The organism is Streptomyces sp. NPDC050508, assembly GCF_040655155.1.
Classification (GTDB): Bacteria; Actinomycetota; Actinomycetes; order Streptomycetales; family Streptomycetaceae; genus Streptomyces.
Window position 1 is genome coordinate 284,318 of record NZ_JBFAJJ010000012.1, and the last position, 50,135, is coordinate 334,452.

Annotated in this window: 47 protein-coding genes (1 of these 47 cut by a window edge); 18 read left to right on the forward strand and 29 right to left on the reverse strand. The window is 70.2% G+C overall.

What is annotated here, in order from left to right; translation table 11 throughout:
- A protein-coding gene (locus AB0I69_RS31770; protein ID WP_363099171.1) for an SDR family oxidoreductase crosses the window boundary here: on the reverse strand, window positions 1-126 show its start. 663 nt of this gene lie to the left of the window's left edge; only the first 126 of its 789 coding nucleotides appear in the window; the start codon lies at window positions 124-126; its stop codon lies beyond the left edge, outside the window.
- A 49-nt stretch (window positions 127-175) separates the two neighbouring features.
- On the opposite strand from AB0I69_RS31770, the gene AB0I69_RS31775 reads away from it, so the two are divergent.
- Both AB0I69_RS31775 and AB0I69_RS31780 read left to right on the forward strand, forming a co-directional pair.
- Window positions 176-1,315 carry an acyl-CoA dehydrogenase family protein gene (locus AB0I69_RS31775; RefSeq protein ID WP_363099172.1) on the forward strand — a complete coding sequence of 380 codons (1,140 nt, stop codon included), beginning with the start codon at window positions 176-178 and terminating at the stop codon, window positions 1,313-1,315.
- Window positions 1,315-2,280, forward strand: a complete 966-nt coding sequence (locus tag AB0I69_RS31780; protein ID WP_363099173.1) for an acyl-CoA dehydrogenase family protein — start codon at window positions 1,315-1,317, stop codon at window positions 2,278-2,280. The genes AB0I69_RS31775 and AB0I69_RS31780 overlap by 1 nt, the downstream gene beginning before the upstream one ends.
- On the opposite strand, the gene AB0I69_RS31785 is transcribed toward AB0I69_RS31780, so the two are convergent.
- Genes AB0I69_RS31785 through AB0I69_RS31795 form a run of 3 tightly spaced genes read right to left on the reverse strand, consistent with a single transcriptional unit; the run spans window position 2,258 to window position 5,238 of the window.
- Window positions 2,258-3,904 (reverse strand): cytochrome bc complex cytochrome b subunit, encoded by a 1,647-nt coding sequence (locus AB0I69_RS31785; RefSeq protein ID WP_363099174.1) that lies wholly within the window; start codon window positions 3,902-3,904, stop codon window positions 2,258-2,260. The two genes, AB0I69_RS31780 and AB0I69_RS31785, sit on opposite strands and share 23 nt — an antisense overlap.
- Window positions 3,905-3,958: 54 nt before the next feature.
- The gene (locus tag AB0I69_RS31790) at window positions 3,959-4,522 is read right to left on the reverse strand and encodes a HutD family protein (protein ID WP_363099175.1); all 564 of its coding nucleotides are present in this window, start codon (window positions 4,520-4,522) and stop codon (window positions 3,959-3,961) included.
- Window positions 4,519-5,238, reverse strand: coding sequence for a VWA domain-containing protein (locus tag AB0I69_RS31795; protein WP_363099176.1), 720 nt, complete (start codon window positions 5,236-5,238; stop codon window positions 4,519-4,521). Before AB0I69_RS31795 ends, AB0I69_RS31790 begins: the two co-directional genes overlap by 4 nt.
- 116 nt (window positions 5,239-5,354) lie before the next feature.
- Here AB0I69_RS31795 and AB0I69_RS31800 point away from each other — a divergent pair, with 116 nt between their 5' ends.
- The gene (locus AB0I69_RS31800) at window positions 5,355-6,191 is read left to right on the forward strand and encodes a chitosanase (RefSeq protein WP_363099177.1); all 837 of its coding nucleotides are present in this window, start codon (window positions 5,355-5,357) and stop codon (window positions 6,189-6,191) included.
- Between the two features lie 6 nt (window positions 6,192-6,197).
- Here the strand turns inward: AB0I69_RS31800 and AB0I69_RS31805 are convergent, their stop codons facing one another.
- Together AB0I69_RS31805 and AB0I69_RS31810 are read right to left on the reverse strand one after the other, a co-directional pair.
- Window positions 6,198-7,184 (reverse strand): hypothetical protein, encoded by a 987-nt coding sequence (locus AB0I69_RS31805; RefSeq protein ID WP_363099178.1) that lies wholly within the window; start codon window positions 7,182-7,184, stop codon window positions 6,198-6,200.
- Window positions 7,185-7,213: 29 nt separating this feature from the next.
- Window positions 7,214-8,974, reverse strand: a complete 1,761-nt coding sequence (locus AB0I69_RS31810) for a polysaccharide deacetylase family protein (protein WP_363099179.1) — start codon at window positions 8,972-8,974, stop codon at window positions 7,214-7,216.
- 462 nt (window positions 8,975-9,436) lie between these two features.
- On the opposite strand from AB0I69_RS31810, the gene AB0I69_RS31815 reads away from it, so the two are divergent.
- The 3 genes from AB0I69_RS31815 to AB0I69_RS31825 all read left to right on the forward strand — a co-directional run bounded on the left by AB0I69_RS31815 (window position 9,437) and on the right by AB0I69_RS31825 (window position 12,653).
- Window positions 9,437-10,681, forward strand: coding sequence for a glycosyltransferase (locus AB0I69_RS31815; RefSeq protein ID WP_363099180.1), 1,245 nt, complete (start codon window positions 9,437-9,439; stop codon window positions 10,679-10,681).
- 107 nt (window positions 10,682-10,788) lie between these two features.
- Window positions 10,789-11,952 (forward strand): UDP-N-acetylglucosamine 2-epimerase (non-hydrolyzing), encoded by a 1,164-nt coding sequence (gene wecB / locus AB0I69_RS31820; protein WP_363099181.1) that lies wholly within the window; start codon window positions 10,789-10,791, stop codon window positions 11,950-11,952.
- Window positions 11,949-12,653, forward strand: coding sequence for a calcium-binding protein (locus AB0I69_RS31825; protein WP_363099182.1), 705 nt, complete (start codon window positions 11,949-11,951; stop codon window positions 12,651-12,653). Before wecB ends, AB0I69_RS31825 begins: the two co-directional genes overlap by 4 nt.
- Window positions 12,654-12,746: 93 nt before the next feature.
- Here AB0I69_RS31825 and AB0I69_RS31830 read toward each other — a convergent pair whose 3' ends face one another.
- From AB0I69_RS31830 to AB0I69_RS31840, 3 genes are all read right to left on the reverse strand, one after another.
- Window positions 12,747-14,210: a glutamate synthase subunit beta gene (locus AB0I69_RS31830; protein ID WP_363099183.1), complete on the reverse strand. Its 1,464-nt coding sequence runs from the start codon at window positions 14,208-14,210 to the stop codon at window positions 12,747-12,749.
- Window positions 14,203-18,798 carry a glutamate synthase large subunit gene (gltB, locus tag AB0I69_RS31835; RefSeq protein ID WP_363099184.1) on the reverse strand — a complete coding sequence of 1,532 codons (4,596 nt, stop codon included), beginning with the start codon at window positions 18,796-18,798 and terminating at the stop codon, window positions 14,203-14,205. Before gltB ends, AB0I69_RS31830 begins: the two co-directional genes overlap by 8 nt.
- A 365-nt stretch (window positions 18,799-19,163) precedes the next feature.
- The gene (locus tag AB0I69_RS31840; RefSeq protein ID WP_363099185.1) at window positions 19,164-19,895 is read right to left on the reverse strand and encodes a VIT1/CCC1 transporter family protein; all 732 of its coding nucleotides are present in this window, start codon (window positions 19,893-19,895) and stop codon (window positions 19,164-19,166) included.
- A gap of 292 nt (window positions 19,896-20,187) precedes the next feature.
- On the opposite strand from AB0I69_RS31840, the gene AB0I69_RS31845 reads away from it, so the two are divergent.
- From AB0I69_RS31845 to AB0I69_RS31875, 7 genes are read left to right on the forward strand one after another with little or no spacing between them, the layout of a single operon-like run.
- On the forward strand, window positions 20,188-21,279 hold the full coding sequence (locus AB0I69_RS31845; RefSeq protein ID WP_363099186.1) for an ADP-ribosylglycohydrolase family protein: 1,092 nt from the start codon (window positions 20,188-20,190) through the stop codon (window positions 21,277-21,279).
- Complete coding sequence (locus AB0I69_RS31850; protein ID WP_363099187.1) at window positions 21,276-22,721, forward strand: ADP-ribosylglycohydrolase family protein; 1,446 nt, start codon at window positions 21,276-21,278, stop codon at window positions 22,719-22,721. The genes AB0I69_RS31845 and AB0I69_RS31850 overlap by 4 nt, the downstream gene beginning before the upstream one ends.
- A gap of 8 nt (window positions 22,722-22,729) precedes the next feature.
- Window positions 22,730-23,896, forward strand: coding sequence for an ADP-ribosylglycohydrolase family protein (locus tag AB0I69_RS31855; protein ID WP_363099188.1), 1,167 nt, complete (start codon window positions 22,730-22,732; stop codon window positions 23,894-23,896).
- Complete coding sequence (locus AB0I69_RS31860) at window positions 23,884-25,245, forward strand: ADP-ribosylglycohydrolase family protein (protein ID WP_363099189.1); 1,362 nt, start codon at window positions 23,884-23,886, stop codon at window positions 25,243-25,245. The genes AB0I69_RS31855 and AB0I69_RS31860 overlap by 13 nt, the downstream gene beginning before the upstream one ends.
- Window positions 25,242-26,135 (forward strand): ribokinase, encoded by an 894-nt coding sequence (rbsK, locus tag AB0I69_RS31865; protein ID WP_363099190.1) that lies wholly within the window; start codon window positions 25,242-25,244, stop codon window positions 26,133-26,135. The genes AB0I69_RS31860 and rbsK overlap by 4 nt, the downstream gene beginning before the upstream one ends.
- A complete protein-coding gene (locus tag AB0I69_RS31870; RefSeq protein WP_363099191.1) occupies window positions 26,132-27,334 on the forward strand; it encodes a CoA transferase in 1,203 nt (400 codons plus the stop codon). The genes rbsK and AB0I69_RS31870 overlap by 4 nt, the downstream gene beginning before the upstream one ends.
- Window positions 27,331-28,143 carry a CoA ester lyase gene (locus tag AB0I69_RS31875; RefSeq protein ID WP_363099192.1) on the forward strand — a complete coding sequence of 271 codons (813 nt, stop codon included), beginning with the start codon at window positions 27,331-27,333 and terminating at the stop codon, window positions 28,141-28,143. Before AB0I69_RS31870 ends, AB0I69_RS31875 begins: the two co-directional genes overlap by 4 nt.
- 57 nt (window positions 28,144-28,200) lie before the next feature.
- Here the strand turns inward: AB0I69_RS31875 and lgt are convergent, their stop codons facing one another.
- The 10 genes from lgt to hisI form a co-directional block, all read right to left on the reverse strand.
- The gene (gene lgt, locus AB0I69_RS31880; protein WP_363099193.1) at window positions 28,201-29,163 is read right to left on the reverse strand and encodes a prolipoprotein diacylglyceryl transferase; all 963 of its coding nucleotides are present in this window, start codon (window positions 29,161-29,163) and stop codon (window positions 28,201-28,203) included.
- A 103-nt stretch (window positions 29,164-29,266) separates the two neighbouring features.
- Complete coding sequence (locus AB0I69_RS31885) at window positions 29,267-30,046, reverse strand: thioredoxin domain-containing protein (RefSeq protein WP_363099194.1); 780 nt, start codon at window positions 30,044-30,046, stop codon at window positions 29,267-29,269.
- Window positions 30,047-30,158: 112 nt separating this feature from the next.
- Entirely contained in the window at window positions 30,159-30,974 is an 816-nt protein-coding gene (gene trpA, locus AB0I69_RS31890) for a tryptophan synthase subunit alpha (RefSeq protein WP_363099195.1), read from the reverse strand.
- The gene (gene trpB, locus AB0I69_RS31895; protein ID WP_363099196.1) at window positions 30,971-32,260 is read right to left on the reverse strand and encodes a tryptophan synthase subunit beta; all 1,290 of its coding nucleotides are present in this window, start codon (window positions 32,258-32,260) and stop codon (window positions 30,971-30,973) included. Before trpB ends, trpA begins: the two co-directional genes overlap by 4 nt.
- Window positions 32,261-32,584: 324 nt before the next feature.
- Window positions 32,585-33,394, reverse strand: a complete 810-nt coding sequence (gene trpC / locus AB0I69_RS31900) for an indole-3-glycerol phosphate synthase TrpC (RefSeq protein WP_363099197.1) — start codon at window positions 33,392-33,394, stop codon at window positions 32,585-32,587.
- Window positions 33,395-33,520: 126 nt separating this feature from the next.
- On the reverse strand, window positions 33,521-33,976 hold the full coding sequence (locus AB0I69_RS31905; RefSeq protein WP_363099198.1) for a DUF2752 domain-containing protein: 456 nt from the start codon (window positions 33,974-33,976) through the stop codon (window positions 33,521-33,523).
- Window positions 33,977-34,082: 106 nt separating this feature from the next.
- The gene (locus AB0I69_RS31910; RefSeq protein ID WP_033284522.1) at window positions 34,083-34,331 is read right to left on the reverse strand and encodes an HGxxPAAW family protein; all 249 of its coding nucleotides are present in this window, start codon (window positions 34,329-34,331) and stop codon (window positions 34,083-34,085) included.
- 203 nt (window positions 34,332-34,534) lie between these two features.
- Window positions 34,535-35,176 (reverse strand): TIGR02234 family membrane protein, encoded by a 642-nt coding sequence (locus AB0I69_RS31915; RefSeq protein ID WP_363099199.1) that lies wholly within the window; start codon window positions 35,174-35,176, stop codon window positions 34,535-34,537.
- 52 nt (window positions 35,177-35,228) lie between these two features.
- Window positions 35,229-36,707: an anthranilate synthase component I gene (locus tag AB0I69_RS31920; RefSeq protein WP_363099200.1), complete on the reverse strand. Its 1,479-nt coding sequence runs from the start codon at window positions 36,705-36,707 to the stop codon at window positions 35,229-35,231.
- A gap of 11 nt (window positions 36,708-36,718) precedes the next feature.
- Window positions 36,719-37,129 carry a phosphoribosyl-AMP cyclohydrolase gene (gene hisI, locus AB0I69_RS31925; protein ID WP_363099201.1) on the reverse strand — a complete coding sequence of 137 codons (411 nt, stop codon included), beginning with the start codon at window positions 37,127-37,129 and terminating at the stop codon, window positions 36,719-36,721.
- Window positions 37,130-37,211: 82 nt separating this feature from the next.
- Between hisI and AB0I69_RS31930 the strand changes: the two genes are divergently transcribed.
- On the forward strand, window positions 37,212-37,847 hold the full coding sequence (locus AB0I69_RS31930; RefSeq protein ID WP_363099202.1) for a TIGR03085 family metal-binding protein: 636 nt from the start codon (window positions 37,212-37,214) through the stop codon (window positions 37,845-37,847).
- Between the two features lie 24 nt (window positions 37,848-37,871).
- On the opposite strand, the gene AB0I69_RS31935 is transcribed toward AB0I69_RS31930, so the two are convergent.
- The 10 genes from AB0I69_RS31935 to hisD form a co-directional block, all read right to left on the reverse strand.
- On the reverse strand, window positions 37,872-39,122 hold the full coding sequence (locus AB0I69_RS31935) for an MFS transporter (RefSeq protein ID WP_363099203.1): 1,251 nt from the start codon (window positions 39,120-39,122) through the stop codon (window positions 37,872-37,874).
- A 14-nt stretch (window positions 39,123-39,136) separates the two neighbouring features.
- Window positions 39,137-39,727: a helix-turn-helix domain-containing protein gene (locus AB0I69_RS31940; RefSeq protein ID WP_363099204.1), complete on the reverse strand. Its 591-nt coding sequence runs from the start codon at window positions 39,725-39,727 to the stop codon at window positions 39,137-39,139.
- A 136-nt stretch (window positions 39,728-39,863) separates the two neighbouring features.
- A complete protein-coding gene (hisF, locus tag AB0I69_RS31945) occupies window positions 39,864-40,619 on the reverse strand; it encodes an imidazole glycerol phosphate synthase subunit HisF (protein WP_363099205.1) in 756 nt (251 codons plus the stop codon).
- Window positions 40,616-41,026, reverse strand: coding sequence for a RidA family protein (locus AB0I69_RS31950; RefSeq protein WP_363099206.1), 411 nt, complete (start codon window positions 41,024-41,026; stop codon window positions 40,616-40,618). The genes hisF and AB0I69_RS31950 overlap by 4 nt, the downstream gene beginning before the upstream one ends.
- Window positions 41,023-41,751, reverse strand: coding sequence for a bifunctional 1-(5-phosphoribosyl)-5-((5-phosphoribosylamino)methylideneamino)imidazole-4-carboxamide isomerase/phosphoribosylanthranilate isomerase PriA (gene priA, locus AB0I69_RS31955; RefSeq protein WP_328683917.1), 729 nt, complete (start codon window positions 41,749-41,751; stop codon window positions 41,023-41,025). The genes AB0I69_RS31950 and priA overlap by 4 nt, the downstream gene beginning before the upstream one ends.
- Window positions 41,751-42,407 carry an imidazole glycerol phosphate synthase subunit HisH gene (gene hisH / locus AB0I69_RS31960; RefSeq protein ID WP_363099207.1) on the reverse strand — a complete coding sequence of 219 codons (657 nt, stop codon included), beginning with the start codon at window positions 42,405-42,407 and terminating at the stop codon, window positions 41,751-41,753. The genes priA and hisH overlap by 1 nt, the downstream gene beginning before the upstream one ends.
- Entirely contained in the window at window positions 42,398-42,562 is a 165-nt protein-coding gene (locus AB0I69_RS31965) for a hypothetical protein (RefSeq protein WP_200811998.1), read from the reverse strand. Before AB0I69_RS31965 ends, hisH begins: the two co-directional genes overlap by 10 nt.
- Window positions 42,559-43,152, reverse strand: coding sequence for an imidazoleglycerol-phosphate dehydratase HisB (gene hisB, locus AB0I69_RS31970; RefSeq protein WP_043675308.1), 594 nt, complete (start codon window positions 43,150-43,152; stop codon window positions 42,559-42,561). The genes AB0I69_RS31965 and hisB overlap by 4 nt, the downstream gene beginning before the upstream one ends.
- Window positions 43,149-44,267: a histidinol-phosphate transaminase gene (locus tag AB0I69_RS31975; protein ID WP_363099208.1), complete on the reverse strand. Its 1,119-nt coding sequence runs from the start codon at window positions 44,265-44,267 to the stop codon at window positions 43,149-43,151. The genes hisB and AB0I69_RS31975 overlap by 4 nt, the downstream gene beginning before the upstream one ends.
- Entirely contained in the window at window positions 44,264-45,586 is a 1,323-nt protein-coding gene (hisD, locus tag AB0I69_RS31980) for a histidinol dehydrogenase (RefSeq protein ID WP_363099209.1), read from the reverse strand. The genes AB0I69_RS31975 and hisD overlap by 4 nt, the downstream gene beginning before the upstream one ends.
- A 171-nt stretch (window positions 45,587-45,757) precedes the next feature.
- Here hisD and AB0I69_RS31985 point away from each other — a divergent pair, with 171 nt between their 5' ends.
- From AB0I69_RS31985 to ybaK, 4 genes are all read left to right on the forward strand, one after another.
- Window positions 45,758-47,335: an oxidoreductase gene (locus AB0I69_RS31985; RefSeq protein ID WP_363099210.1), complete on the forward strand. Its 1,578-nt coding sequence runs from the start codon at window positions 45,758-45,760 to the stop codon at window positions 47,333-47,335.
- A 139-nt stretch (window positions 47,336-47,474) separates the two neighbouring features.
- Window positions 47,475-48,608, forward strand: a complete 1,134-nt coding sequence (locus tag AB0I69_RS31990; protein ID WP_363099211.1) for a hypothetical protein — start codon at window positions 47,475-47,477, stop codon at window positions 48,606-48,608.
- An 11-nt stretch (window positions 48,609-48,619) separates the two neighbouring features.
- On the forward strand, window positions 48,620-49,363 hold the full coding sequence (locus tag AB0I69_RS31995; RefSeq protein WP_363099212.1) for an LON peptidase substrate-binding domain-containing protein: 744 nt from the start codon (window positions 48,620-48,622) through the stop codon (window positions 49,361-49,363).
- Window positions 49,364-49,378: 15 nt separating this feature from the next.
- A complete protein-coding gene (ybaK, locus tag AB0I69_RS32000; protein ID WP_363099213.1) occupies window positions 49,379-49,888 on the forward strand; it encodes a Cys-tRNA(Pro) deacylase in 510 nt (169 codons plus the stop codon).
- The last annotated feature ends 247 nt before the right edge of the window (window positions 49,889-50,135 follow it).

The window sequence follows — 50,135 nt, forward strand, 5'->3', positions numbered from 1 at the left end:
CTCCTCCAGGAAACGGCGCGCGGTGGCCCCGCCGATGCCCGCGCCTGCGGCGGCGGTGACGACGGCGGTGCGCCCCTTCAACAGCCCGTGCCCGGGGACGTATGCCGGACTCTCGACGCCTGTCATGGGGCCACGCTAACCTACCAAACACTTGTTAGGGAAGGATGGGCGGTCAATGGACCTGGACTTCACTCCCGGCCAGGAGGCGTTCCGCGCCGAGGCCCGCGCCTGGCTGCACGCGCACGTGCCGACCGTCCCGCTCCCCTCCCTGGAAACGGCCGACGGCTTCGCCGCGCACCGCGGCTGGGAGGCCCAACTCGCCGCGGACCGCTGGTCGGTGGTGTCCTGGCCCGAGGAGTACGGCGGCCGGGGCGTGGACATTGTGCGGTGGCTGGTCTTCGAGGAGGAGTACTACGCGGCCGGCGCGCCGGGCCGGGTCGGCCAGAACGGCATCAACCTTCTCGCCCCGACCCTCTTCGACCACGGCACACGCGAGCAACGCGCGCGCGTGCTGCCGTCGATGGCGACCGGCGAGGTGGTGTGGGCGCAGGCGTGGTCGGAGCCGGAGGCGGGTTCGGATCTGGCGTCCCTCACCTCGCGGGCAGTGCGCGCGGACGGGGGCTGGCTGGTGAGCGGCCAGAAGACGTGGTCGTCGCGCGCGGCCTTCGCGGACCGCGCGTTCGGCCTGTTCCGCAGCGAGCCGGACACCCCGAAGCCCCATCAGGGCCTCACCTACCTGATGTTCGACCTGCGCGCGCCCGGCGTCACGGTCCGCCCGATCGGCCGCCTCGACGGCAAACCGGCCTTCGCGGAGCTGTTCCTGGACGGGGTGTTCGTCCCCGACGAGGACGTGATCGGCGAGCCGGGCCAGGGCTGGCGGGTCGCCATGTCGACCGCGGGCAACGAACGCGGGCTCACCCTCCGCTCCCCCGGCCGCTTCCTCGCCGCCGCCGACCGCCTCCTCAACCTCTGGCGGACGCAGGGCAGTTCACCCACCACAAGGGACCGGGTGGCGGACGCGGTGATCGGCGCCCGCGCCTACCAGCTCTTCACCTACGCCAACGCCTCCCGTTTCCTCGACGGCGAGTCCATCGGCCCGGAGTCCAGCCTGAACAAGGTCTTCTGGTCCGAGTACGACATCGCCCTGCACGAGACGGCCCTCGAACTGCTGGGCGCGGACGGTGAGTTGGCGGACACCGACTGGGCCGAGGGCTATGTCTTCTCCCTCGCGGGCCCCATCTACGCCGGGACGAACGAGATCCAGCGCGACATCATCGCCGAGCGCCTGCTCGGCCTGCCGAAGGGACGCCGCTGATGCGCTTCCTCCTCGACACCGAACAGCGGGCGTTCGCCGACTCGTTGGACGCGATGCTGACGGCCGCGGACACTCCGTCGGTCGTACGGTCCTGGAGCCGCGGCGGGCATGCGAGCGGGCGGGCCCTGTGGCGCCGTATCGCGGAGGCGGGGGTGTTCGCGCTGGCGGTGCCGGAGGCGTACGAGGGGCTGGGACCCCGGCCGGTCGAACTCGCCGTGGCGTTCGTGGAGTTGGGGCGGCACGCGGTTCCGGGACCCCTGGTGGAGACGGTCATGGCGGCAGCGCTGCTGACCGAACCCGGGCTCGCCAAGCGGCTGTTGCCCGCGCTGGCGTCGGGTGAGGCGATGGCGACGGCGGCACCGGCGGGGTCGTACGCACTGGACGGTGATGCGGCGACGACCCGCCTGAGCTGGGACGCCGACGGTCTGCGGCTGGCCCCCGGGCACGGGCCGGTCCGCACGTCCCTCGACCCGGCGCGCCGTCTCACCCCCCTCCTCCCTGGCGGCGAACTCCTCACCCCGGACCCACCCGTCACTCAAGCCCTCACCTGGGCCCGTCTCGCGACCGCCGCCCAGGCCCTCGGCGTCGGTCTCGCGCTGCTCGACAGGACCGTCGCCCACGTCAGGCAGCGCACCCAATTCGGTGTCCCCATAGGCTCGTTCCAGGCCGTGAAGCATCAACTGGCCGATGCGAAGATCGCGTTGGAGTTCGCGCGCCCGCTGCTCTTCGGCGCCGCGCTCACCATGACGGAGGCGGACGTGGCCGCGGCCAAGGTCACGGCGTGCGAGGCGGCGTACGCGACGGCGCGTACGGCGCTTCAGCTGCACGGGGCGATCGGCTACACCGCGGAGTACGACCTGTCGCTGTGGCTGACCAAGGCCCGTGCCCTGCGCGCTAGTTGGGGCGACCCGGGTGAGTGCCGGGCCACCGTACTCGAAGGCTTCAGTGGTGGTCGCCGCTCGTGAGTTCCTTGTATTCCTCCACCGTCGGCTTCGGGATCTGCGCCTCGGACCCGAACATCGCTTTGGCCAGCCGCGCCCGCACCCGCTGTCCACCCTTGACCTGCCGCTCCACCCCGTTGGCGTCGACGAGCGGCCCGATCTCGTAGGGCGGATCCTGCTCGTGCTGGGTGAGCCTGAACCGCTCGTCCGAGGCGAGGGGTTCGTGGACCTCGACGTACTCGCCGTGCGGCAGCATCTTGATGAGGCCGGACTCGCGGCCGTGCAACACCTTGTCCCGGTCCCGGCGTTGGAGCCCCATGCAGACCCGTTTGGTGGCGATGAAGGCGAGCACCGGCACCGCGAAGAAGCCGACACGCACGAACCAGGTGATCGCGTTGATCGACAGATCGAGATGGGTGGCCACGACGTCGTTGCCGCCGCCGATGAGCAGTACCCCGTACAGACTCAGCCAGGCCACCCCGAGCCCGGTGCGCACGGGCATGTTGCGCGGCCGGTCCAGGATGTGGTGTTCGCGTTTGTCGCCGGTGATCCAGGACTCGATGAACGGGTAGGCGCCGATGGCGGCCAGGATCAGCGGGAACAGCGTGAAGGGGATGAAGACGCCCAACTCCAGGGTGTGGCCCCAGGCGTCGATCTCCCATCCCGGCATCACCCTGATCAGCCCCTCGGAGAAGCCGAGATACCAGTCGGGTTGGGCACCGGTCGTCACCAGGTCCGGCCGGTACGGTCCGAAGGCCCACACGGGGTTGATGCTGGCGATCCCGCCCATGATGGCGAGCACCCCGAAGACGAGGAAGAAGAAGCCGCCCGCCTTGGCCATGTAGACGGGCAGGAAGGGCATCCCGACCACGCTCTTCTGGTCGCGTCCGGCCCCGGGGTACTGCGTGTGCTTGTGGTAGAAGACCAGGATCAGGTGCGCGACCACCAGGCCCAGCATGATCCCCGGCAGCACCAGGACATGGATCGGGAAGAGCCGCGAGATGATGTCGTGCCCCGGGAACTCCCCGCCGAACAGGAACATCGACATGTACGTGCCGACGATCGGCATGGACAGGATCGCGCCGTCGGCGAAGCGGATGCCGGTGCCGGACAGCAGGTCGTCGGGGAGCGAGTAGCCGGTCAGCCCGGTGATGATGCCGAGGAACAACAGGGTCCAGCCGAACACCCAGTTGAGCTCGCGCGGCTTGCGGAACGCCCCGGTGAAGAACACCCGCATCATGTGGATGAGCATGCCGGCGATGAAGACGACGGCCGCCCAGTGGTGGATCTGCCGGATCAGCAGCCCGCCGCGCACGTCGAAGCTGATGTCGAGCGTGGACTCGAACGCCCGGGTCATCGGGATGCCGTTCAACGGCGTGTACGAGCCGTGGTAGATGACCTCGACGCCGCTCGGTTCGAAGAACAGGGTGAGATAGACGCCGGTGAGGATCAGGATGATGAAGCTGTAGAGGCAGATCTCGCCCAGCATGAAGGACCAGTGGTCCGGGAAGACCTTGCGCATGTTGGCCTTGGCCAGCGCGTACAGGCCCAGCCGCCCGTCCGCCCAGTCGGCCAGCTTCTCGCCCTTGCCGGCCTCGTCCGGCCGTCCGCCGCCCGCCGTGCCGTTCACCGTTCGTGCGCCGTCCATACGTTCGTCGCCCTCCCCGTCCGGATCACCCCACAGGGTGTCACGGGGCCCCGGCTAAGCCAACGGTGCGTCAGCAGGCAATGACAGCCCGATCACCGCGGCACGCCCCCACGCGTGCAGCACGGCCTCCTCATCGCCCAACTGCACGGCGTCGTAGGGCTCCAGAGTCAGCCCGGCCACCTGGGCGGTCCCGTCGAGCGCCACCACCAGAGCGCCCGCGCACACCCGCAGCCGTCCGCGGACAACGGCGACCGTGGGGGGCGTAGCACCGGCGCCCCGGCGCCACATGACGTTGAGGTTGACGACCGGCCCGTCCAGCAACCGGCAGTCGGTGGGCACATCGCCTCTGAAGTCCCTTGGTGCGTAACGGGTGTTGACGAGCTGCCGGGTGCCGCCGACGGTGAGGTCCATGCCGGCGCCCTCGACGACGGTCAGGGTCCGGTCGACGTCGGGGAAGGCGGAGAACGGCCCGTCCGCCCCGACCTCGGCGAGGCTCACCCGCCACGCGAAGTCGTCCATGTCCGCGCCCTCGGGCCAGGCGGCGATCTCGCGCGTCACACCGCCACCGTTCTTCCAGGGCACGGCAGTTCGGGCCGAGGCGGGCAGGAACCGGGTCACTGGACGATCCCCCGCTCCCGTGCCGTCGCCAGCCACTGCGGGAACTCGCCCACCAGCCGGTCGTACAGCTCCGCGTCGGACATCTTCAGCGGATCCGAACCGGCGTGGAAGAAGCCCGCGTTGTCGACCGCCCGCTTCTCCGGCACCGCCAACTCGTCCAACTTGCGCAGGAATTCGAACTGCTTGCTCTTCGCGTCGCCGAACCCTATGAACTGCCAGAACAGCGGGAGCTTCGCGGCCTTGCACAAGTACCGTTCGGCGGCGAGCTTGTTGATCGGTCCGCCGTCGGTCTGGAAGACGACGAGGGCGGGTTCCTTGGAGCCGCTGTCGAGATAGTGGTCGATGACGGCGTCCATGCCCAGGTGGTAGCTGGTCTTGCCCATGTGCCCGAGCCCGGCCACGATCCGCTCGATACGCCCCTGATGATCGGCGAGCGCGATGTCCGTGACGGCATCGACGTCCGTCGAGAAGAAGAAGACCGGCACGATCCCGTCGTCATCGAGGTGCGCCGACAGGCCCAGCACCCGGTCCGCGAGCGCCTGCACACTGCCGTCCTTGTAGTACGGCTTCATGGAACCCGAGTAGTCGACCACGAGATAGACGGCGGCTCGCTGCCCGTCCAGGCCGTGCTTGCGCAGCGACACCCCGGCGCTCTTGTACAGGCTGACCAGTGCGGGCGCGGTCTCCTCGACCTTGCTGAGCGAGATCGCGGCCACAGGGGCTCCCTTCGGATCACGGCGAAAGCATCGAGGTTACGCCACGCAGGTCCGGCAGTCCCAATGTCCCCCCAACCCCCGGAATAAGGGACGTAACCGCCCCTACGCTGGGCCCCATGAAACGCGTCGGCGTCCTGATGCTCGCCGCCGTACCCGTCGTCCTCGCCGCGACGGCCTACGGCTCCTCACCCACCGCCCACGACGACCCACGTCCCGGGCCCCCGTCCGTCGCGACGCAACGGAGAGCAGCCGTGGGCCTGGCCGCGCCGGCCATGAAGAACCTCGCGCAGGAACTCGTGGCCAGCGCCGAGAACTCGACGCTCGACTGGCGCAGCGCGTACGCCTACATCCAGGACATCGGCGACGGCCAGGGCTACACCGCGGGCATCATCGGCTTCTGCACCGGCACCCACGACCTGCTCGTCCTGGTCGAGCGCTACACCGCGGCCCACCCCGACAACGGCCTCGCCCGCTTCCTCCCCGCCCTGCGCAAGGTCGACGGCACGGACTCCCACCAGGGCCTGGACCCCGGCTTCCAGACCGCCTGGCGCGCCGAGGCGAAGGTCCCCGCCTTCCAGGCGGCGCAGGACGCGGAGCGCGACCGCATCTACTTCGACCCCTCGGTCAGCACCGCCCGACGCGACGGCCTCGGCCCGCTCGGCCAGTTCATCTACTACGACGCGATCGTCTTCCACGGCCCGGGCACGGACGGCTTCTACGGCATCCGGGAGCGCGCGATGCGATTGGCCAAGACCCCGGCCGAAGGAGGCTCCGAGAAGGCCTACTTGAGCGCCTTCCTCGACATCCGGCGCGCCACGATGCGGGCCAAGCACCCCGGCATCGACACCTCCCGCATCGACACGGCCCAGCGAAAGTTCCTGGAGGAGGGGAACCTGGAGCTGCGGACGCCGTTGGTGTGGAAGGTGTACGGGGAGACGTACAAGGTGCCCTAGCGGGGATCACCGCGCCCACTTGTCGCGCAGCACCCGCTCCGCCGGTTTCCCGTGCGGGGTGTACGCCAGCCGCGCCGGTGTCTCCCCGCTGTCCGGCCAGTCGTCCCACATCCACCAGCACACCCCGGCCCACCACCGCCGTCCTTCGAACGAGTCGAGCAACGCCCGGTAGGCGGCGGCCTGTTCGGCATCGCCGGTGGTGTGGCTGACGGTCCAGGAGTACGGCGCCGTCGTGCTGCCGCGCTGGCTGACGTAACCGGCCTCGGTGAACAGGATCCGCCGGCCCTGGCGCTCGGCGTACCCGGCGAGCCTCCTGCGGATCGGCTCCCAGGCGCGGCGCAACGTGCCGGTGTCGTAGGTGGGTTTCGCGGACAGCGGCCAGTAGGCGTCGATGCCGACGAGGTCGAGTTCCTTCCAGAAGTGGATCCGCTCGTACTCGTCGTAGTTGGCGGCGTACGTCAGCGGCCCGTCGTAGTGGTCGCGGACCGCCTTGACGACCTCGGTCCAGGCGGCGGTGTCGCCGGAGACGCCGGCGAGTTCGGTGCCGACCGCGAACTGCTCGGTGCCGGTGTCCGCCGCGAGGTCCGCGTAGTGGGTGATGAAGCGTCGGTACGCGGCGAACCAGGCGGTGCGGTCGTGCGGGCGGATCTCCGCGCGGTCGACGTCGCCGGGCAGGTCCACGTGCGGCTTGATCATCACTTTGAGGCCGGCCCGGTGGGCGCGGTCCACGATGTGCCGCAGGCTCGCGTCGCTCGCGGTCTCCTCCGTGGTGTGCAGCGCGGAGTCGGTGACACGCGTCTGGTACCAGGTCGGCGTGAAGGTGACCCAGCGGGCCCCGGTCGCGTGGATGTCCCGCAGATACCGGGCGGCGGCCGGGCTGTCGTAGTCGGTCCGGTACCAGGACGGCAGCGCGAAACCGCGCATCGTCGAGGTCCCGGCGGGCGGGGTCGCGGACGAACAGCCGCTCACGGCGAGGAGGACCGCCGCCGTCATGGCGACAGTCCCCCTCTTCAGGCGTGCCCTCACAGGCTGGTCGGGCTGACGAAGGTGTAGCCCAGCGCCTTGATGCCGTCGATCGTGTCCTTCAACGGCTGGGTCGGGTAGTACGGGTGGTAGAAGAAGCTGGCGAAACCGTCCCGCACGGCGAGATTGGCCTTCGCCGCGGCGATGAGGTCGACCGGCAGCCTCGGCGGATGGTTGTTGAAGGCCTCCGGCTCGTAATTCCCGATGTTTTCGGGAAGCACTTTGGTCCCGTACACATCACGCACCACATAGGGGAAGAACTGCCCGATGAAGGTGTTGGGACCCGCCGAATTACCGTTGAGCGTTCCGGAGAAATACAGCGACCGTTCGAGCCGTGCCGAGAAATTCGAACTGAAGACCTTGTAGTCCGCGGCCGACCCCGCATAGTGCGGGGTCGTCCAGAGGGTCGGCTTCGGCAGTCCCGCGGCGGTGAACGCCGCGAGCGCGCTCGTGACCCGGCTCTGGGCCCATACCGTGGAGTCCTCGGCGACCGGACCGTCGTAGACGACGTTGTTCGCCGTATCCACGTGTGCCCGGTAGAACTCGAAGTCGTCCCCGGTCACACCGTTGTAGGGATTGGCCACGTTGCTGTACTGGTGTGTGTAGCCGTGGTCCATCAGGACCGCGCCCCGGGCCAGCATGTACTTCAGGGCGCTGACCACCAGCGGCTTCTGCTTGAGGGTGAACGTCTGCGCAATCCCGTTGTTGTAGGTGCCGTTGGGGTCCGTGTAGACGGGAATCACATTGATCCCGTAGGGAATGTGCTGCGAGTACAGATAGTCGGCCATGGTCCGCAACTCGGTGGGATCCGAGTTGGGGCTGATGTCCTCCAGGCGCACCATCGCGCGGTGCTGTGTGGCGGTGGCCGGTGCGAGCGCGTCGAAGAGCAGGTCCTCGAAGGCGATGACACGGTCGGTCTCGGAGACGTAGGCGAAGGGGACTTCACCGATGTAGGTGAGGTTGGACGAGCGGATCGCCCATCCGAAGGTGTGGCCGTTCGAGCTGTCGAGGCCCTCCGCGAGCCGGGTGACCGCCGGATAGCCCGTCCCCGTCAGGACGTTGGGGCGCAGCACGCCGCCGTCCTGCCCAGCGGGGATGGTCCGGGTGAGGGTCTGGCCCTTGTACGACACCTGCGTCACCGTGCCGACCGAGCCGCCGTCCTCGAAGTACGAGGTCGTCGGGTCCCAGCCGTACTTCTGGCTGAACTGGGCCACGCCGTCGGCGTTCGCCATGTTCCAGATGTTGTCGCCGATCCAGGTCACGGGCTTGGTGGTGGCCGTCGCGTCCTGGTAGAACGCGGCCGGGACCGCGTCCGGGATGGTGCCGCCGTAGTACGTCGAGCCGATGTAGACGACGGCCGAGTACGAGTCGAGCATCCCGGCGGTGTACTGCTGGACGGGCTTGGCCGTCACGGTGCCGAAGTGGCCCGCGAGGTTGGCCGCGGCCATCGCGTACAGCTCGCCCAACTGCCCGTAGGGGCCCGCCGTGTCGTAGAGCACGAGGGTGGTCGGAGCGGTGACGGCGGTCGGCGACAGCAGCTCGGCCTGCCGGTTCACCGCCGGCACGGAGGTGAGCGGGATCCCGGTGGTGCTCGCCAGGGTGGTCGCGGTCTTCGGGTGCGGCTGGGCGCGCCGTGCGGTGTCGGCCGTGAGCTGGGTGCTCACCCAGCCCTTGAGGTCGACGCGGCTCAGCCCGGACTTGGGAGCGACGTTCTCACCAGGATGCCGGCTCCCCCCGGCGGCCTGGGCGCCCGTCGCCATAAACGTGCCGCTGAGCAGAGCAGCGACGAGTAGTGGAACGAATGAAAGTCTTGGTCTCACGATCTTTCCCCCCACTTTGCCAATCAGTGGCAAAGGTTTTTTGCTGCAAGAAGTCACCGATTCTTCTGGCACCCGAGAAGAGTGTCAATCGGTCAGGCCCTTTTTGCGGATTCCCCACTGCGGCGACTCGACAGTCTGCTACGTTCGGCTTCGCGCGTTGGGGACGCGTGTTGAATTATGGGGGGACAATGTACGGACGACCCGCTCTGGGGGCACTGCTGCCTCTTGCCGGGGCGATGGCCGCACCGGAAGCCGTGCCGGGGCTATCCATGGCCAAAGCATTGCAGGAAACAGCCGGGGCCGGATTCCTGCTCTATTTCCTGACAGCCTGTCTGATTCTCCTGGCCCGGATACGGTTGCGCCGGCGCGGACACGAGGCGCAGGCAGGCACCGGGAACAGTCATGATCTCTGAGCTGCTCCTCTGGTCGAGCATCACTTTGATCGTGGTGGCCGGCTGCTACAACACCAGCCTGTTCATTCTGTCGAGGCGCAGAATTCGCCGTTCCAGAACCGACCGGAGAGACCGGTTCTACGTATTCCTGCTCGCCTGCCTCAATGAAGAGAGCGTGCTTTCCGAAAGCCTGGCGCGCATCACCTCGCTGCCCGCCCGGAATTTCATGGCACTGGTGATCGACGACGGGTCGGACGACCGGACCGGCGAGATAGCCCTGTCCGCCGACCCGGCCCTGGTCCGCCTGCACCGGCGCACCCCGCCGAACGCACGCCGGGGCAAGGGTGCCGCGCTCAACGACGGCGTACGCCACCTTCGGGAATCCGGTCTGCTCGCCGGTCACGACCCCGAGGACGTGGTCCTCTGTGTGGTCGACGCGGACGGACGGCTCGACTCGCACATCGTGCAGTCGGTCGACCCCTACTTCGACGACCCGAGAACGGGCGCGGTTCAGGTCTGCGTCCGTATGTACAACCGGCACCTCGGACTGCTCGCCCGTATGCAGGACATGGAGTTCGTCGTCTACGGCGACGTGTTCCAGAGCGCACGCCGCTTCATCGGCAGCGTGGGCATGGGCGGCAACGGGCAGTTCATGCGGCTGTCGGCACTCAACTCCCTTGACGGGGACGGCCCGTGGAGCGACAGCCTCACCGAGGACCTCGACCTCGGGGTACGGCTGCTCGCCAAGGGCTGGACCAACCAGCACTGCACCACCGCCGCGGTCTCCCAACAGGCAGTGCTCAGTCTGCGGCGCCTGGTCCGCCAGCGATCCCGCTGGTTCCAGGGGCACATGCAGTCGGCCGGTCTCGTCCCGCTCATCCTGCGGGACGTACCGACCCGGGCGGCACTGGACCTGCTCTACCACCTGTCCAGCCCGGTGCTCATCCTGCTCACCTCGCTACTGCCCGTCTCGTTCCTCGTCGCTCTGGGCGCCACCACCGTGGCCTCCGTCCAGGTGGGACACCCGCTCGTCTCGCCCATGTGGCTGCTCGGCCCGTATCTGCTCTCGTTCACGACCGCCTACGCGTACGGCTTCGTGTACGCCAAGCGTGAGCGGGAGCTCGGACTGGTGCGCTCCGTGCTGCTCGCCCACGTCTTCATCTTCTACGGCTACATCTGGTTCGCCGCCGGCTGGTGGGGCTTCTGGCGGATGCTCACCGGCCAACGGGGCTGGCTGAAGACCGCGCGCACCTGAGGACATTCAGGCCGCGCCGAGTCCCCGCGCGGGTCCTCATCTCTCAGTACCTCTCATCACCTTCACGCGGTCGCTGCGTCGACCGTGCACGCCCAAGGGGGGCACCCATGTCCACACACCCGTCAGCCATGCCCGTACGCGCCATGCTCGTGCTCGGGACCCGGCCGGAAGCGATCAAACTGGCGCCGGTGGCGCGGGCGATGGCCGTCGGCGAACAGTTCGAGCCGATCGTCGTCACCACCGGTCAGCACCGCGAGATGCTCCACCAGATGCTCGGCATGCTGTGCGTCGACGTGCGCATCGCGCTCGACGTGATGCGCAGCCGCCAGCAGCTGTCCGACCTGACCGCACGCCTGGTCGGCGAACTCGGCGGGGTCCTGCGGGACCAGCGGCCCGACCTGGTCGTGGTGCAGGGGGACACCACGACCGCGCTGGCCGGCGCCCTCGCCGCCTTCTACGAGAAGATCCCGGTGGCCCACGTCGAGGCCGGGCTGCGTACCGGCGTCATCGACAACCCCTTCCCGGAGGAGCTCAACCGCTGTCTGATCGGCCGTATCGCCCGCTGGCACTTCGCCCCGACGGCGCGTGCGGCCCGGCATCTCAAGGACGAGGGCGTGCCCGCGGAGCAGGTGTTCACCACCGGCAACACCGTGATCGACAATCTGCTGTGGGTACTGGCCGAGGGCACCGGCACGTCCGCGTTCCGCACCGACGCCCGACGGATCCTGGTCACCCTGCATCGCCGGGAGAACCAGGGTGAGCGGATGCGCGGCATGGGCCGGGCACTCACCCGGCTCGCCGCGCGCGGGGATGTGGAGATCGTCCTGCCGCTGCACAGGAGTCCGGCCGTACGGGAGGTGCTGCTGCCCGAACTCAAGAGCCAGCAGGGGATTTCGCTGGTCGAGCCGCTCGGTTACGTGGACTTCGCGGCGACGTTGGCCGAGTGCGATCTCGTCCTGACCGACTCCGGCGGCATCCAGGAGGAGGCACCGAGCCTCGGCAAACCGGCGCTGGTGTTGCGCACCACCACCGAGCGTCCGGAGGCGGTCGACGTCGGAGCCGCCCGGCTCATCGGCACCGACCCGGAGGCGATCGTGAGCGCCGCCGAGGAATTGCTCGACGACGCTGTGGTGTACCGGCGGATGGCGACTGCGGGCAACCCGTTCGGCGACGGCCGGGCCGCAGCTCGGGTCCTCGCCCAGCTGGCCGAGGACTTCGCCGCCGATGTGCCGGTCGGTCTCACCGCGTCCGGGCCATACTCGACGGCATGACGCCGTCAATCCTGCGCCCCCGTCGGATCCCGCTGGTTCCGGCGGGGCGCAGGGGCAGGATCGCCCTGGCACTCACTCTCGTGCTCGCCGCCGTTCTGGCGATCACACTGAGCCAGTGCCAGGCGGACGACTCGCCGCCGCCCGCGCCCTGGATCGACGGTTCCACGCACGGCCGTTGGATCTCGGTGTTCAACGGCCACGGCACCAACCTGGGCGACGACGACTCACTGTCGCTGTCGCCCAGAGCCGCCGAGGACGCGGGCACCACGCACGCGGGACTGGTCGTGAGCACGGCTTCGTACGGCAACGTGCGCTACGAGGCACGGATGCGGACCGTCAAACAGCTGCGCGACCCCGACCCGAACCCTTGGGAAGTGCCCTGGCTGGTCTGGGCGTACACCGACCCCGAGCACTTCTACTACATCACCCTGAAGCCCAACGGCTGGGAGCTCGGCAAACGGGACCCGGCCTATCCGGGCGGCCAGCGCTTCCTGGCCACGGGCAGGACGAAGTACCCGGTGGGCAGCTGGTACCAGGTGCGAGTCCAACAGGACGGAGCGGTCCTCGCGATCACGGTGAGCGGGAAACCACTGGTGACCTTCACGGACACCGAACGCCCTTATCCACAGGGCAAGGTGGGCGCGTACACCGAGGACGCATCGGTGAAGTTCGAGGGCCTGAAGGCGAGTTCGAGCAGCTAGAAATGCGGCGGCGCCTGCCGGGTCCGGTCGGGGACAAAGCAGGCGCCGTCTCGTATTCCGCACGTCGTTGTGCGGACGTCTTTTGATGAACCGTCAGACCATCAACGCCCGGTCCGTCGGCCGGATCGGTGCCGGCAGTTCGCTGGCGCCGGTGAGGAAGCGGTCGACGCCACGCGCGGCCGAGCGGCCCTCCGCGATCGCCCACACGATGAGGGACTGGCCGCGGCCCGCGTCACCGGCGACGAAGACGCCGGGGACGTTGGTCTGGAAGTCGGCGTCGCGGGCGATGTTGCCGCGCTCGTCGAGGCCCAGGGCGAACTGGTCGACGAGACCGTTCTCGCGGTCGGTGCCGGTGAAGCCCATGGCCAGCGTGACCAGTTGGGCGGGGATCTTGCGCTCCGTGCCCGGCTTCTGGGTCAGCCTGCCCTCGACGAACTCGACCTCGACGAGGTGCAGCCACTGGACGTTGCCGTCCTCGTCGCCCTCGAAGTGGGTGGTGTTGACGGAGTAGACCCGCTCACCGCCCTCCTCGTGCGCGGACGTCACCTTGTAGAGCATCGGGAAGGTCGGCCAGGGCTGCGCGACCGCGTTCCGCTCGTCGCCCGGGCGGGGCATGATCTCCAACTGCGTGACGGAGGCCGCGCCTTGGCGGTGCGCCGTACCGACGCAGTCGGCGCCGGTGTCGCCGCCGCCGATGACGACGACGTGCTTGCCCTCGGCCGAGATCGGGGCGGTGACGTAGTCACCCTCCTGGACCTTGTTCGAGAGGGGCAGGTACTCCATCGCCTGGTAGACGCCGGTCAACTCCCGCCCGGGGACGGGGAGATCACGCGCGGTGGTGGAGCCTGCGGCGATGACGACCGCGTCGTAGCGCTTGCGCAGGTCGGTGGCCTTGAGGTCGACGCCGATCTCGATGCCGGTGCGGAAGCGGGTGCCCTCCGCGCGCATCTGCTCGATACGGCGGTTGATGTGCCGCTTCTCCATCTTGAACTCGGGGATGCCGTACCGGAGAAGACCACCGATGCGGTCCGCGCGCTCGTATACGGCGACGGTGTGTCCGGCCCGCGTGAGCTGCTGGGCGGCGGCGAGGCCCGCCGGGCCCGAGCCGATGACCGCGACGGTCTTGCCGGAGAGGCGCTCGGGAGCCTGCGGGGCGACATCGCCCGTCTCCCACGCCTTGTCGATGATGGAAACCTCGACGTTCTTGATGGTGACCGGCGGCTGGTTGATGCCCAGCACGCAGGCCGCCTCGCACGGCGCGGGGCACAACCGCCCGGTGAATTCAGGGAAGTTGTTGGTGGCGTGGAGGCGCTCCGACGCGGCCGTCCAGTCCTCGCGGTAGGCGTAGTCGTTCCACTCGGGGATCAGGTTCCCCAGCGGACAGCCGTTGTGGCAGAACGGGATACCGCAGTCCATGCACCGGCTGGCCTGCTTGCCGATGATCGGCAGCAGCGAACCGGGGACGTAGACCTCGTTCCAGTCCTTGAGACGGACGTCCACGGGACGGGACTTGGCGACCTCGCGCCCGTGGTTCAGAAAGCCCTTCGGGTCAGCCATTGATCGCCGCCTCCATCATCTTCTCGGTGATCTCGGTCTCGGAGAGACCTGCTCGCTCGGCGGCGTCCTTGGCGGCGAGCACTGCCTTGTATGCGCTGGGGATGATCTTGCTGAAGCGGTCCACGGACACGGCCCACTCGGCGAGCAGCTTCTCGGCGACCGTCGAACCGGTCTCCTCGGCGTGGCGGCGCACCACGTCGTGCAGCCACTGCTTGTCGTCCTCGTCCAACTCCTGGACGGCGCCCGCGTTTCCGACGTTCACGTTGTCGGAGTTCAGGTCGATGACATAGGCGATGCCGCCGGACATGCCCGCCGCGAAGTTGCGGCCGGTCTCGCCCAGGACGACCGCCCGGCCGCCGGTCATGTACTCGCAGCCGTGGTCGCCCACACCCTCGGAGACCACCGTGGCACCGGAGTTACGGACACAGAACCGCTCGCCGGTACGACCGCGCAGGAACAGCTCGCCGCCGGTCGCACCGTAGGCGATGGTGTTGCCCGCGATGGTGGAGAACTCGGCGAGGTGGTCGGCGCCCCGGTCGGGACGGACGATGACCCGGCCGCCCGAAAGGCCCTTGCCGACATAGTCGTTGGCGTCGCCCTCCAGGCGCAGCGTGACACCGCGCGGGAGGAAGGCGCCGAAGGACTGGCCGGCCGAGCCGGTGAAGGTGATGTCGATGGTGTCGTCGGGCAGGCCCGCGCCGCCGAACTTCTTCGTCACCTCGTGGCCGAGCATGGTGCCGACCGTGCGGTTGATGTTGCGGATCGCGACCTGCGCGCGGACCGGCTGGGCGTCGGTGGCGCTGGACGCGGCCAGGGCGTCGGCGGCGAGCTTGATCAGCTCGTTGTCGAGCGCCTTCTCCAGGCCGTGGTCCTGCTGGATGACCTGGTGGAGGGCTGCGCCGTCCGGGAGTTCGGGGACGTAGAAGAGGGGGGCCAGGTCCAGGCCCTGCGCCTTCCAGTGGTCTACGGCCCGCTCGACGTCGAGCGTGCCGGCCTTGCCGACGGCTTCCTCGATGGTGCGGAAGCCCAGCTCGGCGAGGATCTCGCGGACCTCTTCGGCGATGAACTGGAAGAAGTTCACGACGTATTCGGCCTTGCCGGCGAACCGGTCGCGCAGCACCGGGTTCTGCGTGGCGATGCCGACCGGGCAGGTGTCCAGGTGGCAGACGCGCATCATGACGCAGCCGGAGACGACGAGCGGCGCGGTCGCGAAACCGAACTCCTCGGCGCCGAGCAGCGCGGCGATGACGACGTCACGGCCGGTCTTCAGCTGGCCGTCGGTCTGGACGACGATCCGGTCCCGAAGTCCGTTGAGCAGCAAGGTCTGTTGGGTCTCGGCGAGGCCCAACTCCCAAGGTCCACCGGCGTGCTTGAGGGAGGTGAGCGGCGAGGCGCCCGTACCGCCGTCGTGGCCGGAGATGAGGACGACGTCCGCGTGCGCCTTCGACACACCCGCGGCGACCGTGCCGACGCCGACCTCCGAGACCAGCTTCACGTGGATCCGCGCCTGCGGGTTCGCGTTCTTCAGGTCGTGGATCAGCTGGGCGAGGTCTTCGATGGAGTAGATGTCGTGGTGCGGCGGCGGCGAGATGAGACCGACACCCGGCGTCGAGTGACGCGTCTTCGCGACCCACGGGTAGACCTTGTGGCCGGGCAGCTGGCCGCCCTCGCCGGGCTTGGCGCCCTGGGCCATCTTGATCTGGATGTCGTCCGCGTTGACCAGGTACTCGGAGGTGACGCCGAAGCGGCCGGAGGCGACCTGCTTGATGGCGCTGCGCCGGGCCGGGTCGTAGAGCCGGTCCGCGTCCTCGCCGCCCTCACCGGTGTTGGACTTGCCGCCCAGCTGGTTCATGGCGATGGCGAGGGTCTCGTGCGCCTCCAGGGAGATGGAGCCGTACGACATGGCGCCGGTGGAGAAGCGCTTGACGATCTCGGAGACGGGCTCGACCTCGTCGATGGAGATCGAGGGGCGGTCCGACTTGAAGCCGAAGAGGCCGCGCAGGGTCATCAGCCGCTCGGACTGCTCGTTCACGCGGTCCGTGTACTTCTTGAAGATGTCGTAGCGGTTGGTGCGCGTCGAGTGCTGGAGGCGGAAGACCGTCTCCGGGTCGAACAGGTGCGGCTCGCCCTCGCGGCGCCACTGGTACTCGCCGCCTATGTCGAGGGCGCGGTGCGCGGGCGCGATGCCGCTGGCCGGGTACGCCTTCGCGTGCCGGGCGGCGACCTCCTTGGCGATGACGTCGATGCCGACGCCGCCGATCTTGGTGGCCGTACCGCTGAAGTAGGCGTTGACGAACTGCTCGTCGAGGCCGACCGCTTCGAAGACCTGGGCGCCCCGGTAGGAGGCGACCGTCGAGATGCCCATCTTGGACATGACCTTGAGGACGCCCTTGCCGAGCGCGTAGATCAGGTTGCGGATGGCCTGCTCGGCCTCGATGTCGGTGAGGAACGTGCCGGCGCGGACGAGGTCCTCGACGGACTCCATCGCCAGGTACGGGTTCACGGCCGCGGCGCCGAAGCCGATGAGCAGGGCGACGTGGTGGACCTCGCGCACGTCACCGGCCTCCACCAGCAGGCCCACCTGGGTGCGCTGCTTGGTGCGGATGAGGTGGTGGTGGACGGCGGCGGTGAGCAGCAGCGAGGGGATCGGCGCGTGCTCGGCGTCGGAGTGCCGGTCCGAGAGGACGATCAGCCGGGCGCCGTTCTCGATGGCCGCGTCGGCCTCGGTGCAGATCTCGGCGAGGCGGGCGGCGAGGGAGTCGCCGCCGCCGGAGACCCGGTACAGGCCGGACAGGGTCGCGGCCTTCATGCCGGGCATGTCGCCGTCGGCGTTGATGTGGATGAGCTTGGCCAGCTCGTCGTTGTCGATCACCGGGAAGGGCAGGGTGACGCTACGACAGGAAGCGGCCGTAGGCTCCAGCAGGTTGCTCGCCGGTCCGAGGGACGAGCGCAGGGAGGTCACGAGCTCTTCCCTGATCGCGTCCAGCGGCGGGTTGGTGACCTGCGCGAACAGCTGGGTGAAGTAGTCGAAGAGCAGCCGGGGCCGGGCGGAGAGCGCGGCGATCGGCGAGTCGGTGCCCATCGAACCGATGGGCTCGGCACCGGCCTTGGCCATCGGCGCGAGGATGACGCGCAGCTCTTCCTCGGTGTAGCCGAAGGTCTGCTGGCGGCGGGTGACCGAGGCGTGAGTGTGCACGATGTGCTCACGCTCGGGCAGGTCGGACAGCTCGATCTCACCGGCTTCGAGCCACTCGGCGTACGGCTTCTCGGCGGCGAGGCCGGCCTTGATCTCGTCGTCCTCGATGATGCGGTGCTCGGCGGTGTCCACGAGGAACATGCGGCCGGGCTGCAGGCGGCCCTTGCGGACGACCTTCGCGGGGTCGATGTCGAGGACGCCGACCTCGGAGCCGAGGACGACGAGGCCCTCGTCGGTGACCCAATAACGGCCGGGGCGCAGGCCGTTGCGGTCGAGGACCGCGCCGACCTGGGTGCCGTCGGTGAAGGTGACGCAGGCCGGGCCGTCCCAGGGCTCCATCATCGTGGAGTGGAACTGGTAGAAGGCGCGGCGGGCCGGGTCCATGGAGTCGTGGTTCTCCCACGCCTCCGGGATCATCATCAGCACGGAGTGCGGCAGCGACCGCCCACCGAGGTGGAGCAGCTCCAGCACCTCGTCGAAGGACGCGGAGTCGGAGGCCTCGGGCGTGCAGATCGGGAAGATCCGGTCGATCTTCTCCTGGTCGCCGAACAGGTCGGAGGCGATCTGGGACTCGCGGGCCGCCATCCAGTTGCGGTTGCCCTTGACCGTGTTGATCTCGCCGTTGTGCGCGACGAAGCGGTACGGGTGGGCGAGCGGCCACGACGGGAAGGTGTTCGTGGAGAACCGGGAGTGCACGAGCGAGATCGCGGAGGCGAAGCGCCGGTCGGACAGGTCCGGGAAGAAGGGCTCCAGCTGACCCGTGGTGAGCATGCCCTTGTAGACGATGGTCCGCGCGGACAGCGACGGGAAGTAGACGCCGGCCTCGCGCTCGGCGCGCTTGCGCAGCGCGAAGGCCTTGCGGTCGAGGTCGATGCCCTGGCTCTGCCCGTCGCTCACGAAGAGCTGACGGAACAGCGGCATGGTCGAACGGGCCGTAGCGCCGAGGAGTTCGGGCGCGGTCGGAACCTCGCGCCACCCGAGAACGGTGAGACCTTCTTCTACGGCAATCGTCTCAACCTGCGAGACGATCGCGTCCGCGCCGTCCTCGGGCAGGAAGGCGATGCCGACCGCGTATCCACCGGCGGCGGGGAGGTCGAATCCGGCCACCTCACGGAAGAAGGCGTCCGGCACCTGGGACAGGATGCCCGCACCGTCGCCCGAGTCGGGCTCGGCACCGGTCGCACCGCGGTGCTCCAGGTTGCGCAGCACTGTGAGCGCCTGCTCGACCAGCGCGTGGCTCGCCTCGCCGGTGAGGGTGGCCACGAAGCCGACGCCACAGGCGTCGTGCTCGTTGCGGGGGTCGTACATACCCTGCGCGGCAGGGCGAGCATCCATGAAGGACCAGTTCTGGCCATTCGTGGGCTGCTGGGACGGCTGGCGCGGCGTACGCATCGGCTCTCCCGTCGTCGTCGTGGCATATGCATGGGCATAGGGACGACGTTGGCCCTCTGCGAGTTAGCGCAAAATTTCGTGCAGGTTACATGATGGAACGGTTCTCGGGAACCGGATACTCCGTTCCAACATGCGGACGCCGTGGGGTCGCGGCGGTGCACCGCACAAGCGGTGAAGGTGAAGGGGGCCAAACCGGACAGATCGATGTCCGGCAGTCCAGGGCAGAGGGAGCGTCGTCGCCCATCCCGCGGGTGCACCGCGGGCGTCATTGCCCACAGCGCTTACGGCTCATGCCCAGTGGTTAAGCGTTCGAAACCAGCGAGTAACGGCTACTTATGCGGCCCATCGCATAAGTGCGCGTCACGCTATCCTACGACCGTTCCGAACAGGGTGCCCAGGGCGTACGTCACACCGGCCGCCGCACCGCCCAGCGCGAGCTGTCGCAGCCCGCTGAACCACCAGGACCGCGCGGTCACCCGCGCCACCACAGCACCGCACCCGAACAACCCGACGAACGACAGCAGCAGCGCCGGCCACAGAGCGGTCGCCCCGAGCAGGAACGGCAGTACGGGAAGCAGCGCGCCGAGCGCGAACGCCCCGAAGGACGACACGGCGGCGACGAGCGGCGAGGGCAGATCCCCGGGGTCGATCCCCAGCTCCTCCCGGGCATGTATCTCCAGGGCCTGCTCGGGATCACGGGACAACTGCCGGGCGACTTCACGGGCGAGTTCGGCGTCGACACCGCGGGCGGCATAGAGCGAGGCGAGCTCCTCTTCCTCGTCCTCGGGATGCTTGCGCAGCTCCCGCCGCTCGACGTCCAGCTCGGCCTCGACCAGCTCGCGCTGGGAGGCGACGGAGGTGTACTCGCCGGCCGCCATGGAGAAGGCACCGGCGGCGAGCCCGGCCAGCCCGGTGATGACGACGGTCTGATGACTGACAGCACCGCCGACGACACCGGTCATCAGGGCGAGGTTGGAGACGAGACCGTCCATCGCGCCGAACACCGCGGGGCGCAGCCAGCCGCCGTTCACATCACGGTGGGTGTGGTTGTCGCGGTGCGCCTCGTGAAGCGTCGCTTGGGTCTCGATGATGGCCATGCGGTGATCCCCCAGGAGGCTGGCAAGCGCCTAAGGTTAGGCTAACTTTGGACATGTTCTACTCTTCGACAACACTCAACATACGCTTTTCATTTCCGGCCCTCCAGCAAGGAAAGGCTGGGCTAACCTGCACCTTTACCTTCGAACGCTCATCCGTGATGATCTCCGATCAGATGTCGACCGGGTGACGCTGCGCTCCGTCAGGCTCTGCCGAAGGCCTCCCGTGGGACACATCCGCAAAGGGTTCCGCGCCCTGAGGCGCCCTGAGGGAACCCCGTAGGAGAGGCCGCGTATGGCATCGATCGCCTGCATTCCCCCGGTCCCGGCGCCCAAGAACGCCCCCGAACTCCGCGAACGGGCACGCGGCGCGCTGCTCGGCCTGGCGGTGGGGGACGCCCTCGGGGCACCGGCAGAAAACATGAAGCCCTCGGAGATCCGCGCCCGTTGGGGCCGCATCACGGGATACGTGGCCGAGAACCCGGCCGGCACGGACGACACGGAGTACGCGATCTTCTCCGGCCTCCTCCTGGCCCGCCACGGCTCGGCGCTCACGCCGACCCACGTGGAGGCGGCCTGGCACGAGTGGATCGCGGACCGCGACGAGGGCCCGTTCCGCGGCGCGGGCTTCAGCGAACGCGGCACCCTGGAGAACCTCCGCAGAGGCCTGGCAGCCCCGATTTCGGCACAACACCGCCACGCCTGGAGCGACGGCCTGGCCATGCGCGCGGCCCCCTTCGGCGTCTTCGCGGCAGGCCGCCCGGCGGAGGCTGCCCGTCTCGTCGCGATCGACGGTTCGGTGAGCCACGACGGCGAGGGCATCTACGGCGGCCAGGCGGTCGCGGCAGGCGTAGCGGCGGCGATGGCGGGAGCCCCGACGATCGCGGTCGTCGCCTCCGCCCTGGCCGTCGTCCCCGACGACTCCTGGACGGCCCGCTCCCTGCGCCGAGCGGTGGCGGTCGCCCACCGGGGCGAACGTGCGGTCCGCTCCGCGGTGGTGATCGGCGGCTACCCCTGGACCGACCTGGCCCCCGAGGCGGTCGCCCTCGCCTTCGGCGCGTACGCGGCAGCGGACGGCGACTTCACGGAGTCGGTCCTCACGGCGGTCAACATGGGAAGGGACGCGGATACGACGGCGGCGGTGGCGGGAGCGCTGGCGGGCGCGACCCGCGGCGCCTCGTCGATCCCGTCCGACTGGGCGGCGGCGATCGGCCCGGCCCGGGGAAGCTGCCTGCCGGCGATGGCCGGCCACCATGTGCTGGACATCGCGGAGTTGCTGGTTCCGGGGGAGGGCGGGAAATGGGGTACGGGGGGCGTGGTGCGCCGGGATCAGCGGGTGCGACGGGAGTACGTGCTGGCTGCGGATGAGGACGAGGTGCGGCTGTGAGAACCCACGACGAACGAGCGGCCGGGGATGGCGAGTTCATCCCACAAGGGCCGACGGCGGCCGACTCCCTCTTCCACTCCAAGCCACTCCAACTCGCAGCCACCGGCGGCGAGTTCGCCCCGCAAGAACCACCCGCAGCCACAGACGGCGAGCCCTCCCCACAAGCGCCACCCGCACCCAACCCCCCTCTCCACCCCACCCCGCCCCAACCCGCAGCCGCCGACGGCGAATCCGCCCCACAGGGGCCACCCGCACCCGACGACGAGAGCCGCACGGGGGGTGCGGGTGGGAACAACAAGGCCGATGGCGGAGCCGAGGCCGTTCACAAGGTCCGCCGTATCGAGGGGCTGCTGCTCGGGCTCGCCGCAGGTGATGCCGCCGGTTGGCCCGCCGCGAGACACCGAGCCGCCCGCATGCCCGAGTGGACCCGCCGCCTCACCCGCGAGCTGGACACCTTCGCCGAACAGAACGCGACCACGACACTCCCCGTCCCCATCGCCCTGAACCAACCCCCCGAGCCCCTACGCCTGGGCCCCTCCGACGACGCCGAATGGGCAGCGTTCGCCGCAGAAGCCGTACTACGAGCCGGCGACGACACAGTCCTCGGCGACCTCAGCAGAGAACGCAGAACCCGAGCCGCGATCGACCTCACCTGGAACGCCATCGCCAGCGAGGTCGCCGCAGCAGCAGACCGCGCCCCGGAAGTCGAGTCCGCCGTACTTCCCCTCCGCGCCCGTATCTCCGTCCGCGCCGGCCTCGGCAACCTCGCCGCAGGACTCCGCCCACCCGCCACCGGCCACGACAACCCCCACTACTTCGACGACGCGGCCTGCGTAAGAGCCTGCGTCCTCGCGGTGGCTCACCCCGGCGACCCCCAACGCGCCGCCGCCCTCGCCGAGTTCGACGCCCGCTACACCCAGGACGGCGACGGAGTCCACGGCGCCAGGGCCATGGCCGCGGCCCTCTCCCTCGCCCTGGTCGGCACGGACGTGGACGACTGCGTGGCAGCCGCCCTCGCCGAACTCCCCGAATCCACGGAGATCGGCCGCAACGCCCGCCACGCACTGAAGTTGGCCCAGGACAGCGACAGCACCTTCGCCCTGATCCCCCTCCTGGAACACCAGATCGTCGACCACGTCTACAGCTACGGAATCGCAGCCGCCGAAACCGTCCCGGTAGCCCTGGCCCTGACAACAGCCTCCCGCGGCCGTATCGCAGAAGCGGTACCCGCCGCAGCCTGCCTCTCCCGCGTCGCCGACTCCGCCCCGGCCCTGGCCGGCGCCCTCACCGGAGCACTCGGCGGCGGCGGGGCCATCCCCGCCACCTGGCGGGACGCCTGCCGCACCCTCTCCGGCTGCGCACTCCCCCGCCTCACCGGCACCGACCTCGTAGAACTCGCCGAACTCCTGGAAGCCACACAACCGGCCCCACCAGGAGCATGATTCGGTGCATGACGCCCAAACTCCCAGAAAGCAGTCTTGAGGACCGGATCACCGGCGCCCTCGTCGGGGCGGCCGTCGGCGACGCCCTCGGCGGCCCCGTCGAGGGCTACTCCCCCGACCAGATCCTCGAACGCCACAGCGGTCGCGTCCACGGCATCGTCGGCCCCTGGAACGGCGACGCCTGGCGCACCGCCCGCCCCATCGCCCCGTACCACAAGGGCGACGGCCACGTCACCGACGACACCTTGATGACTCATGCGCTGGTACGGGTCTACGCCCAGGTCCGCGACCACCTCGACGCGTACTCCGTCGCCGATCACCTCGTCCCGGACCTGATGCAGAACCCGCGCTGGATCCCGGAGTTGGAGGCGGAAGCCATCCCCCTCCAACGCATCTTCCTCGCGGAGAAATGGCTCGCGGCCCGCCTCCACTACGGCCACATCGACCCCCGCGAGGCCGGCGTCGGCAACATCGTCAACTGCGGTGCGGCGATGTACATGGCCCCGGTCGGCCTGGTCAACGCGGCCAATCCGGCGGGCGCTTACGCGGAGGCCCTCGACATCGCGGGCGCCCACCAGTCGTCGTACGGCCGAGAGGCGGCCGGTGTCTTCGCGGCGGCGGTGGCCGCGGCCTGCGTCCCGGGCGCGACCCCCGACTCAGTCGTGACCGCCTGCCTCGCCCTGGCGAAGGACGGCACCCGCACCGCCATCGAGCAGGTCTGCGAAGTAGCCGCCCGTTACTCGGACTTCGAGTCGGCGCTGGTCCCCCTGCGGGAGGCGATCGCACCGTACGACACGGTGGGCCCCGACTACCGCGCCCCCTCCCTGGACGCCCGCCGCCCCTCCCGTACCAAGGCGATCGAGGAACTCCCCGTCGCCCTGGGCATGTTGGTGGTCTCCGGCGGCGACTACCGCCACGCGGTACTGGGTTCGGTGAACTACGGCCGGGACTGCGACTCGATCGCGACGATGGCCGGCGCGGTGGCCGGCGCCCTCGGCTCCACGGTCCCGCAGGACTGGTCGAAGACGGTCGCGGAAGCCAGCCGCCTGGATCTCTGGGAACCAGCCACGACCCTCACCGCCGTCACCCGCGAGCTCTTCGAACGCGACGTCCTCCGACGCCGGGCCCACGAGGCGGCGTTCACCGAGATCGGAGGGCTGAGGTGCTCCGACTGACCTGGGTCCAGCCGGAGGACCTGCTGGGCCACGAGCTGCACCAGGCCGCCCAGGACGGACGCGAACCGTCGGCGATCGCGGCACGATGGCGGGCGGCGGGCGGTGCGGAAGCCCCGGAACGGGCGGGCGCGTCGGCCCAACCCCCCACCCGCTACCTCCGGTTGCTCGCGGAAGACCTGCTGGACGAACTGGCGGACCTGCCCGGCAAGTTGGCGGACCAAGAACCCACCGACCTGGCGCGGATCAAGTCCCTCTGCCCCAACTGGCCCACCCCGCAAGCCACTTCCTCACCCCGCCCGGCCACCCTCCAGGCCGCCTGGCTGGGCCGCGCCGTCGGCTGCCTCCTCGGCAAACCCGTCGAGAAGATCACCCTCGACGGCATCCGCCAACTCGCCCGCGCCACCGGCAACTGGCCCCTCAACTCCTACTTCACCGCCCGAGGCGTCCCCGCCGAACTCCTCGCCGCCCACCCCTGGAACCGCCGCTCCGCCCCCACCTCCCTCGCCGAGAACATCGACGGCATGCCCGAGGACGACGACCTCAACTACCCGCTACTGAACCTCCTGTTGCTGCAACGCCACGGCAAGGACTTCACCACCGCCGACGTGGCGAAACTCTGGCTCGACGAACTCCCCGCAGGCCGCACCTTCACCGCCGAACGCATCGCCTACCGCAACCTCCTCACCGGCCTGGAACCCCCGCGAACGGCCCGCCACCGCAACCCGTTCCGCGAGTGGATCGGCGCCCTGATCCGCGCCGACGTGCACGGCTGGACCAACCCCGGAAACCCCGCCGCAGCGGCCGAACAGGCCCACCGCGACGCCACCCTCACCCACACCGCGAACGGCGTCTACGCGGCGATGTTCACGGCGGCCGTCATCGCCACCGCGACCACCGGCACCCACGACATCCACACCTGCCTACGCACCGGTCTGACGGTCGTCCCGCCCCACTCCCGTCTCGCGAAGGCGATCCACCACGCCCTCCAACTGGCCAGGAAACACCGGGACTTCGACGCCGTCGTGGACGAACTCCACGCCACCTACTCCCCCACCCACCACTGGGTCCACGCGATCCCCAACACCGCCCTGATCGCCGCCGCCCTCACCCACGCGGACGGCGACTTCACCGGCTCCATCTGCCGTGCGGTGTCCGGGGGTTGGGACACCGACTCCAACGGCGCCACGGTCGGCAGCATCGCCGCCCTGCTCGCGGGCACCCCCGCCGCGCTCCCCGACCGCTGGACGGCCCCCCTCAAGAACCGACTCGCCACCTCCGTAGGCGACTTCAACGGCATCGGTTTCGACACCCTCGCCCGGCTCACCCATCAGGAGACCGCCCGCCCATGACCCACATCGCCGTGCTCGGCAGCACGAACATGGACCTCGTCGCCTACGTCGCGAAGGCCCCGCAGCGCGGAGAGACCGTGACGGGACGGGAGTTCCGTACGATCCCCGGCGGCAAGGGCGCCAACCAGGCGATCGCCGCGGCCCATTCAGGCGCCAACGTCACGATCATCGGCGCGGTCGGCAACGACGCCTACGGCGCCCAACTCCGCGCCACGTTCGAACACTCGGGCGTCGACACCGACCATCTGCGCACCGTCGAGGGCCCGTCCGGCACCGCGCACATCGTCGTGGACAACGAGGGCGGCAACGCGATCGTCGTGATCCCCGCCGCCAACAGCACCGTCGACCACCTCGCCCCCGGCGACGAGGCCACGATCGCCACGGCCGACGCCCTGCTACTCCAACTGGAGATCCCGCTGACCGGAGTGATCGCGGGCGCGGAGGCAGCCCGCCGCCACGGCATCCGTACGATCCTCACCCCCGCGCCCGCCCAGCCACTACCCGCCGAACTCCTCGCCGCCACCGACCTGTTGGTCCCCAACGAGCACGAGGCCACCGCCCTCACCGGCCACACCGACCCGCGCGAGGCAGCGGCGGCCCTGCTCGACCAGGTGCCCGAGGTGATCGTCACCCTGGGCGCGGCGGGCAGCCTGTACGCGGCCCGGGACGCCGAGCCGCTCACCGTCTCCGCGCCCCGCGTGACCGCCGTGGACTCGACGGGCGCGGGCGACACCTTCGTCGGCGCACTGGCGGTGGCACTCGCCGAGGGCCGCCCGATGCGGGACGCGCTGGGATGGGCGGCAGCGGCGGCAGCCCTGTCCGTGCAACGGCCCGGGGCGACGGCGTCGATGCCGTTCCGCGCGGAGATCGACAAGCAGTACGCGTCATGACCGAGACGACGACCACAACTCCCCTGTCAGGCCTGCGCGTTCTCGACCTCGCGACGCTCTTCGCCGGACCCCTCGCCGCCACCATGCTCGGCGACTTCGGCGCCGAGGTCATCAAGGTCGAGCACCCGACCAAGCCCGACCCGTCCCGTGGCCACGGCCCGTCGAAGGACGGCATCGGCCTGTGGTGGAAGCTGCTCGGCCGCAACAAACGCACGATCACCCTTGACCTCTCGAAGCCGGGCGGGCGCGACACCCTCCTCCGGCTCGCCGCGACCGCCGACGTGATCATCGAGAACTTCCGCCCCGGCACCCTGGAGAAATGGGACCTCGGCTGGGCCGAACTCTCCGCCGCCAACCCGCGGTTGGTCCTCGCCCGGGTCACCGCCTTCGGCCAGTTCGGGCCCTACGCCCACCGCCCCGGCTTCGGCACCCTCGCCGAGGCGATGAGCGGTTTCGCCGCGATCACCGGCGAACCGGACGCACCCCCGACGCTCCCGCCGTTCGGCCTCGCCGACTCGATCGCGGGCCTGGCGACGGCGTACGCCGTGATGACGGCCCTCGCCGCCCGCGACCGCACGGGCGAGGGCCAGGTAGTCGACATGGCGATCATCGAACCGATCCTCACCGCCCTCGGCCCGCAACCCCTCTGGTACGACCAGCTCGGCCACGTCCAGCCGCGCACCGGCAACCGCTCCCAGAACAACGCCCCGCGCAACACCTACCGCACGGCGGACGGCAGTTGGGTCGCCGTCTCGACCTCCGCCCAGTCGATCGCCGAGCGCGTGATGCGCCTGGTCGGCCGCCCGGAACTGATCGACGAACCGTGGTTCGCGACCGGCGCCGACCGGGCCCGGCACGCCGACATCCTCGACGCGGCGGTCGGCGACTGGATCGCGCAACGCACCCGCACGGAGGTCCTGGCCGCCTTCGAGAAGGCGGAGGCTGCGGTCGCCCCCATCCAGGACGTACGGGACGTCATGACGGACCCCCAGTACCAGGCCCTCGACACGATCACCACCGTCGACGACCCCGAACTCGGCCCCCTCCGCATGCAGAACGTCCTCTTCCGCCTCTCCGCCACCCCCGGCGCGATCCGCTGGACCGGCCGCCCCCACGGCGCCGACACGGACACGGTCCTGACCGAACTCGGCCTGACCAACACCGAGTTGACCACTCTCCGCCAGGAGGGCGCCCTGTGACCCCACACCCCCTGACCTGGCTCTACGTCCCCGGTGACCGCCCCCCGATCGTCGCCAAGGCCCTCGCCGCCGGCGCCGACGTGGTCGTCGTGGATTTGGAGGACGCGGTAGCCCCGGACCGCAAGGCCTACGCCCGCGCGGCCACAGCGGAACTCCTCTCGGAGCCCCAACTCAACGTCCACGTCCGCGTGAACGCCCTGGACACCCCCTGGGCAGCCGACGATCTCCGCACCCTCACACCCCTCCCGGGCGTGTCTGGCCTACGGCTCCCGAAGGTGACGTCCACGGAGGACGTCGTAGCCGTAGCGGAAAAGGCCCGCGACCTCCCCCTGTACGCCCTCCTGGAGACGGCCCTCGGCATCGAGCGGGCCTTCTCGATCGCCGCCGCGCACTCCTCCGTGCACGGCATCGCGCTCGGCGAGGCGGATCTACGGGCCGACCTGGGCGTACGCGACGACGCCGGCCTCGACTGGTCCCGCTCGCGGGTGATCGTCGCCGCGCGGGCCGCGGGACTGGCCCCGCCACCCCAGTCCGTCCACCCGGACATCCGCGACCTGGAGGGCCTGGCGGCCTCCTGCGCCCACGGTCGCACCCTCGGTTTCCTCGGGCGCGCGGCGATCCATCCCCGTCAACTCCCGGTCATCGAGAGCGCGTTCCTTCCGACCGAGCACGAACTCGAACAGGCCGAGACGATCGTCAAGGCGGCCATGCAGGAGGAGGGCGCCCAGGCCCTGCCCGACGGCCGGTTCATCGACGCGGCGGTGGTGGTGGCGGCGCAGAGAACACTCGCGTTGGCGCGCCGCACCTGAACACGATGAGGGCGCCCCGTGAAACACGGGGCGCCCTCATCGTCGTAGAACCGGCCGTCAGCCCTTCTTCGCCGACTCGGCCTCGTCTTTTTTGAGGTCTACCTCTTCTGCTTCTTCCGTGACCTCGGTGTCTTCCTTCGCCTCCGAGGCGTCGGACTCCGGCTCTTCCTTCTCCACCGGCTCGCTGTCACCGTCGGGGGCATCGGTGTCCGGCTCGACGACCTCTTCGCGGCCCGGGCGCTTCTTCGCCGAGATCACGAAGTACGTCACCGCGAGCGCGAAGACGATCATCGCGGTCCAGTCGTTCAACCGCAGGCCGAGGATGTGGTGGGCGTCGTCGACGCGCATGTACTCGATCCAGCCGCGGCCCACGCAGTACGCGGCGACGTACAGCGCGAACGCCCGGCCGTGGCCCAGCTTGAAGCGGCGGTCGGCCCAGATGACGAGGAAGCCGACGCCGACGCACCACAGCGACTCGTACAGGAACGTCGGGTGGTAGTAGCCGGGGACGCGGCCGTCCGTCGAGGACGTGATGTGCAGCGCCCAGGGGAGGTGCGTCTCGCGGCCGTACAGCTCCTGGTTGAACCAGTTGCCCCAGCGGCCGATGGCCTGGGCGAAGGCGATACCGGGGGCGAGGGCGTCGGCCCAGGCGGGCAGCGGGATGCCACGGCGGCGGCAGCCGATCCAGGCACCCACCGCGCCGAGCGCGATGGCGCCCCAGATGCCGAGGCCGCCCTGCCACACCTTGAAGGCGTCCACCCAGTCGCGGCCCTCGCTGAAGTACAGCTCGTAGTCCGTGATCACGTGGTAGAGGCGACCGCCGACGAGGCCGAACGGCACGGCCCAGACAGCGATGTCGGCCACCGTCCCGACCTTGCCGCCGCGGGCGACCCAGCGTTTGTTGCCGAGCCAGACGGCGACGAAGACGCCGATGATGATGCAGAACGCGTAGCCGCGCAGCGGAATGGGGCCGAGGTGGATGACCCCGCGCGACGGGCTGGGAATGTAGGCAAGTTCCATGGCAGGGTCGACGCTACCGTGCCGGACCGCGACCACGGCAAGCGGCCCGGCTACGGCTCCATAACGGGCCGGTGTGAAAACCGGCCCGCCCGCTTACCCCCTGTCACCCCTTGTTCGCCGCCTGGACCAGCTGCTTCAGCTTCGCCGGGGTCATCGTCTGGTCCGCGTAGATGTTCTTGCCGTCGAAGAGGACGGTCGGCGTACCGGTGAATCCGCCGGCCTGGAACGCGGCGGCGGACTTCGTGACCCAGCTGTCGTGCGTACCGCTGTTGACGCACTTCTGGAAGGCGGGCGTGTCGAGGCCGCTGACCTTGCCCGCCAGCTCGATCAGCTTGGCGTTGCTGGAGTACGCGTCGTCCGTCTCCTTGGGCTGGTTCTCGTACAGCACGTCGTGGAAGTCGCGGAACTTTCCGGCGTCCTGGGCGCAGGCCGCCGCGTTGGCCGCGCGCTTGGAGCCGGTGCCGCCGAGGTTGCCGTCGATGATCGTGACCAGGTGGTACTGCACCTTGAGCTGCCCGGAGTCCGTCAGCTCGTGGAGCGTCGAGCGGTACGCCGTCTCGAAGGCCTGGCAGGCCGGGCAGCGGAAGTCCTCCCACACCGTGAGCGTCGGCTTGGCGCTGTCCTTGCCGACCTGGATCGCCAGGCTGTCCTTGCCGGTCGCCCCGGAGGGCGCCACGACCGGGCCCGCGCTGCTGCTGCCGCTGTCGTCCTTGCCGTGGTTCGCGGCGAGGACGCCGACCACCGTCGCCAGACCCAGCACGCAGACGACGCTCGCGGCCACGATCAGCGTGCGCCGCCGCCTCTCCGCGGACTTCTGCTTCTCACGCTCGACCGCCAGCCGCTCGCGGGCGGTGCGCTTTCCGTCACGGTTCTTCTCGCTCACACCCCGCAGAACGAACCGGGGAGGCGCAGCGCGCCTCCCCGGTCCCAGGTCCACCCATACGAGGGACCAGTTGTTCTGTTATGCCGGTCGCCGCGTGACGCCTGGCGTTCTGTTACGCCTGTCCGCGCACGCCCTTGGCCAGTTCACCGGCGAGCGCGCGGACCGCCTCTACGCCGGCCGCGTCGTCCGGGGCGTCCAGCATCCCCTTGACGAAGGCCGAGCCGACGATCACGCCGTCCGCGAAGCGGGCCACCTCGGCGGCCTGCTGGGCGTTCGAGACACCGAGTCCGACGCACACGGGCGTGTCGGTGGTGGCCCGGGTGCGCTCGACGAGGTCCTGCGCCTGCGCGCCCACGGACGCACGGGTGCCGGTGACGCCCATCAGGGAGGCGGCGTAGACGAAGCCGGTGCCGACCTTGGTGATCTCGGCGAGGCGGGCGTCCTTGCTGCTGGGCGCGACCACGAAGACCGTGGCGAGCCCGTGCTTCTCGGCGTGCTCCCTCCACAGCCCCGCCTCCTGCACGGGCAGGTCGGGCAGGATGCACCCGGCACCGCCCGCCTCGGCCAGCTCGGCGGTGAAGCGCTCGACGCCGTAGCGGTCGATCGGGTTCCAGTACGTCATGACGAGCACCGGCTTCCCGGTCGCCGCGTGGGTCTCGCGGACCGTGCGCATCACGTCCGCGATCTTGACGCCGCCGCGCAGGGCGATGTCGTCGGCGGTCTGGATGACGGGACCGTCGAGGACGGGGTCACTGTGCGGCAGGCCCACCTCGACGATGTCCGCGCCGCCGTCGAAGGCCGCCTTGATCGCCGCGATACCGCCGTCCACCGTCGGGAACCCGGCCGGGAGATAGGCGATGAGCGCGGCGCGTCCCTCGGCCTTCGTGGCGGCGAGGGTGTCGCTCAACAGCTGGATGTTGCCGCTCACTTGGCGTCCCCCTCGATCTCCGCGACGTCGGCGGTGTTCGCCGCGACTTCGGCATCGGCACTGGTGTCGTACAGGCCGAAGTACCGGGCGGCCGTGTCCATGTCCTTGTCGCCGCGCCCGGACAGGTTGACGACGATCAGCCCGTCCTTGCCCAGCTCCCTGCCGACCTCCAGCGCGCCTGCCAACGCGTGGGCGCTCTCGATGGCCGGGATGATGCCCTCGGTGCGCGACAGCAGGCGCAGGGCCTGCATAGCGGCGTCGTCGGTGATCGCGCGGTACTCGCCGCGGCCACTGTCCTTGAGGTAGGAGTGCTCGGGGCCGATGCCCGGGTAGTCCAGTCCGGCCGAGATCGAGTACGGCTCGGTGATCTGGCCCTCCTCGTCCTGCAGGACGTAGGACCGGGAACCGTGCAGGATGCCGGGCTCGCCCGCGGTGAGGGTCGCCGCGTGCTCGCCGGTCTCGACGCCGTGACCGGCCGGTTCGCAGCCGATGAGGCGTACGTCCGCGTCCGGGATGAAGGCGTGGAAAAGGCCGATGGCGTTCGAGCCGCCGCCGACGCAGGCGATCGCCGCGTCGGGGAGACGTCCGGCGCGCTCCAGGATCTGACGGCGGGCCTCGACGCCGATCACGCGGTGGAAGTCGCGGACCATGGCGGGGAAGGGGTGCGGGCCGGCGACCGTACCGAAGAGGTAGTGCGTGCGGTCGACGTTGGCAACCCAGTCGCGGAAGGCCTCGTTGATCGCGTCCTTGAGCGTACGGCTGCCGGACTTCACGGCGATGACCTCGGCGCCGAGCATGCGCATCCGGGCCACGTTCAGCGCTTGGCGCTGGGTGTCGATCTCGCCCATGTAGATGGTGCATTCGAGGCCGAACAGTGCGCAGGCGGTGGCGGTCGCGACGCCGTGCTGACCGGCGCCGGTCTCCGCGATGACCCTGGTCTTGCCCATGCGCTTGGTGAGCAGGGCCTGACCGAGGACGTTGTTGATCTTGTGGGAGCCGGTGTGGTTCAGGTCCTCGCGCTTGAGGAAGATCCTCGCGCCACCCGCGTGTTCCGCGAAGCGCGGTACCTCCGTGAACGCGCTTGGCCTGCCGGTGTAGTTGAGGAGGAGGTCGTCCAACTCGCGGGCGAACTCGGGGTCGTGCTTGGCCTTGTCGTACTCGACGGCCACCTCGTCCACGGCGGCGACGAGGGCCTCCGGGATGAACTTGCCGCCGAAGGCGCCGAAGTAGCCTTCGGGGCTGGGGATTTGGCCGTCGGGGTCTGGGATGAAGAACTCGCTGGGCATGCGGAAACCTCACGGTGAGTGTTTGTTGAGACACTAGGCGCCGTGGGGCGGAGGGGTGTTAGTTGGCTGCGGGCCGGCCGTGGCTGGTCGCGCCCGCGCGGCGGTAGCCGCACATCAAATACAGCCCCGCGCCCCTAAAGGGCGCGCTGCCATCGACGGCCGTTTACCTGCCCAGGCTCGTCTCCGATGACGTAACGCACCCTGCGGCCGCGCACCCGGCGGGCCGGGGCGCGGCAACCCCTCGGACGGCAGCCGCGCGCGAGGCGGGCGTACCGGTCCGTGGGCGTCAGGGTGAGGTTCATCGCGGGCTAGCCTACCGGGTGATCAGCTACGGCCGTGTCGCAGTGCGGGGTGCTCCCCCGCCGCGACCAGGTCCGACACCGCCGACTTGGGGTCGCGGCCGGTGACCAGGGACTCGCCCACCAGGACCGCATCGGCGCCTGCGTTGGCGTAGGCGATGAGGTCGTGGGGGCCGCGGACGCCGGACTCGGCGATCTTGACGATGTGGGCGGGGATCTCGGGGGCGACGCGCTCGAAGGTGCCGCGGTCGACCTCAAGGGTCTTGAGGTTGCGGGCGTTGACGCCGATGATCTTGGCGCCGGCGTCGACCGCGCGGTCGACCTCGTCCTCGTCGTGGACCTCGACGATCGGCGTGAGGCCGATCGACTCGGCGCGCTCGATGAGGGACTCCAGGGCGGGCTGGTCCAGGGCCGCGACGATCAGCAGCACGAGGTCGGCGCCGTAGGCCCGGGCCTCCCAGAGCTGGTACGACGTGACGATGAAGTCCTTGCGGAGGACCGGGATGTCCACGCGGGCGCGAACGGCCTCCAGGTCGGCCAGCGAGCCGCCGAAGCGGCGCTGTTCGGTGAGGACGGAGATGACGGCTGCGCCGCCCGCCTCGTAGTCCGCGGCCAGGCCCGCCGGGTCGGCGATCGCGGCCAGCGCGCCCTTGGAGGGGCTGGAGCGCTTGACCTCGCAGATGACCTTGACGCCGTCGCCGCGCAGGGCTGCGACGCCGTCCTTGGCAGCGGGAGCCTTCGCCGCGCGCTCCTTGAGCTCGTCGAGGCTGACGCGCGCCTGCCGTTCCGCCAGGTCGGCACGGACTCCGTCGATGATCTCGTCGAGCACACTCACGCGAGCGGCCCCCTTCCGGACGGTGGAAAAGCCATGGTCACATCTAGCGTCGATGGTATCCGGAGGAAGGCGTAGCCCTCGCATCCGGTTGACGCCGGTCCCACTACCTGGACATCCGTCGGTTGATCAAGGATGTAGCCAGCCACCGAACGGCAGGTTCCGGACAACCGTGAAGACCAGCACCAACGCGCCCAGACTCCACAGCTGGACCCTGCCGAGTTCGATCCGCGCGGGCCGGCCGCGTGCCGCACGGACCACCCAGACGGTCCATACGACCGTGAAGGCCAGATAGCCCACTACGGCGATCGCGTTGTCCTGGAGTGCGGCGAGGAAGTCGCCGTGGATGAACTCGTGCGCGCTGCGCAGGCCGCCGCAGCCGGGGCAGTACAGGCCGGTGAGGCGGTACAGGGGGCAGACGGGGTAGTGGCCGGGCTGGTTCGGGTCGACCGTGCCGACGTAGGCGAAGGCTCCGGCGACGGTCGCGAGGACGGCCGCGGGCACGGCGACGCGGTTCAGTACGGAGGCGGAACCGGGGGCGCGTGTCTTCGGCACGCTCTGGCTGTCGGCGTTCACGTCTCGCATTGTGCCCCCTGGCCCTTTCGTGCGGCACGCGCGCGTGAGGGGCGGTTCCTGGTGCTCCCGGGACCGCCCCTCCACGAAGTGGTGGCTGACAGCTACTGCCTACGGCTCAGCTGTCGGCGTGCGCCGTCTTGCCGAGCAGCTCGGTCAGGTCCTGGGGACGGTCCTTGGGCATGCCCATTCCCATCGCGCTCATGACCCAGCCGACGATGCCGCCGACGACCGTGATCCCCATTCCGGCCCAGAAGCCGGCCGGCTGCGCCATCACCATGAAGGCGCCCGCGACCAGGAAACCGATGAAGATGATGGTGGTACCGGTCCAGGCGGCCAAAGTGTGACCGTGGCTGTTGCCCGCCATGACGTGCTCCTCGTTGCTGTGTACGTGTGTGAGCAGACGCTCACGCTGCATTCTTCCGCACGCACACGGAAGCGCTGCTTCGGGGTGGCCCCGCGCGCGGCGCGGCAGCGCCCCAAAGGGGCGCGGGGAACTGCGCGACCAGCCACGACGGCGCCGCAGTCGATCGACGACCCGGCGCATCGCCTGCTCTCCCAACGGAGTGCTTACGCGCCGGTGGGGTCCTCACCGCGGTCCAGGGCCTTCCAGATGTCCTCGGGACGGTCAGGGTCCACCACAGGAGTCCGCCGGGGGCGAGGCGTGCCATTGCGCTCGTAGCGGCCCGACATCGCGGGCCACCGGCGGCCGTAGAGCAGGGCGAGCAGGCCGGCCAGCAGGATCAGGCCGCCGCCCACCGCGGCGACGTACGGCCAGGCCGTGTGTTCGAAGGCGTGCACGACGGACGAGGTGTCGCCGGAGGCCTGCGCGGCCTTGTCGTCGAGCGCGGAGCTGTCGGAGGCGCCCAGCAGGGCGGCGACGACGATGCCCGCGCCGGAGAGCGCGAGGAGGGCGGAGACCGCGAAGCGGCCCGTCCTGCGGACGGCGAACACGGCGACGAGCGCGGCGAGGCCCACTATGGCGAGCGCCGCGGGCACACCCGTGACGTCGCTGCCCCTGGCGGTCAGCGGGAACGGGTCACCGGCCACCGTCGCCGTCCCCTCCGACCAGCGCTGACGGGTGGCCAGCAGCGCCACGGCCGCGCCGAGCGCACCGCTCATCAGCGCTACGGCGAGGCTGCGGCGGCCGGCGCGCGCGGGGCCTTCGCCTTCGGAACGGGGGTGTGGAACAGCAGCAGTCACGTAGTCCACTATCGCTCGAACCCCGGGCGAACCGTCACCCGGGGTTCATATGACCCTCGTCCTATTGCCCGAGCCGGTTCGCCGTGTGCACCGCGCGGAGCACCGCCGCCGCCTTGTTACGGCACTCCTGGTCCTCCAGCTCCGGGTCCGAGTCGGCGACGATGCCGGCGCCCGCCTGGACGTAGGCCGTGCCGTCGCGGAGCAGGGCCGTACGGATGGCGATGGCGGTGTCGGAGTCGCCGGCGAAGTCGAGGTAGCCGACGCAGCCGCCGTACAACCCCCTTCTGGACGGCTCCAGTTCGTCGATGATCTGCATCGCGCGGGGCTTGGGCGCGCCGGAGAGGGTGCCGGCCGGGAAGCAGGCGGTGAGGACGTCGAAGGCGGTGCGGCCGGGTGCGACGCGGCCGGTGACCGTGGAGACGATGTGCATCACGTGCGAGTACCGCTCGACGGACATGAAGTCGACGACCTCGACCGAGCCGGGCTCGCAGACGCGTCCCAAATCGTTACGGCCGAGGTCGACCAGCATGAGGTGCTCGGCGCGCTCCTTGGGGTCGGCGAGCAGTTCGTCGGCGAGGGCCTGGTCCTCCTGCGGGGTGGCCCCGCGGTGCCGGGTACCAGCGATGGGGTGGACCATCGCGCGGCCGTCCTCGACCTTGACGAGGGCCTCGGGAGACGAGCCCACCACGTCGAAGCCGTCGAAGCGGAACAGGTACATGTAGGGGGACGGATTGGTCGCCCTCAGCACCCGGTAGACATCCAACGCGCTTGCCGTGCACGGTGTTTCGAAGCGCTGGGACGGGACGACCTGGAAGGCCTCGCCCGCGCGGATGCGCTCCTTGATGTCCTCCACGGCCACCTTGAAGTCGGGGCCGCCCCAGAGCGCGGTGTACTCGGGGAGTTCGGAGGGCGGAAGCTGGGCGGGCGGCTGGGCGACCGCGCGGGAGAGGTCCGCCTCCATGGCGTCGAGGCGGGCGATGGCGTCCGCGTACGCCTCGTCGACGCCGGTGTCGAGGTCGTTGTGGTTGATCGCGTTGGCGATCAACAGGACCGAGCCCTCCCAGTGGTCCATCACGGCGAGGTCGCTGGTGAGGAGCATGGTCAGCTCGGGAAGCTTGAGGTCGTCGCGCTCGCCCGGGCCGATCTTCTCCAGGCGGCGGACGATGTCGTAGCCGAGATAGCCGACCATGCCGCCGGTGAAGGGCGGCAGGCCCTCCTGGTGCGGAGTGTGCAGGGTCTCGATGGTGGCGCGCAGGGCGGCGAGGGGGTCGCCGTCGGCCGGGACGCCGACGGGCGGGGTGCCGAGCCAGTGGGCCTGGCCGTCGCGGGCGGTGAGGGTGGCGGCGCTGCGGACGCCGACGAACGAATAGCGGGACCAGGAGCGGCCGTTCTCCGCGGACTCCAGGAGGAAGGTGCCGGGGCGCTCCGCGGCGAGCTTGCGGTAGAGCGCGACCGGGGTGTCGCCGTCGGCGAGGAGCTTGCGGGTGACCGGAATGACGCGACGGTCGGTGGCCAGCTTGCGGAACGTCTCAAGGTCCATGGCGGCTGACCCTACTGATCCGAGGCGGCGGTGCTGGAATCAGCGCCGTCCTTGAGGAGACCGTCTTTGAGGAGCACGTCGGCGTCGAAGCACGTGCGGGCGCCGGTGTGGCAGGCCGCGCCGATCTGGTCGACCTTCACGAGGACCGTGTCGGCGTCGCAGTCCAGGGCGACCGACTTGACGTGCTGGAAGTGGCCGGAGGTGTCACCCTTCACCCAGTACTCCCGGCGGCTGCGGGACCAGTAGGTGCAGCGGCCGGTCGTCAACGTCCGATGCAGCGCCTCGTCGTCCATCCAGCCGAGCATGAGCACCTCACCGGTGTCGTACTGCTGGGCGATGGCGGGGACGAGCCCGTCGGCGCTCCGCTTGAGGCGGGCGGCGATCTCGGGATCGAGGCTGCTGGACTGGGGCGCGCTGGTCATGGGGCCATTGTGCCGCGCCCCACTGACAGTCCTGGCCGGGCGTCCACTGTGCGGACCCTCCGCGCGGTCGTAGGCTGACGGTATGTCGACCTTCGCCAAGCGTGAACGACTTCTTCTCGCCGATCTCCTGGAGACCGCGGGCCCGGACGCCCCGACTCTCTGCGAGGGGTGGCAGACCCGTGACCTCGCCGCGCACGTGGTGGTGCGCGAGCGCCGCGCGGACGCCGCCGGCGGCATCATGATCAAGCAGCTCGCGCCCCGTCTGGAGCGGGTGATGACGGAGTTCGCGGCGAAGCCGTACGAGGAGCTGATCCAGCTCATCCGTACGGGCCCGCCGCGCTTCTCGCCGTTCCAGCTCAAGCAGCTCGACGAGGCGTCCAACACGGTCGAGTTCTACGTCCACACGGAGGACGTACGGCGTGCGCAGGAGGACTGGACGCCACGTGAACTGGATCCGGTGTTCCAGGACGCCCTGTGGTCGCGCCTTGAGCGCATGGCCCGGCTGATGGGCCGCACCGCGCCGACCGGCCTGGTGCTGCGCCGCCCCGACGGCCAGACGGCGGTCGCGCACAAGGGCGCACCGGTGGTGACGGTCACCGGCGAGCCCTCGGAGCTGCTGATGTTCGCCCACGGCCGCCAGAGCGTGGCCAAGGTGGAACTGGACGGCGACGAGAACGCGATCGCCAAGCTCCAGGAGGCCAAGCAGCTGGGGATCTGAGCCCGCAGTTGTGAACAGGCCGGGTCAGTCGGGCAGTTCGGCGCGCCGCAGGTCCCGGACGCCCAACGCGATGACCCCGCCCAGCCCGCAGACCACCGCGCTGAACACGAACACCGGGCCCGTGCCCCACGCGCCGATCGCCGCGGCCGACAGCGGCATGCTCAGCGGGGCGAAGCCGAGGCTGGCCAGGCTGGAGACGGCTGTGACACGGCCGAGGTAGGCGGGGTTGGACTGGGTCTGGAGCAGGGCCACACAGACGGCGCCGCTGAGCCCGGCGAGCAGCCCGATGAGCAGGGCGATGCCTACCGCTGCGAGGACACTCGGGACGTAGGCCAGGGCGCCTATCGCGACGGACCCGGCGATGATCGAGTAACCGGCGACCCGCCCGGCGTACGGCAGTTGCCCCCGCACGGTCAGCGTCATCGAGGCGATCCCCGCGCCGACCCCGAACCCGGCGAGCACCCACCCCATCCCGGACGCCCCCCACCCCCGCTCGTCGGCGAGCAGGGTCAGCCCCACGTTGAGCGGACCGACGAACCCCAGGTCACCGAGGGCGATGGCCAGCATCAGAGGGGCGAGAACACGATGACGGCGGATGTAGCGGAGCCCGGCAGCCAGGTCGCGCCACGCGGTGGTTATGCCGACGGCGGCCGTGTCGTCCGGCGGCAGCTCCCGAACCCGTACGGAGATCAGCAGCGGTACCGACACCGCGATCAGCAGCCCGGCCACCCCGAACGCGGCCACCGCGCCGCCGAACGCCACGGCGAGACCGCCGACCGGAGCTCCGAAGATCACGGCGAACCGGTACGCGAGGCCCCGCATGCCCTGCACCCTGGCGAGCTGGCCCTTGCCGGTGATGCGTGCGGGCAACGCGCCCACGGCGGGCACGAAGACGGCGTCCACGATGCCGAAGACCAGGGCGAGCGCGGCGAGCGGCCAGAGCCCCGGACCGGTGAGGAACAGCAGCGCCGCCACCGCGAGCACGGCCGCGCAACGCACCGCGTCACTGCCGATGACGACCCGGCGCGGACCGAAGCGGTCGGCGATCACTCCCCCGCCCAGCATCAGCACCGCGCGCGGCAGCGCGCTGACCGTCATCACCAGGCCGGCCTGCGCCGGGGAACCGGCCTGAACGGCCGCCCAGGACAGGGCTACGTAGTAGACACCGTCGCCCGCCATCGACGCCGCGTAGGCGCCGAGCCAGCGGAGGACGTTGGGGTCGCGGTGCGCCGGGAGTGCGGGGGCCTCGGGCGTGGCTATGCGCGTGGCGGGCACGGGAGTTCGTCCTCTCAGGGCCGGAAGGGGAAGGAGTACGTGTGCACCGCGACCGTCTCGCGGCCCTCGGTGTCACCTGCGGCTTCGGCGGCCCGGCCCTGTTCGTCGTAGCGGCGGACGAGGGCGAGCATCTCCGCGGTCAGCCGGGCCAGTTCGGCGGCGGTGAGCCGTACCGTCGCCTCCGAGGACTCGGCCGCCGCGTTCCACTCCTCGCCCCAGTAGGCCCGTTCGTCGAGGTAGTTCCGGTACATGTCGGCGCGCTGCTCGAAGAAGAGCCGGCTGGCCGCGGTGTGTGCGGCGGCCTTCTCGGGGGCGTCGCGGAAGTCCTCGTGGCGGATGCTCAGGCCGTCGGAGGCGGGCTCCCACCAGCGCTCCCGGCTGTCGGTGCTGCGCGCCTCGGCCTCCTGGATCAGGCCGTACTGGGCGAGCTTGCGCAGGTGGTAGCTGACCAGCGAGACGGCCTCGTCGACCTGCTCCGCGAGCTGCGAGGCGGTCGCCGCCTGCGCAATCGTCAGCCCTCGCATCAGGCGCATCCGCAGCGGGTGGGCCAACGCCTTCAGCGTCCCCAGGTCCGTGATGCGGCGGTCCCGCTCCTTGTCGTTCATGACCCCACCGTAGATACGAAAGAAAAGTTGCGCAATATATTTTGCGCAACTTTTCTTTCGCATCCCCCCACAAGTAAGCCCCGACCGCCAGGCAGCCGGGGCTTACAACGCCTCTACGGAAGGCACCGAACCGAAGTCACCTCACGGGGTGACCCGCCTCCCGCAACGCCTGCTTCACCTCGCCGATCCGCAGATCCCCGAAGTGAAAGACGGAAGCCGCCAGCACGGCATCCGCCCCCGCGGCCACCGCCGGCGGAAAGTCCGCGAGCTTGCCCGCGCCCCCGGAGGCGATGACCGGGACGGTCACGTGCTTGCGCACCGCCGCGATCATCTCCAGGTCGTAGCCGTCCTTCGTGCCGTCCGCGTCCATCGAGTTGAGCAGGATCTCCCCCGCCCCCAACTCGGCCGCCCGGTGCGCCCATTCGACCGCGTCGATGCCGGTGCCCTTGCGACCGCCGTGGGTGGTCACCTCGAAGGAGCCCGACTCCGTACGGCGCGCGTCCACCGACAGCACCAGCACCTGCCGCCCGAACCGCTCGGCGATCTCCCGGATCAGGTCGGGCCGTGCGATGGCCGCCGTGTTGACGCCGACCTTGTCCGCGCCCGCTCGCAGCAGCTTGTCCACGTCCTCGGCCGTGCGGACGCCGCCGCCGACCGTGAGCGGGATGAAGACCTGCTCGGCGGTGCGGCGGACCACGTCGTACGTCGTCTCGCGGTTGCCGGAGGACGCGGTGATGTCCAGGAAGGTCAACTCGTCGGCGCCTTCGGCGTCGTAGACCTTGGCCATCTCGACGGGGTCGCCCGCGTCGCGCAGGTTCTGGAAGTTGACGCCCTTGACGACCCGGCCGTTGTCCACGTCCAGGCAGGGGATGACTCGTACCGCCAGCGTCATGCGGAACCTCCGCCCTCGGCACCCGAGCGGTACGCCTCCACCTCGACCTCGACGACCAGGCTCGGGTCGACGAAGCCGGACACGATGATCATGGACGCGGCGGGCCGGATCGCGTCGAACAGCTCCTTGTGTGCGCGGCCCACATCGTCCACATCCCGGGCGTGGGTGATGTACATACGGGTGCGCACCACATCGGCGGGGCCGAGACCCAGCTGCTCCAGCGCCGCGAACGCGACGTTGAACGCGTTGACCGTCTGCTCGTAGGGACCGCCCCCGGCGATCTCGCCGTCCACTATCGACGTGCACCCGGAGACCAGCACCAGGCCGTTCGGCAGCTCCACCGCGCGGGAGTAGCCGAAGGCGTCCTCCCAGGGCGCGCCGGTCGACACGCGTCGTAGCTCGGTCACCGGGCCACCGCCTCCAAGGCCTCTTCCAGAGTGAACGCCTTCGCGTACAGGGCTTTCCCGACGATGGAGCCCTCGACACCGAGGGGTACCAGCTCGGAGATCGCGCGGAGGTCGTCCAGCGACGACACGCCGCCGGAGGCCACGACCGGGCGGTCGGTCGCCGCGCAGACGTTGCGCAGCAGCTCCAGGTTGGGGCCCTGGAGGGTGCCGTCCTTGGCGATGTCGGTGACCACGTACCGGGCGCAGCCCTCGGAGTTGAGGCGGTCCAGCGTCTCGTAGAGGTCGCCGCCGTCGCGGGTCCAGCCGCGTCCGCGCAGGGTCGTGCCGCGTACGTCGAGGCCGACCGCGATCTTGTCGCCGTGCTCGGCGATGACCTTGGCGACCCACTCCGGGGTCTCCAGCGCGGCGGTGCCGAGGTTCACCCGGGTGCAGCCGGTGGCGAGGGCGGCGGCGAGGGTGTCGTCGTCGCGGATGCCGCCGGACAGCTCGACCTTGATGTCCATGGCGCCGGCGACCTCGGCGATGAGCTTGCGGTTGTCGCCGGTGCCGAACGCGGCGTCCAGGTCGACGAGGTGCAGCCACTCGGCGCCGGAGCTCTGCCAGGCGAGGGCGGCTTCGAGGGGGGAGCCGTAGGAGGTCTCGGTCCCGGACTCGCCGTGGACGAGGCGGACGGCCTGGCCGTCGCGGACGTCGACGGCGGGGAGGAGTTCGAGCTTCGAAGGCATCAGAGGGTTCCGATCCAGTTGTTCAACAGCTGCGCTCCGGCGTCGCCGGACTTCTCGGGGTGGAACTGCGTGGCCCACAGGGCGCCGTTCTCCACGGCGGCCACGAAGGGCTTGCCGTGCGTCGTCCAGCTCACCAGGGGGGCACGCATCGCCGGGTTCACGACTTCCAGGGACCAGTCGTGGACGGCGTAGGAGTGCACGAAGTAGAAGCGCGCGTCCGCGTCGAGGCCCGCGAAGAGCTGCGAGCCCGCCGGGGTGTCCACGGTGTTCCAGCCCATGTGGGGCACGATCTCGGCCTGTAGCGGCTCGACCGAACCGGGCCACTCGTCCAGGCCCTCGGTCTCGACGCCGTGCTCGATGCCGCGCGCGAACAGGATCTGCATGCCGACGCAGATGCCCATCACCGGGCGCCCGCCCGCCAGCCGACGCCCGACGATCCAGTCGCCGCGCGCCTCCTTGAGGCCCTGCATGCAGGCGGCGAAGGCACCGACACCCGGCACCAGCAGCCCGTCCGCGTTCATGGCCTTGTCGTAGTCACGCGTTATCTCGACCTCGGCACCGGTGCGCGCGAGGGCACGCTCGGCGGAACGGACGTTCCCGAAGCCGTAGTCGAAAACGACGACCTTCTTAGAGGCATTCGCTGCGCTCAATTCCACACCTCCAGCCTCATCACACCCGCGACCAGGCACATCGCGGCGGCGATGGAGATCAGCACGATGAGCTGGCGCGGCATCTTCTGCTTGACGAAGGAGTAGACCCCGCCGAGGAGGAAGAGCCCGACGACGATGAGGAGGCTCGACAGGCTGGTCACAGCGCGCCCTTCGTGGAGGGGAGGATGCCGGCCGCGCGCGGGTCACGCTCGGAGGCGTAGCGCAGCGCGCGGGCCAGCGCCTTGAACTGGCACTCCACGATGTGGTGTGCGTTGCGCCCATAGGGCACGTGCACATGAAGCGCGATCTGGGCCTGGGCGACGAAGGACTCCAGGATGTGCCGGGTCATCGTGGTGTCGTACTCGCCGATCATCGGCGCCATGTTCTCGGGCTCGGTGTGCACGAGGTAGGGGCGGCCGGACAGGTCGACGGTGACCTGGGCGAGGGACTCGTCCAGCGGGACCGTGCAGTTCCCGAATCGATAAATACCCACCTTGTCGCCGAGCGCCTGCTTGAAGGCGGCGCCGAGGGCGAGGGCGGTGTCCTCGATGGTGTGGTGCGAGTCGATGTGCAGGTCGCCCTCGGTCTTCACGGTGAGGTCGAACAGACCGTGCCGGCCGAGCTGGTCGAGCATGTGGTCGTAGAAGCCGACCCCTGTCGACACGTCGACCTTGCCGTGGCCGTCGAGATCGATCTCGACGAGGACCGAGGTCTCCTTCGTCGTCCGCTCCACCCGTCCTACGCGGTTCATGTGCTCTGCTCCTTCATCAACTCACGGACCGCGTCGAGGAACGCGTCGTTCTCTTCGGGGGTTCCGGCGGAGACCCGCAGCCACCCCGGGATGCCGTTGTCCCGGACCAGGACGCCCCGGTCGAGGATCTTCTGCCAGGCCGCGTGCGAGCCTCCCTCGCCGAGGAAGCGCCCGAACTGCACGAAGTTCGCGTCGGACTCGACGACTTCGTAGCCGATGGCCCGCAACTCGCCCACCAGCCGGTCCCGTTCGGACTTCAGCTGCTCCACGTACCCCAGCAGCGTGTCGGTGTGCTCCAGGGCGGCCAGCGCGGTCGCCTGGGTGACGGCCGACAAGTGGTAGGGCAGCCGTACGAGTTGGACGGCGTCGACGACGGCCGGGTGGGCGGCGAGATAGCCGAGGCGGAGCCCCGCCGCCCCGAAGGCCTTCGACATCGTCCGCGAAACGACGAGATTCGGCCGACCTTCGAGCAGCGGCAGCAGCGAGTCGCCGTGGCTGAACTCGATGTACGCCTCGTCGACGATCACCATCGACGGCTTGGCGGCCTGCGCGGCCTCGTACAGCGCGAGGACCGTCTCGGGCGGAACCGCGTTGCCCGTGGGGTTGTTGGGGGTCGTGATGAACACGACGTCGGGCTTGTTCTCGGCGATCCAGCGCTCGGCGGCGGCGAGATCGATCGTGAAGTCCTCGTTGCGCGGACCGGAGATCCAACCGGTCCCCGTGCCGCGCGCGATGAGCGCGTGCATCGAGTACGACGGCTCGAAGCCGATCGCGGTACGGCCGGGCCCGCCGAAGGTCTGGAGCAGTTGCTGGATGACCTCGTTGGAGCCGTTGGCCGCCCATACGTTCTCGACGCCGACGCGGTAACCGCCGGTCTTCGTCAGGTAGTTGGCCAGCTCGGTGCGCAGCTCGACCGCGTCCCGGTCGGGGTAGCGGTTGAGGTCACGGGCAGCTTCACGAACCCGCTCGGTGATCCGCTCGACCAGCGCCTCGGGCAGCGGGTAGGGGTTCTCGTTGGTGTTCAGCCGTACGGGGACGTCCAACTGGGGCGCGCCGTAGGGGGACTTGCCGCGCAGCTCGTCCCGTACGGGAAGATCGTCGATTCCGAAGCTCACTTGCCGGGCACCTTCCAACCGAACCTTGCCTTGACCGCCGCGCCGTGCGCGGGCAGATCCTCCGCCTCCGCCAGCGTCACCACGTGATGCGCTACGTCGGCGAGGGCGTCGCGGGTGTAGTCGACGATGTGGATGCCCCGGAGGAAGGACTGCACGGACAGGCCGGAGGAGTGGCAGGCGCAACCCCCGGTCGGCAGCACGTGGTTGGAGCCGGCCGCGTAGTCGCCGAGGGAGACGGGCGCCCAGGGTCCGACGAAGATCGCGCCCGCGTTGCGAACCCGGTCGGCGACCGCAGCGGCATCCGCGGTCTGGATCTCCAAGTGCTCGGCGCCGTACGCGTCCACGACGCGCAGGCCCTCGTCGATGCCGTCGACCAGGACGATCGCGGACTGCTTGCCGGCCAGCGCCGGGGCGATCCGATCCTCGATGTGCTTGGTGGCCGCGACCTGCGGTTCGAGTTCCTTCTCGACCGCGTCCGCGAGCGTCACGGAGTCCGTGACCAGGACGGCCGCGGCGAGCGGGTCGTGCTCGGCCTGGCTGATCAGGTCGGCGGCGACGTGCACCGGGTCGGCGCTGTCGTCGGCGAGGACCGCGATCTCGGTGGGACCGGCCTCGGTGTCGATGCCGATCTTGCCGGTGAAGTAGCGCTTGGCGGCGGCGACCCAGATGTTGCCGGGCCCGGTGACCATGTTGGCGGGCGCGCAGGACTCGGTGCCGTAGGCGAACATCGCGACGGCCTGGGCGCCGCCGACGGCGTAGACCTCGTCGACGCCGAGCAGCGCGCAGGCGGCGAGGATCGTCGGGTGCGGAAGCCCGTCGAACTCGGCCTGCGGCGGGGAGGCGAGCGCGACGGACTCGACGCCCGCCTCCTGCGCGGGCACCACGTTCATGATCACGGACGACGGATAGACGGACCGCCCGCCCGGGGCGTACAGCCCCACCCGATCCACCGGCACCCACTTCTCGGTGACCGTGCCGCCGGGCACGACCTGGGTGGTGTGCGTCGTACGGCGCTGCTCGCGGTGGACGAGCCGGGCGCGCCGGATGGACTCCTCCAGGGCCGCGCGCACCGCCGGGTCGAGCTGCTCCAGCGCCTCGCTGATCGCCCGGGCCGGGACCCGCACCTGCTCCAGGCGTACGCCGTCGAACTTCTCGGCGAAGTCGATCAGCGCCGCGTCGCCCCGATGATGCACGGCCTCGCAGATCGGACGCACCTTCTCCAGGGCGGCCGAGACGTCGAAGTCGGCTCGGGGCAGCAGGTCGCGCAGGGCGGGCCCGTCAGGGAGGGCGTCGCCGCGCAGATCGATTCGGGAGATCACGGGAGCAATTCTCGCAGACGACGATCGCGCGCTGCTCGCGCATATCAATGGCTGATACAGAACGTGGCCGGAACCTGGAAGATCCCCTTCACGTCTAGTGTTCCGGGCGTCACGGAGCGGGCATGAACAGCTGTGCGAAACCCGTGAGTAAGTGAGAGGGATGAAAGAGCAGTGACCGAGGGTGCCGGCATCCGCGCGGGGGATGTGCCGGACGATGCGACCGCCGCCGAGGCCGGTATGTGGCAGGCCTTCCGCAACGGCAGCGTGTACGACCTGAGCAGCGGCGACACCGTCGTCGACGATCCGCACGGCGGACATCCATGGGGCCCGGAACGGACCGTACGGGCACGGTTCGTGTGCTGGCTGCTCCTCGACGGCCCGCCCGCGTTGTCCGGCCGGGTGGCCTCCCTGAAACTCACCGGCGTGCAGATCAGCGGCGTCCTGGACCTGGCGGGCGGCACCGTCGCGCCGTACGTCGAGCTGAAGGGCTGCCGCTTCGAGCGGGAGGTGCTGCTGCCGGAGGCCCACTTCCAGACCGTACGGCTGGTGGACTGCTCGGTGCCGCGCCTGGAGGCGGCCCGCGTGCACACGGAGGGTGACCTGCATCTGCCGCGCTGCCGCTTCCACAACGGCGTACGGCTGACCGACGCGCACATCGGTACCGATCTGCTGCTCAACCAGGCGATCGTCTACCGGGACCGCACCGGGCGTTCGATCGCCGCCGACGGCATGACCGTAGGGCAGGATCTGCAGGCCGAACTCCTCGAATCGCACGGCGAGTTGAGCCTGCGCAGCGCGAAGGTCGGCGTCTCGCTGAGTCTGCGCGGTGCCCGGCTGGCCAACCCGTACACCCGACTCGCCCTGAACGCGCCCCAGTTGACAGTGGGCCGCACCCTGTACCTGACCCCGGCCGGTGTCGGCGGCCCCTGGCTGAGCGGCACAACTCCCGCGCGCGGGACCCGCATCCAGCGTTTCTCGTGCCAGGGCGGGGTGCGCCTGGACGACGGGCGGTTCGGGGACGCCGTGGACCTGGAGCGGGCCCGGTTCACGTTCACGGACGACCAGGAGCTGTCGCTGCTGCGCGTGCAGACACCCGAGTTGCGCTTCCTCGGGGAGAAGCCGCAGCGCGGCAAGGTGGTGCTGTCGGGGGCGCGGGTCGTCAACCTGATCGACGGGGCGGGCAGTTGGCCGGGTCCCGGCAACCTCCACATGGGCGGCTTCGTGTACGAGAACCTCGTACCGCAGGGCCCGTTCCCGCTGGACGCCCGGCTCGACTGGGTGGCCGCGGCGACCGCCGAGTACGCCCCGGAGCCGTACGAGCGGCTCGCGACCGTGCTGCGCAACGCCGGTGAGGACGAGGACGCGCGCGAGGTGCTGCTCGCCAAGCAGCGCCGGCGCCGGGAGAGCCTGCCGGTCGCGGCCAAGGTGTGGGGGGTCGTGCAGGACTGGACGGTCGCCTACGGGTACCGGCCGGGCCGGGCCGCCGTGTGGATGGCGGTGCTGTGGGCGGCCAGCTCGCTGGCCTTCGCGCATGCCGACCACGCACCGGTGAACGCGAGCGGGCACCCGCCGTGGAGCCCCGCTCTGTTCGCCCTGGATCTGCTGCTGCCGGTGATCGACCTGGGGCAGGTGGGCCAGTGGCAGCTGCACGGCGGCTGGCAGTGGCTGTCCGTGGCGCTGATCCTGCTGGGCTGGATCCTTGCGACGACGGTGGCGGCGGGCGCCACACGGCTGCTCAGGCGCGGATAGGAGCCCCTCCGGAAGCTCGCGCCCACAGCACTCGAACAGATGAGCAACAGTCACCTTTTGCCGGGGCTTGACCGAAGTGCGTACAACTTTCAGCCGGGTACCCAATCGGTCTGGCGCACTCCGGATCCGCGGTCTTTCAATGGTCGACACCATGGCTCTGCTGCGCGCGTTCATCCGTACCGCCCGGATGGCAAGGAACACCTCGCGGCTCGCCGCCGGGCTGCCGGCCGACGACGAGGTCCTTCTCGACGCGCCCGACGACCGGCTCGGTCCCGCGCTGGTCGCGGCCGGGCGCGGCGAGTACGGGCCCGCCGCCGAGCTGCTGGCCACCACGCGCGTGTCCGCCGAGTGGGAGGACCGCGACCGCCACACACGCCGGCTCGCCGCGTTCGCCCGCTGCCGCCCCGAGTGGCTGGACGACTGGTGCGTGGCCGCCCCGCAGAACCCGGACGCGCTCCTCCTCACGGCCCAGCTGGCGATGGACCGCGGCTGGGAGTCGCCGGCCCGCGCCGAACTGCTCCGCGAGCTGAGCCCGCTGATCACGGCGGCGGCCGAGGCCGAGCCGCGCGACCCGGTGCCGTGGCGCATCGCCCTGGACCGGGCGCGGGGCACGAACGCGGGGCACGCCGAGTTCGAGCGGCTGTGGGGCGAGGCGGTCCGCCGTTCCCCGCACCACTACGGCTGCCATGTGGCCGCCCTCCAGTACGTGTCCGCGCCCTGCTGCGCCCAGTGGGGGAACACGCCCCACACCGCCCGGTGCTCGCACCGCGAGGGCTTCGACTTCGCCGAGCCGGCCGCGCAGGACGCCCTGCCCGGCTCACTCGTCGAGGCGCTGCCGGTGCGCGCGGCCTTCGCCTGTCTGACCGACGGCTGCGGCGCGACCGTCCCCCGCGCCCGGCTGGACGCGGCGGCCGACCTGGCCATCGCCCTCTCGGCCACGTACGCGGCGGCGGACCCGTGGCCCGCCGAGGTCCGCAACCTCCTCACCTACGTCCTCATCCGCCTGGAACGCTGGACGGACGCGCTGGACCAGCTCCGCCTGATCGGCCCGTACGCCACGTCGTTCCCCTGGGACCGGATCTCCGACGACCCGCTGGGCCAGTTCCTCGAAGTCCGGGACGGCGTACGGATAGCGGTGGCCGCGGAACTGCCGCTGGGCAGCCCGATTCCGCCCGGTCTCGCGGCAATCCCCCGGCAGCCGTGGGCCTTCGAGGACGCACCCGGGTATCCACGGAGTGAGCACGACGGACGTGCCCGCTCCGGCGACCATTAGGCTTTTGCGCCGTGACCACCGTCCGGCTGCCCCTCTTCCCCCTGAACTCGGTTCTGTTCCCGGGGCTCGTGCTTCCTCTGAACATTTTCGAGGAGCGCTATCGCGCCATGATGCGCGAACTGCTCAAGACCCCTGAGGAGGAATCGCGCCGATTCGCCGTCGTGGCCATCCGCGACGGCCACGAGGTGGCATCGACCGCCCCGGGCATGCCCGACCAGACGGCCGTGCCCGAACGCGGCCCCGCCGCCGGCTTCGGCCCCGACCCGCTCAAGTCCTTCCACTCGGTGGGCTGCGTGGCCGACGCGGCCACGATCCGCGAGCGCGCCGACGGCAGCTTCGAGGTGCTGGCGACGGGCACGACCCGCATGCGACTGCTCTCCGTGGACGCCTCGGGCCCGTTCCTGACGGCCGAGCTGGAGGAGCTGCCCGAGGAGAAGGGCGACGAGGCGGGCGCGCTTGCCGAAGGCGTGCTACGCGCGTTCCGCCAGTACCAGAAGCGCCTGGCGGGCGCCCGCGAACGCACCCTGTCGACGGGCGAGGCCGAACTCCCCGACGAACCGGCGGTCGTCTCCTACCTGGTCGCCGCGGCGATGATGCTGGACACGGCAACCAAACAACGCCTGCTCCAGGCCCCCGACACCGCCTCCCGCCTGCGCGACGAACTGAAACTCCTCCGCTCCGAGACAGCCATCATCCGCAACCTGCCGTCGCTACCTGCGTCGGACCTGACACGCGGCCCGACAAGCCTGAACTGAGGCCGGAGTCCCCCGATGGCGAAGAAGCCGAAACAGCAGAAGCAGCAACAGTCGGGCGGCACTCCCGCGACCGTGGCCCTGACGGCCGCGGGAGTGCCGTACGAGATCCACGCCTACGACCACGACCCCGCCCACCCCTCCTACGGCGAGGAGGCGGCCGAGGCCATGGGCGTCTCCCCGGACCGCGTCTTCAAAACCCTGGTGGCGGACGTGGACGGCGCCCTGACAGTGGCCGTCGTCCCGGTAGCGGGCCAACTGGACCTGAAAGCCCTGGCCGCGGCACTGGGCGGCAAACGCGCGACGATGGCCGACCCGACCCTCGCCGAACGCACCACGGGCTACGTCCGCGGCGGCATCTCCCCCCTGGGCCAGCGCAAGAAACTCCGCACAGTCCTGGACGACTCGGCCTCCGCCCACCCCACGATCTGTGTCTCGGCGGGCCGCCGCGGCCTGGAGGTCGAACTCTCCCCCAAGGACCTGACAAACCTCACGGAAGCGGTGCTGGCCCCCATCGGCCGTGCGTGACCCCTCGACGACGGTCCCGTCCTCGGTTAAGCACAAGGGACATGTCGAAGAAAACCCGGAAACGAAAGTGGCGCATCAAGAAGGGCCGCTCGAACCACGGCCACCGACCCGCGTAGGTATTACGTGACTTCTCATCACCGGCCGGCACCATCCAGCCCGTCCGGCGTTTGAGGACGAGGCCGTTCAGGCCGAAGCGGGGGTCTGGGGGCGGCAGCCCCCAGGGATGGGACGGGTAGGGGCGGCGGGG

Bases quoted from the DNA above. Each gene is read 5' to 3' on its own strand.
- AB0I69_RS31920 (WP_363099200.1), bottom strand. From the start codon at position 36,707: ATGGACCTTGAGACGTTCCGCAAGCTGGCCACCGACCGTCGCGTCATT.
- priA (WP_328683917.1), bottom strand. From the start codon at position 41,751: ATGCCTTCGAAGCTCGAACTCCTCCCCGCCGTCGACGTCCGCGACGGC.
- gltB (WP_363099184.1), bottom strand. From the start codon at position 18,798: ATGCGTACGCCGCGCCAGCCGTCCCAGCAGCCCACGAATGGCCAGAAC.
- AB0I69_RS31805 (WP_363099178.1), bottom strand. From the start codon at position 7,184: ATGACGGCGGCGGTCCTCCTCGCCGTGAGCGGCTGTTCGTCCGCGACC.
- AB0I69_RS31785 (WP_363099174.1), bottom strand. From the start codon at position 3,904: ATGGACGGCGCACGAACGGTGAACGGCACGGCGGGCGGCGGACGGCCG.
- wecB (WP_363099181.1), top strand. From the start codon at position 10,789: ATGTCCACACACCCGTCAGCCATGCCCGTACGCGCCATGCTCGTGCTC.
- AB0I69_RS31855 (WP_363099188.1), top strand. From the start codon at position 22,730: ATGACGCCCAAACTCCCAGAAAGCAGTCTTGAGGACCGGATCACCGGC.
- AB0I69_RS31810 (WP_363099179.1), bottom strand. From the start codon at position 8,974: ATGGCGACGGGCGCCCAGGCCGCCGGGGGGAGCCGGCATCCTGGTGAG.
- ybaK (WP_363099213.1), top strand. From the start codon at position 49,379: ATGGCGAAGAAGCCGAAACAGCAGAAGCAGCAACAGTCGGGCGGCACT.
- AB0I69_RS31910 (WP_033284522.1), bottom strand. From the start codon at position 34,331: ATGGCGGGCAACAGCCACGGTCACACTTTGGCCGCCTGGACCGGTACC.
- AB0I69_RS31990 (WP_363099211.1), top strand. From the start codon at position 47,475: ATGGTCGACACCATGGCTCTGCTGCGCGCGTTCATCCGTACCGCCCGG.
- AB0I69_RS31775 (WP_363099172.1), top strand. From the start codon at position 176: ATGGACCTGGACTTCACTCCCGGCCAGGAGGCGTTCCGCGCCGAGGCC.
- AB0I69_RS31780 (WP_363099173.1), top strand. From the start codon at position 1,315: ATGCGCTTCCTCCTCGACACCGAACAGCGGGCGTTCGCCGACTCGTTG.
- lgt (WP_363099193.1), bottom strand. From the start codon at position 29,163: ATGGAACTTGCCTACATTCCCAGCCCGTCGCGCGGGGTCATCCACCTC.
- AB0I69_RS31800 (WP_363099177.1), top strand. From the start codon at position 5,355: ATGAAACGCGTCGGCGTCCTGATGCTCGCCGCCGTACCCGTCGTCCTC.
- AB0I69_RS31905 (WP_363099198.1), bottom strand. From the start codon at position 33,976: ATGCGAGACGTGAACGCCGACAGCCAGAGCGTGCCGAAGACACGCGCC.
- AB0I69_RS31870 (WP_363099191.1), top strand. From the start codon at position 26,132: ATGACCGAGACGACGACCACAACTCCCCTGTCAGGCCTGCGCGTTCTC.
- AB0I69_RS31830 (WP_363099183.1), bottom strand. From the start codon at position 14,210: ATGGCTGACCCGAAGGGCTTTCTGAACCACGGGCGCGAGGTCGCCAAG.
- AB0I69_RS31840 (WP_363099185.1), bottom strand. From the start codon at position 19,895: ATGGCCATCATCGAGACCCAAGCGACGCTTCACGAGGCGCACCGCGAC.
- hisB (WP_043675308.1), bottom strand. From the start codon at position 43,152: ATGAACCGCGTAGGACGGGTGGAGCGGACGACGAAGGAGACCTCGGTC.
- rbsK (WP_363099190.1), top strand. From the start codon at position 25,242: ATGACCCACATCGCCGTGCTCGGCAGCACGAACATGGACCTCGTCGCC.
- AB0I69_RS31930 (WP_363099202.1), top strand. From the start codon at position 37,212: ATGTCGACCTTCGCCAAGCGTGAACGACTTCTTCTCGCCGATCTCCTG.
- AB0I69_RS31940 (WP_363099204.1), bottom strand. From the start codon at position 39,727: ATGAACGACAAGGAGCGGGACCGCCGCATCACGGACCTGGGGACGCTG.
- trpB (WP_363099196.1), bottom strand. From the start codon at position 32,260: ATGCCCAGCGAGTTCTTCATCCCAGACCCCGACGGCCAAATCCCCAGC.
- AB0I69_RS31815 (WP_363099180.1), top strand. From the start codon at position 9,437: ATGATCTCTGAGCTGCTCCTCTGGTCGAGCATCACTTTGATCGTGGTG.
- hisF (WP_363099205.1), bottom strand. From the start codon at position 40,619: ATGACGCTGGCGGTACGAGTCATCCCCTGCCTGGACGTGGACAACGGC.
- AB0I69_RS31825 (WP_363099182.1), top strand. From the start codon at position 11,949: ATGACGCCGTCAATCCTGCGCCCCCGTCGGATCCCGCTGGTTCCGGCG.
- AB0I69_RS31845 (WP_363099186.1), top strand. From the start codon at position 20,188: ATGGCATCGATCGCCTGCATTCCCCCGGTCCCGGCGCCCAAGAACGCC.
- hisI (WP_363099201.1), bottom strand. From the start codon at position 37,129: ATGACCAGCGCGCCCCAGTCCAGCAGCCTCGATCCCGAGATCGCCGCC.